This is a genomic window from Allobosea sp. NPDC003192 (assembly GCF_050275675.1).
In the GTDB taxonomy this organism is placed as follows: Bacteria; Pseudomonadota; Alphaproteobacteria; order Rhizobiales; family Beijerinckiaceae; genus Allobosea.
The window spans coordinates 1-57,554 of record NZ_JBNNPK010000005.1; the positions used below are offsets into that span (position 1 = coordinate 1).

The window sequence follows — 57,554 nt, forward strand, 5'->3', positions numbered from 1 at the left end:
TGCGACCCCGGCGCCGCCTTGTGCTGCACATAATCGGTGGTCGAGAGGTACATCAGGTCGGGCTTGAAGCTCTCCAGCAGCTTGACGCCGGCGGCGAAGACGAACTCCGACAGATCGGCCGAATAGACCGACGGCACCGGCAGGCCGACGAAGCCGAGGACGTCGTCGATGCCGTTCTCGTTCCGGTTGGCCTTGTCGGCCTTCTCCGAGGAGAAGGCGATCGCGGTGCCCGCCGAGAAGTCGAGGCCCTTGCCGAGCAGGGTCCGGAGCTTGTCCTTGGCGGTGACCATCGCGACCTTGAGGCCGGCCTGCTGGAAGGCGGCGAGGATGGTGGGAGCGCGCAGGAAGCGGGCATCGTTCATCATCACCTCTTCCTTCGCCTCGCGGTCGTAGAAGAAGTTGCCGGCGATGCCGTGCCAGGAAGGCGGGCGGCCGGTGATGATCGAGAGGTTGTTCGGGTTGGTGAAGCTCGGGATCACCGAATAGGCGTGCGTGCTCGCACCCGTCCGCATGATCCTGTCGAGGTTCGGCGTCAGCCCCCTGGCGCTGGCAGCCTCGATATAGGAAGGCTCCGAACCGTCCATGCAGATCACGACCACAGGACGAGAAGGACGGCCATAGCCACGACCGTTCACGACGACGTCAGAACCAACCGAAGAATGCATGTTCATCGTTGCCACCCTCACGCCGCCGACTTGAGGCCGACGCCCATCTCGTCGAGGACCGACGAGACGGTGGCGACGAAATTGCGCATGTCCTGCGCTCCCAGTGCCCCGATGCAGCCGATCCGGAAGCTGTCGGCCACGGTGAGCTTGCCGGGGTAGATGACGTAGCCGGCATCCTTCAGCGCGTCGTAGAAGCGCTGGAAGACGAAGCGCTTATCCTCCGGCATGTGGAAGGTGATGATGATCGGCGCCTGCCGGGCGGCGGGGAGCAGCGTGCGGAAACCGAGTTCCTGCATGCCTTCGATCAGGATACGCGCATTCTCGGCATAGCGGTCGCCGCGCCCGGCGACGCCGCCTTCCGCCCAGAATTCCTGCAGCGCCGCACGGAAGGCGACGATGACGTGGATCGGCGGGGTGAAGCGGTACTGGCCGGTGCGCTCGAAGGCGGCGTGCTGATCATGCAGGTCGAGGACGAGGGTGGTGGCGTTGCCCTTCGTCTCGGAGAGCGCGCTCTTGCGGGCGATGACGAAGCCGAGGCCGGGCACGCCCTGGATGCACTTGTTCGAGGAGGCGGCGACAGCGTCGAAATGGACGTCGCGGCTGTCGAGCGGCAGGGCGCCGAAAGCGCTCATCGAGTCGATCAGCAGGCGCCGGCCATGCCGCTTCACCAGGGTGGCAATCGCCTCGATGGGATTGCGGATGCCGCTCGTCGTCTCGCAATGGACGGCGAAGACATGGCTGATGGCGGCGTTGGCGCCGAGCAGCCGGTCGACCTCGGTCAGGTCCGGCGGCATGTCCTCGGCCGTTTCGTGGACGACGACGCCACGCCCGGCGATCTCCAGGATCCGCCTGGCGCGCTGGCCATAGGCGCCGTTGATCAGGACGAGCACCGTGCCGTCGCGGGGGACGAAGGTCGTCAGCATCGCCTCGACGGCGAAGGTGCCGGAGCCCTGCATTGGAACGGTGACGAAATCCGATCCGCCGTGGATGACCTTCGGCAGCTCGTCCATGACGGCCTTGTTGATGCCGACGAAGGTAGCGTCGCGCGAGCCCCAATCGTGGACCATGGCCTCCTTGACGGCCTTGCTGGTGGTCAGCGGCCCGGGCGTCAGGAGAAGCGGATCACCGGTTTCGGAAGCGGCGGGGCGACGGGTGGCTGCCATGGCGCGGTCTCGCTCTCTTGCGTGTCAGCGGATGAGCAGACGCTAGGTGGTGTCGATCTATCGATCCAATACGTTCTTTCCATCGATGATATTGATAGGATCTATGCCTCTTGGGTTCCTATCGCCGGGTGTCGTGCGGCCATGCCGCCTCGTATCGGCTGGTCGGAGGATCGGGCGGCGGGCGCAACGGCTGGACAGGCCCAGCGCTCTTGCGGGCGTCGCCGGGCGGAGGCCTTGTGATCAAAGTGACGTAAAGTAAATGCAATTTTCCTTGCGAGAGTATGGGAAACAGTTTCTTTATCGCATACCCCCATTTGGGGAGTTTACCCTTGGTTAGAATCGGGAATAATCCCGCCGCGGCTTTGGTGATCGGCGAATTTGATGAGCGACAGGAATACGACCGTTTGGGCTCAGCCGGCGTGCCGCCTCCGGTGTTCCATAGGTCGAAGCGGGAAGCTTGGCCGAAGTACGCCGTCGAGCAACCCGGTGAACTGTGCCCTTCAAGACTTGTATTGAGTCCCCAAAAATCAAATCAGGTAAAGCATAGAGAGCGTCGCGTGTGATCGCGCTGCACGATTCTTGAGCAGGCAACCGTCGAAATCAGAATATCTGCCGCTGCGTGCGGCCCATGGGAGTTTCCACTGATGTCCACGATCACCGTCGATTTCTCGGGCGCCACTTTCGGCCAGGTCTTCAATCCCGGAACTCTCATCGAGGCCTTCACCGTCGATGGCAATGGCGCGCGGCCGGTGAGCCCGCTCGACGCGGCTCCGGTGACGGTGACGGCGACGATCGACGGTGGGCTGGCGCCGTTCTCCTTCACCTTCAACGGGCTCAATGGCAGCCTGCCGGTCTGGGCGGCTGCGCCGACCGCCAATGATGTCTATCTGGTGGGTGGCTCAAGCTACGGCTTCAAGCTGAACTCGCCCGGAAGCGTGCCCGATTTCTCAGCTGTCGCAGCGGCGATCGCCGCCATCGATGGAGCGGACTACCCGACGCTGCAGGCCTTCTACCAGGCGGTCCTCAACGCCCAGAACGCGTTTGCGGACTGGGTCGAGCAGGTGCGCGACCTGACATTCACCAATCTCGACCTCTACTCGGGGACGGGGCAGGTCGGGACGGTCCAGTTCAGCGATCCCAGGTCCTTCGATCCGGACGACGCTGTGAATGGCGTGACGCCGGCCTATATCCTCAACCCGGCGAACAGCTTCGTCATCACCGGCTCGGCTTTCGATGACGACCTGGCCGGCGGTGCTGGCGACGACATCCTCTCCGGCGGCGATGGGGACGACGACCTGATCGGCGGCGCGGGCGCCGACGTGCTCGACGGCGGGAGCGACGATCTCGGTACTGGAGGGGGCGGCGATACTGCCTTGTATGTCAACTCCACCGCAGGCGTGACGGTTGACCTCTCGCTGGCCGGTCCCCAGGTCTCGGCCGGCGACGCAGCCGGCGACACGCTGACGGGCATCGAAAACCTCATAGGCTCGTCCTTCGACGACAAGCTGAAGGGCGACGGTGGCGTCAACCAGATCCTCGGCAATGACGGCAACGACATCATCGAAGGCGGAGCGGGAGGCGACGGGCTGGTTGGCGGGGCTGGGTCCGACACCCTGAGCTATGCCGGCTCGAGCGGGGCCGTCACTGTCAACCTCGCCACGTCGACGGCGTCGGGCGGCGACGCCACCGGGGATGTTTTCACCGGATTTGAAAGCCTGATCGGCTCGGCTCACGACGATATCCTCACCGGCGATGGCGGCGCCAATACCATCGAAGGCGGCGCCGGGGCCGATACATTGAACGGTGGGCTCGGGAACGACACGCTGAGCTATGCCGGCTCGAGCGGGGCGGTTACCGTCGATCTCGCCGTGCCGGCCGCTACGGCCGGCGGCGACGCGGACGGCGACACGTTCACGGGCTTCGAGAACCTGCTCGGTTCGGCCCAGGGCGATACGCTCTCCGGCGATGCCGGCATCAACATCATCGACGGCGGTGACGGCGACGACACCATCCGCGGCGCCGCCGGCGCCGACGTGCTGCGTGGCGGGGCGGGCAGCGACACGCTGAGCTATGTCGGCTCGATCGCGGCGGTCACCGTCAACCTTCACGCGCAAACCGCGACCGGCGGCCATGCGACCGGCGACACGATCAGCGGCTTCGAGAACGTCACCGGGTCGAGCTTCGCCGACACGATCATCGCGAGCAGCGCTGCCAATGCGATCGATGGCGGCGACGGCATCGACACCGTCAGCTACGCCAATGCCACGACCGAGGTCTGGGCCAATTTGACCGGGGGCCTGGGAGGATTCGGAGCGGCCGGCGACGTCCTGACCAATGTCGAGAATCTCATCGGCTCGGCCTTCGACGACGTCCTGGCGGGTTCCAGCGGCGCGAACACCATCGACGGCGGCGCCGGCGATGACTTCATCATCGGCGGGGCGGGCGCAGATCGTTTGACCGGCGGGTCGAACACGGCGTTCGGCGATGGCGTCGGCTATGGGGGCAGCAGCGCCGGCGTCACAGTGAATCTCGCTTTGACCACGGCGCAGGTCAGCGCCGGTGACGCGAGCGGGGATATCCTGTCGGGCATAGAGAATCTCGAAGGCTCGTTCCACGCCGATACACTGCTCGGTAATGCCGGCAACAACATGATCCGCGGCCACCAGGGCAACGACATCATCGAGGGCGGCGCGGGAGCCGACAATCTCGATGGCGGCGCCGATATCGACACCTTGCGTTACGCCGCCTCAAACGCGGCCGTGCAGATCAACCTCGCCTCGAATACCGCGGCGGGCGGCCATGCGGCCGGCGACACGATCCTGAATTTCGAGAATGTCACCGGCTCGGGCTTCAATGATGATCTCACCGGTAATGCCGGAGCGAATATCCTCGACGGCGGGGCTGGCAACGACATCCTGGAGGGCGGCGCCGGCGCCGACACGCTGAATGGCGGCGCGGGCGCCGATACGGCGCGCTATGCGGCTTCGGCTGCCAGCGTCTTCATCGAACTTAACCTGAGCGGTCCGCAGGTCAGCGGTGGCGATGCCTCCGGCGACACCCTCATCGGTATCGAGAACGTCATCGGCTCGGATTTCAACGACAACCTGTTCGGCAGCGCGGCGGCCAACAACCTGGCCGGCGGTGACGGCAACGACTTCATTGATGGTCGCGGCGGCGCCGACGTGCTCAATGGCGGCAACGGCACCGACACGCTCGCCTATCTGAATTCGGTGGCGGGTGTCATCATCAATCTCACGGCCAATACCGCGACCGGCGGCGATGCCACCGGCGATATCATCTCGAATTTCGAGAATATCCTCGGCTCCAACGCCGCCGACAGCCTCACCGGCTCCGCCGGAAACAACATGCTGAGAGGCCGTGCCGGCAACGATGTGCTCTCGGGCATGGCCGGGGACGACACGCTCTATGGCGGCGCCGGCGCGGACACGCTCAATGGTGGCGACGGTGCCGACACGGTTCGCTACGCCGACGAGCGCGAGGGGCCCGACGGCCCCGGCCAGAGCGTGGTCGTCAATCTCTCTTCGGCGGCGATCACCGTTGCCAATCCCAGCGGTTCCGGAACCGTCACCGTCGCGGCCGGCAAGGCGCTCGATACATACGGTCATACGGACACGCTCATCGGCATCGAGAGTGTGGTCGGCACCAATGCGGCCGTCGGCGACATCCTGGTCGGCAATGACGCCAACAACAGATTTTTCGGTCTTGACGGCGACGACGACTTCACCGGCGGGGCTGGTGACGACTATTTCCAAGGCGGCGCGGGCGTGGACCGCTTCGACGGCAGCTCGGTTTCCCGTGCGGGCTTCCTTGATACCGATGCCGATGAAATCGATTATCGCGCCGAAGCGACCCAAGGCGGCCGTGCCGTGCCTCCGGTCGGCATCGTCGTCGATCTCGAGGCGGGCACCGCGACCGATACCTACGGCAATGCTGAAACGCTGATCGACATCGAGGGCGTCCTTGGGACGCAGCTCGATGACACGATTTACGGTTCGAGCGAAAGCAATAATCTTCGAGGCTTCAAGGGTAACGATTTCATCGACGGCAGGGGGGGCAACGACCAGATTTACTACAATCTGGACGCGACCGGTAACCGCAGCGAAGACAATAGCACCGACGACAACGGCACGCGCGGCGTGTTGGTGAACCTCAGCGCGAATGGCATTTCCGATCTCCAGGCCGAGTATCTGGCAGGGACGGCAATCGTCTCGCCCTTCTACACCAGCATCGGCGCCGGGCAGGCTTATGACGGCTGGGGCGACACCGATACGCTGGCCAACATCGAGCGCGTCCGTGGTACCGCCCAGGGCGATATCGTCATTGGCAGCGTCCTCGACAACCGTGCCCGGCTGGGCGCCGGGGCGGATTTCTTCGACGGCGGCGCCGGCAACGACATGATCGATTTCCGGATCGATGGAACTTCCGCACTCGGCGCGGTGGTCAATCTGAACGCCGGGGCGTTCACCCTGACGGCGCAGATGCTCTCATTCGTGACCGGCGGCTATGCGCCAACGACGATCGCCGGCCAGTCCGGCCGTGATTTCTCCAATTCGATCGACGAGTTCCGCAATGTCGAGAGCGTGCGTGGCTCGGAACTCGGCGACGTGCTGATCGGCAATGGGTTAGGCAACACTCTGCATGGCGAGGCCGGCAACGACTATCTCCTCGGCGGCCTCAACGAGGACAGGTTCATCGGTGGCCAGGGCAACGACATCTTCGATGGCCGCCCGATCGACGGCTCGGGCAATCTGGTCAACGATCTCAACGATTATGACCGTGCGAATTATGGCGATGAGCAGTCTTTCGCCGGCCTCACCGGGGCGATCCTGCCGGTCGCCGTCAATCTGTCCGCTGTCGCCAGGACGGTGACATTGGCCGGTGTCGGCTCCGTCACCCTCGCTGCTGGCACGGCGCGCGACATCTTCGGAGGCACCGATACGCTGCTCGACATCGAGGAAGTCATCGGCACGAACGGCAACGACGTCATCATCGGCAGCAGCACCGCTAACCTCGACTACGAAGGCTTCTTCGGCCTCGCCGGCAACGACGTGATCGAAGGTGGCACGGGGGGCTTCGACCAGGTCCGCTACGATCTGGATTGGAGCATGCGGCCACAGGTTTTCATCACCCCCACATATGGGGTGATCGTCAATCTCTCCGCTGCCACAGTGGTCGTTACCCCGCTCGGGAACCCCAGCGTCACAATTGCCGCGGGGCGTGCGCGTGATCTCTTCGGCGGCATCGATACGCTCAGCGGCATTGAAGGCGTGCGCGGCTCGCATCTGAACGACTACTTCTACGGCGGAGCCGGCGACGAGTACTTCCGCGGCATGGACGGCGCCGATTACATCAAGGGCGGTGCCGGCTTCGACTATGCCGATTACCGGTCGGATTCGGCGAATGGCGGCACGCAAGGCGTCATCGCCAACCTGTCCGATACCGACGTCACCGCAGAAGGAAGCTTCGGAGGGGTCACGGTCGGGGCGGGCTTTGCTCGCGACGGCTTCGGCTCCTTCGACGAACTGGTCGAGATCGAAGGCATCGTCGGCAGCGACAACAACGACTTCGTCATGGGCAGCGCAGCGAACAACGAGCTCAGAGGCCGCAATGGCGACGACGTCCTGATCGGCGAAGACGGCGATGATCGCCTCTTCGGTGACGCCGGTAACGATGCGCTGGACGGCGGCGCGGGCGAGGATTGGCTCTATGGCGGCAATGGCGATGATATCCTCCACGCTGGCGCTGCCTACGACGTCATGATCGGCGGTGCAGGCTTCGACGTGTTCGACGGCACCTCCGCCGGGCCAAGCGATCCGGAAGACTTCGACGCCGTCCGCTACGACCTCGATGGCGGATTCCAGGGCGTGGTCGTCAACCTGCTCACCGGTGTCGCGACCGATACTTTCGGCAATACCGATCTGCTGATCGACATCGAGGAGGTGCTGGGCACGGGCTTCGCCGACCGGTTGACCGGCGGCAATGTGGCCAACAACGATTTCGAGATGTTCTACGGCCTGGCGGGCTCCGACCGGATCGACGGCGGGACCGGCTTCGACGAGGTGCGCTACGACAAGGATGCCGCCAATGGTGGCACCAGCGGCATCATCGCCGATCTGCAAGCCGGCACGATCAGGGATGGCTTCGGCCACGTCGATATCGTGCGCAATATCGAGGGCATTCGCGGCACCCAGTCCGTCGATATCATGAACGGGGACGACGGCAACAACCGCTTCCGCGGTCTTGGCGGAGCCGACGTCATCGATGGCCGTGGCGGCATCGATACCGTCGACTACAGCCGGGATGCCGCGAATGGCGGCGGTCTCCAGGGCGTCACCGTCAATCTGGCGACGGGGATCGGAAAGGACGGCTTCGGCCATCAGGACCTGATCTTCAACGTCGAGAACGTGATCGGCACCGACGTCGCCGATCAACTGACCGGCTCGAGCGGCGCCAACAAGCTTGATGGCCGCGGCGGAAATGACGTGCTGGTCGGCGGGCTTGGTGCCGATACGTTGGTCGGCGGTGCCGGCAACGACATCTTCCGCTTCACCAACGTTGCCGATGGCGGCGATTTCATCTGGGATTTCGCCAAGGGCCAGGATCGCGTCCAGATCTCTGCCTCCGGCTTCGCCGGGGCCGGCCTCGTCGGCTCGGCGGCGGGGACCATGGTGACTGCCGCACAGTTCCTGTCCGTGGCCTCCGGGCACGCCGCGACCACGGCGGGGCAGCGCTTCATCTACGACCAGTCGACCGATCAGCTCTGGTTCGACAGGAACGGCAGCGCGGCCGGCGGTGACGTCCTGGTTGCGACTTTCACCAACAATCCGAACATCACCAATACGGACCTGTTCCTGATCCTCTGAGGTCCAATACGATCAGCTGGCATCGCCGGCTGATCGGCAAGGCCATCTCCAGCCGAGATCGAAAGCCGGGTCCGATCGGATCCGGCTTTCGCGTGCTTGATGAGCTGCGATCCGCCGCCGATGAGCTCTTCAGCTCGCCTGTGGGCAGGGCCATCGTCGAGTCGTTGTGACCGGTTAGAGCCGTCAGCTCGGAGCTTGCGGCGTCATCACGCCGGCGAAGAATGTGGTGAGGCCGGTATGGTCGTCGAGCGGCAGCACGTTCGCGACGTATTGGTCGGGTCGCACGATCACCAGACAGCCGCGCCCGCGGTCGATGCCGCGCAGGTCGAAGATGTCGTGGCCGCTTTTGAGGTCGGGGCAGAACACCTTCTCATAGTCGATCAGGCCGAGACGGCCTTTGCGCGGCAGAAGCAGGCTCGGCAGGGTCTCGAGCGCGACCTCGCGATGCGGCTGCTGGAGGATCGCGCGCAGGTCGATCACCGAGTCGATATCGTCTCCCGGCTTGGCGTAACGGCGTAGCGGCGACGAGGGTGAAGCCGCAAGGGCGTCGCACAGCGCACGCAGGCGCGATGCCGACGAGGATGGATCTGTCCGGTCGGCGAAGGCGTAGAGGCGCCAGCGGCCATCGGCCTGCGCGACATGGCCGAGCTCTACCGGCTTGGCGTCGCCGAGGCGGATCACCGGTGCGGACTGGAAGCGCGCGCCGATCGGAAGTCCCGTCGCCAGGTCGGCGTGAGTGGGCTCGCCGGTCAAGGAAGAGGGCGCGTAGCGGGTCGCGGTGCCCGCGGTGTAGCGGCCATGCCTGACGAAATAGGCCTCGACCTCCTTGGGATCGACCCCCTCGCCGCCGTCCCAGGCTTTCAGGGGCGCGCTCAGCATCTTCGCCCATTCGCGGTCGAAGTCGATCAGCTCCTTTGCGATCGCCTGGCGTTCGGCCGAGTAGCTGTGCAGCAGCTCGGGCGGGCATTGCCCGCGCAGGACCGCCGCCAGCTTCCAGCCGAGATTGAAGGCGTCCTGCATCGAGACGTTCATGCCCTGACCGGCTTTCGGGCTGTGGGTGTGACAGGCGTCTCCGGCGATGAAGACGGCAGGCAGGCGCTGCCCGGCCTCCCCCTCCGGCACGTCGTCGAACTTGTCGCAGAGGCGCTGGCCGATCTCGTAGACCGACCACCAGGCGACCTCCTTCACCTCGAACGCATACGGGCGCAGGATGCGCTGCGCCGCGGCGATGAGATGCTCCACGCCGATATTGCGGCTCGCGACCCGCTCGTTCTCGCTGAGCTTGTCGAGCTCGACATAGATGCGGATCAGATAACCGCCCTCGCGCGGGATGATGATGATCGTGCCTTCGCCGGCGGACTGGATCAGCGCCTTCAGCCGCACATCCGGGAAATCGGTGACGGCGAGCACGTCCATCACGCCCCAGGCCTGGTTGGCGGAATCGCCCTCCAGCGTCCGCCCGATCGACTTGCGCACGGCGCTGCGGGCGCCATCGCAGCCGACGACATAGCGGGCCCTGATGGTCTCGACCTTGCCCTCATGCGCGGGGTCGACACGCTCAAGCTTTACAGTCACCGGATGGGATGACGCGTTGTCGATCTGCAGATCGACGAGGCGCCGGGAATAATCGGGCTCCAGCCGGCTCGGCGAGCGCCGCATTACGCCGAGGAAGAAGTCGTGGATCCGTGCCTGATTGAGGATCACATGCGGGAATTCGGACAGCCCGTCCTCGACGTCCTGAATGCGGCCGCTGCGGGTGATCGCCTCCGGTCGCGAGGCATCAGGCTTCCAGAAGACGGTCTCGTTGACCCAATAGCTTTCCTTCAGGACCCGCTCGGAGAAGCCGAAGGCATCGAACATCTCGATGGTGCGGCAGGCGATGCCATCCGCCTGGCCCAGCTCAAGCGGCCCCGGCTTCTGCTCGACGATCCGTGTGGTGATCTCGGGAAAGGCGGCCAGTTGCGCTGCCAGTGTCAGTCCGGCCGGGCCGCAGCCGACGATCAGCACGTCGACCTCCTGCGGCAGGGAGCTGCCGCCCGACGGTGCGGCGAGGCCGCTGGCAGGCTCGGACACGCCGGGATCGCCGGTCCGAAAACCGTTGAGATGGAATTGCATGCAGGCCACCTTCTGCGAGGCAGGATGGATCGGGTTGGTTTTGACGCGGCCGGCGCCTCAGCGCCGGCGCGAGCGGGCCTGTTCGAGCCACATCTCCCAGGGGCGATGGACCTGCGCCTCGATGCTGGCGACGCAGGCGCGGCTCTCGCCCTCGGTGAGATAGGTGACCTCGCCGAGCTGCATCGCCTGGAGCTGGTAGCGCGCATTGAGCTCGGCATAGACGGCCCGGTAGACCGCCTGCTTGATCGAGTAGCCGACCACGGTCGAGCCATGGCCGCGCATCAGCACGATGTCATGGCCGTCGAAATGCTCTGCCAGCGCCCGGCCGAGATGGTTGTTGCTGATCAGCAGGTCGGTGGCGTCGCCGCCGGCCTCGCGGATCTCGAAGACGGGCGCGCCCTGGCCGACGAAGCCCGCCATGTGGAACATCGCCCGCAGGCGCGTGCCTTTGACGACGCTGAGCGGCACGATCGAATGCGAGTGGCTGTGGATGACGGCCATCACATCGGGGCGCCTGCGGAAGATCTCGGCGTGGATGAAGCGTTCGAGATAGACCTTGCGGCCATTGGCATTGACCGCCTCGCCGTCGAGCGTGAACTCGACGATGTCGTCGGCCGCGACCCGGCTCGGGGCCATGTTGCGGGCGAGCAGGAAGCGGTCCGGCCGCTTGTCATGGCGCACGCTGACATGGCCGAAGGCATCGACGACGCCCTGGTCGAACAGGATGTGATTAGCGGCAACGAGCTCCTCGACGATCTCGGGCGAGGGCGCGACCGAGGCGACGGCCGTGTCAGTTACGTCGACGGCGATGGGATGGTTGCCATGATCCGAGGTGCACATTGCTCTCTCTCCGAAATCGCCTTGATCGACAGTCTGCAGGCAGGCCCTGCCGATCGGGCGGCCGGGCCGCCGAACCGGGCAGTGGATCAGAGAAGCGGATAAGCAGCCCGTGCTGGCAGCGCCCGGTTTCCGCGACCGGAAACCGTTGAGGCATCCTCCCATCCGGCGATCTCTGATAAATCGTCCGTATACTGATTAACAGGATACTCCCAGATTTTCGGCTGTCAACTATGCCTGAAGGGCCGGTCTCCGAGTGTTCGGCCCGTAGGGGAAACGGGACGCTTTGACCGCTTACGGACTGAAAGCATACGATCTATAGCCAAGATGCGGCGATCGAGCCGAGCAGGATTCGCCTGACGAAGAGCCGGCGGCACGAACATTCGAGCGGCAGATCCACCCTCCGCCCACCAAGGCAAAGCGACGATGTCGACTGACGATATCTATCATATGCCCGGTCATCTCATCCGGCGCGCCCAACAGATCGCCGTCTCGCTCTTCCTCGAGGAATGCGCGCCGGTCGATCTCACCCCCGTCCAGTTCGCGGCGCTGGTCACGGTGCGCGACAATCCCGGCATCGACGCGACCCGCCTCTCGGCCCTCGTCGCCTTCGACCGCTCGACGCTCGGCAATGTGCTGGAACGGATGGAAGCGAAGGAACTGATCCAGCGTTCGGGCAGCAAGGACGACAAGCGCATCAAGGTTCTGCATCTGTCGCCGAAGGGCGAGCGCATCCTGCAGGAAGCCGGGCCGCTGGCGCTGCGGGCGCAGGAGCGTATCCTCGCCCCGCTCGCGCCGGAGGATCGCGAGGCCTTCATGCGCATGCTCGCGCAGCTCGTCGAGCTCAACAACGAAGCCTCGCGCGTGCCGCTGCGACTGGACGCAGTGCGCTCTTCCGACGCCGCCTGAGGGCGCGACTTCTTCCGAACTCGCGATTGGACCGAAGCTGCTGCGTGAAGTCCGCTTCGTCGGGTTCGGGTAGTTCGTCGTTTGACAGTGCCAAGATACGGTGCATACTGATAATAAGTATGCGGTCTTATCTTGATTGCTGGTCGGGCTTGCCGTGTGGTGGCCGATCGAAGCGGGAACGGGACCGCCGACCATCCTTTCGAATCGAACCTGAGAACCGCGAGCAACGCGGCCCTATCCGGAGGAAATCAGGTGATCATCACACGACGTGCCGCCCTGATCGGGCTCGCTGGCGCTGCGCTTGCGCCCCGCGCTGCCTTGGCCCAACGCAAGGTCGTCAGGCTGATCGTGCCCGCTGCGGCGGGCGGGGCGATCGACGTGATCGGGCGACTCTACGCCCAGCGCATCGCGCCGGCGCTCGACGAATCCTGGGTCATCGAGAACAAGGCCGGCGCCAGCAACACGCTCGGCGCCGCCGAGGTCGCTCGGGCCACGCCGGATGGCACGACCTATCTGACCAATGCCGACATCCACATCATGGCCAAGCATGTGATGCGCAGCGTGTCCTATGATCCGCTGGCGGACTTCACGCCGATCTCGCGCTTCGCGATGTCGCCGATGGTGCTGATCGGCTCGACCAAGACGCCCGAGACTCTGCCGGCGCTGATCGCGCAGATGAAGGCGAAGCCGACCGAATACACCTTCGCCAATTCCGGGCTGGGCAGCATGGGTCATCTCGCGACCGAGAGCTTCAAGCTCCGCACCGGCACGAGTGCCGAGCTGGTCAATTATCGCGGCACGGCCCCGGCGATCACCGATGTCGTCGCCGGCCAGGTGCAGCTGATGGTCGCTCCGCTCGGCTCGGCCCTGTCCTTCATCACCGATGGCAAGATGCGCGCCTTCGCGATCATGGGCGCGCAACGCAGCAAACTCCTGCCGAATGTGCCGACCGCCGGCGAGCAGGGACTGGCCGATCTCAACTTCACGCTCTGGTACGGCTTGTGGGGCCCGAAGGGGCTGCCGGCCGAGACGGTGCAGCGCGTCAACGCGACGGTGCAGGCGGCTTCCAAGGATCGCGAGATCGTCGAGAAGCTGACCGCGCTCGGCGCGGAAGCCGTGACCGAGGATCCGGCGAGCTTCGCCAAGTTCATCGAGACCGAAATCCAGCGCGCCAACCGCGTGGTCGAGCAGGCCGGCATCAAGCCGGGCTGACCGGGCAGCTCGGTACCGATCTTCCAAGAGCGGGCGTTGAAAACAGCCGATCACGCTTCGCATCGTCCTGCAGATCGACTACGCTGTCTAAAATCTGAGATTCAGATGATGCGGCGGATGAGGTCGGCTGGATGGCAATCCGGTTCAATGAAATCGGTGAGCGGCTGAAGGCCTACCGTCTGGGGCGGGGCCTCCAGGCCGAGGATGTCGCCGAACAGCTCGGGATTTCGCGAGCGGCGGTCTACCGGATCGAGGCCGGAGGCGTCGTCAAGATCGAGACGTTGGAGCGGCTGGCGACGCTGCTGGAGACGACCGTCGCCTCGCTGCTCGGGGCAGGGGTGGAGTATTACTCCAGCCCGGTCAGCTATTTCGAGCGCATGCGGCAGATCGAGGAGCAGGCCGACCAGGTCGTCGCGCATTTCCCGCCGCTGTCCTATCTGCTGACTTCGGACGATTATTCCGGCTACCTGCGGCAAACCCTGGTCGAGGCGTTGCCGCCTCATATCGCGCGCGAGCAGGCGGTGGCGGAGATCGATGCGATCATCGCGATCCTCAACGAGCGCAAGACAGCACGCAAGCGCCGCCGCTTGAGCGTCGTCAACTTCGTCAACGTCCTCGAGATCGAGCGCTGGCTGAAGCTCGGCGTCGTCGGCAGCTTCAACCTGCCGGCGGCCGAACTGGTCCGGCGTCGCCAAGCGGCGCGCACCGAGGTCGAGCACCTGATCGGGCTAATCGAAAGCGAGCCGATGGGCGTGCAGATCGGCCTGATCGAAGAGACGCTGCCGAACATCACTTTCCAGCTCTTCCGCACCGCCGAGAAGACCCTGCTGGGGCTGAGCCCGTTCCGGCTGGGCGGCGAATTGCCGAATCTCCGCTCCGGCATCGCCATGCTGACCGCGGACGAGGAGCCGGTGCGGCTCTATGAGGAGATCGCCGACGGGCTCTGGCGCCGCGCCCTCAAGGGTAGCGATGCCGGAGCCGTCCTGCGGGCTGCCCTCGACCGGTCCGGGATCGCGCAGCCGCCGATGACGGAGCCGTCTTCGGAGCTGGTCTGATGCCGACATGGCGTCTGTCGCAAAATTGAGATTGTTCTTGCAATTGAGATTTTGGCGTGAGATAGAGTGATCACGCAACGGCATCGGGCTTCCGATGTCCTTGCGAATTTCTCGCGGCCGAGCCTGACGCCTTGGCTGCCAAGCGGCGCGGCAAGCGCCCTGAGAATGCGGGCGAGCGCCCAAACTCCGATGAGATCAAACCGGCCGACAGCCGCGCGCGGAAGCGCGCGCTGGTGCTTTGGCGTTTTTGGTACGCACCGCAAAGAAAAGCAGAAACGGGGGACTTCGCCGTGAGTGACAACCAGGCCGCCGTCGGCGGCTCCATTGCCCTATCCGCTCCGACCGAGGTCGACAGCAAGGCCCGCAAAGCCCTGTGGGGTGCAGCCATCGGCTATGCCATGGACGGCTTCGACCTCCTGATCCTCGGCTTCATGCTGCGGACGATCTCGGCCGACCTGCAGTTGACGCAGGGCCAGGCCGCCTCGCTCGTCACCGCCACGCTGGTCGGCGCCGTACTGGGCGGCATCGGCTTCGGCATGCTGTCGGACCGCATCGGCCGCGTCCGCGTCCTGACCTGGACGATCGTGCTCTTCGCCGTCTTCACCGGCATGTGTGCGCTGGCGCAAGGCTATTGGGACCTTCTGATCTACCGCACCATCGCCGGCCTCGGCCTCGGCGGCGAATTCGGCATCGGCATGGCCCTGGTCGCCGAAGCCTGGCCGGCCTCGAAGCGGGCGCGTGCCTCTTCCTATGTCGGCCTCGGCTGGCAGGTCGGCGTGCTCGCGGCCGCGATCGCGACGCCGCTCCTGCTGCCGACGATCGGCTGGCGCGGCATGTTCGCCATCGGCATCCTGCCGGCGGTCGCGGCCTATTTCATCCGCCATTCGCTGCATGAGCCCGAGGTCTTCGTCGCCCGCAGCAAGGACCGGCCGAAGGAATCGGCGCTGCGCCTGCTGGTCAAGGACTGGGACACCACCAAGCTGAGCCTCGGCATGGTCGTGCTCTGCTCGGTCCAGAACTTCGGCTATTACGGCGTCATGATCTGGTTGCCAAACTATCTGGCGACCCGTTTCGGCTTCGCCCTGACGCAGTCCGCCGTCTGGACCTCCGTCACCATCGCCGGCATGGCGGTCGGCATCTACGCCTTCGGCCATATCGCCGACCGTATCGGACGCCGCCCGGCCTTCTTCGGCTACATGCTCGGCGCTGCCGTGATGGTCATCGTCTATTCGCGGCTGACCGATCCGTTCCAACTCCTGGTCGCGGGTGCGGTGATGGGCTTCTTCGTCAACGGCATGCTCGGCGGCTATGGCGCGCTGATCAGCGAGCTGTTCCCGACCGCCGCCCGGGCGACGGCGCAGAACGTGCTGTTCAATATCGGGCGCGGCGTCGGCGGCTTCGGTCCGCTCGTGGTCGGGACGATCGCGGCGGCCTACAGCTTCGAGATGGCGATCGCCCTGCTGGCGACGCTCTATGTGCTCGACATCCTCGCCATGTGGTTCCTGATCCCGGAACGGCGTGGCGCCGAGCTCTCCTGAGCGCATCGCCATGTCGATCCAGCACGATCAGTCGCAGGCCGCGCGCTCCGGCGCGGCCATCGGAGGCGATGCCTGCTCTGCTGCACCGTGGAAAGCGAGCATCGTCGCCGAGCTCGCCGAGGTCGTCCGCAACGAGGCTGTGAACGCCGAATACCGGCACCTCGTGGTCAATTGCAGCGAGGAGGCCGCCGCGGCCCAGCCGGGGCAGTTCTTCCAGCTCCTCTGCCCGCAGCCGGAGGGCGAGCAGCCCTTCCTGCGCCGGCCGATGAGCCTCTACGGCGCCGATCCCGACAAGCGCCAGGTCGAGTTCCTCTACAAGGTGACCGGCGCCGGCACGCGCGGGCTCGACATGCTGAAGCCGGGCGACGGGCTCGACATCATGGGCCCGCTCGGCGTCGGCTTCACGCTGGATCCGAGCTGGCGCCACATCGTCGCCGTCGGGCGCGGGGCAGGGTTGGCGACGCTCGCTCCGCTCGCCAAAGCTGCGAAGGCCAATGGTACGCAGGTGACGGCTGTCTTCAGTGCGAGGCGGCCAGAGCTCCTCGTCTCGGTCGATCTGTTCCATCGCCATGGTGCCGACGTCATCGCCGTCACCGATTCCGAAGCGACCAGCGGGCCCGCCAATGTCGAGCGCATCCTGCGCCGCCATATCGCGGAAGGGCGCTGCGATGCCTTCTTCACCTGCGGCTCGAGCCGGCTGATGCGGGTGCAGCAGCGCCTGGCGCGAGAGTTCCGACTGCCCGGCCAGGTCGCGATGGAGCAGCAAATGGCCTGCGGAATCGGGCTTTGCTACTGCTGCGTCCGCGACTTCAACGTCAATGGCGAGATCGTCAACCGGCGCGTCTGCTGGAACGGCCCGGTCTTCGACCTGATGGAGGCGCTGCCATGAGCGCTACAAGCACGATCGACCTCTCCGTCAGGATCGGCGGGCTGACCCTGCGCAATCCGGTCATGCCGGCGTCCGGCACCTTCGCCGAGGGGCTGGAGAAGGTGATGGATTTCAACCGGCTCGGCGCCTTCGTCACCAAGACGATCACGCGCGAACTGCGCGCCGGCAATCCGCTGCCGCGGGTGGTCGAGCGGCCGGGCGGGCTGATCAACGCCATCGGCATCCCATCCAGGGGTGTGCCCTACTTCATCGAGAAGACGATGCCGCATTATGCGGTTTACGACACGCCGCTGGTCGTCTCGATCTCGGCGCCGACGGCGGAAGGCTTCGCCAGCCTCGCCGCGGAGCTCTCGATCCCCGGCATCTCCGCGATCGAAGCCAACATCTCCTGTCCGAACATCGAGGAGGACGGCAAGGCCTTCGCGATGCGGGCCGAGTCGACCGAAAAGGTGACACGCGAATTGCGCAAGGCGACGGCGCTGCCGCTCTGGGTCAAGCTCACGCCCAATACCGGCGACGTGCCCGAGGTGGCCCGCGCCGCCGAGGCCGCTGGCGCCGACGCAGTCGTGGTCGCCAACACCATCCTGTCGATGGCGATCGACTTGAAAAGCTTCAAGCCCTGCCTCGGCAACATCATGGGCGGTCTGTCGGGTCCGGCGATCAAGCCGATCGTGCTGCGCCAGGTCTTCCAATGCGCCAAGGCGGTGACGATCCCGGTGATCGGCTGCGGCGGCATCTCCACCGCCGATGACGCGATCGAATATATGCTCGCCGGTGCCAGCGCCGTGCAAATCGGCACCGCGACCTTCCTGCAGCCGGCGGCGATGACGACGATCATCGACGGGCTAGAGTACTTCTGCCTGCGCCGCGAAATCCCGCGCGTCGCCGATCTGATCCATGGCGTCGTGATCGAGGAGGCCGACGAGCCCGACCTCGCCTGGCTGGATCCGGCCTCGTGAGCGCGCAGGCGGCCGAGATGCGCAATGTCTTCAGCGGCGACGAGGGCGACCGGGCCCTCACTGAGGCGCTGTTCGACAGCTTGCGGGAGGCGACGGGCGACGGCGTCGGCATCACCCGCGAGGCCTATAGCGAGCGTGAATCGCTGGCGCTCGATATCGTCGAGGCCAAGGCGCGCGAACTCGGCTTTGCGACTGAGCGCGACGCTGGCGCCAATCTCGTCGTCACACTGACGGGGAGGGAGCCGGAGCTGCCCTTCCTCGCCTGCGGCTCGCATCTCGATTCCGTGCCGCAGGGCGGGAATTTCGACGGCGCCGCCGGCGTCATCGCAGGGCTCGCCATCATCGCGCGCTTCAAGGAAGAGGGTTTTGTCCCGCGCCGGACGATCAAAGTCTACGCGCTGCGCGGCGAGGAAAGCTCCCGCTTCGGCCGGGCCTATATGGGCTCCAGCGCCCTGTTCGGGAAACTCTCGGCCGCCGACCTTTCCGTGCGCGATCATGCCAGCGGGCGGACGCTGGCGGAGTGCATGGCCTCCGTCGGGGTCGACATGGCCCGCGTCGAGAAGGGGCAGCCGCTGCTCGATTCGGCCACCGTTGCGGCCTGGATCGAACTGCATATCGAGCAGGGGCCGGTTCTGGTCGCCCGAGACCTGCCCGTCGGCATCGTCACCGGCATCAGGGGCAATATCCGGCATCGGCAGGTCGAATGCCTCGGCGAGGCCGGCCATTCCGGTGCGGTGCCGCGCTGGCTCAGGCGCGATGCGGTCTTCGCCACCGCCGAACTGATCACCCATCTCGACCGGCACTGGCGCACCTTGCTGGAACGCGGCCGCGATGTGGTCGTGACGGCGGGTGTGCTCGGCACCGATCCGCAGGAGCACGCCATCGCGCGCATTCCCGGCACGGTGCGCTTCTCCTTCGAGGTGCGCAGCCAGAGCCGCGAGACGCTGGAGGCCTTCTACGACCTCTTCCTCTCGGAATGTGGCCTGATCGGCGAGGAGAGGGGGGTCGAGTTCCGCGTCGACCGCCGGCTCGAATCCGCACCCGCGGTGATGGATGCCGGCTGGGTCGCCAGGTTGAAGAGCGCCGCCCGCAATCTTGGCCTGCCCGATGAGGACATCCCGAGTGGGGCCGGCCATGATGCGGCCGTCTTCGCCAATGCCGGCATCCCCAGCGCGATGATCTTCGTGCGCAACCAGAACGGATCGCATAATCCGCAGGAGGCGATGGCGATCGACGATTTCCTCGCCGGGATCGCGGTGATGCGGGACGCCATCAGGGAGGCTGTGCGATGAGCGCGAACGAGACCGGCCGCGAGGTCGCAGAGCTGCTGTTCAGGGCCGGCGCCGTCCATGTCAGCCGCCAGCAGCCCTTCATCCTGGCGGCCGGCTGGGCGAGCCCGGTCTATGTCGATGTCCGCCTACTGCTCGGCGATCCCGAATTGCGCCAGGCGGTCAGCGATCTCGCCGCCCACTATGCCGGCGCGGCCTTTCCGCCGGACAGCTTTGACGCGATCGCCGGCGCCGAGACGGCCGGCATCCCCTTCGCGGCCTGGCTCGCCGACCGGCTGGCGCTGAAACTGCGTTATGTCCGCAAGCGCCCGCTCGGCATCGGCCGCAACGCCCAGGTCGAGGGCGGGCCGGTCGAGGGCCTGCGCGTCCTGTTGATGGACGACCTGACCACCGATGGCGGCAGCAAGCTCAACTTCGCTCGCGGCCTCCGCTCGGCGGGGGCTGTGGTCGAGCATGTCCTGACGATTTTCTACCACGATGCCTTCCCGGGCGCCGATGCCCGGCTCAAGGAAGCGGGCCTGACACTGCACGCCCTGGCGAACTGGGGCGATGTCCTGCGTGCCGGTGCCGATAACGGGCTCGTCCCGGAGGATCGCGCCGAGATCGAGCGGTTCCTGGCCGATCCCGTGGCCTGGTCGACCCGGCATGGCGGTCGCGCCAGCCTTGCTCCCAGGACCTGAAGCCGGAACGATCAGGTGATGGCGCGAGATCGAGAGGATACCGACATGGCCGATGACACCCCCCGCCCGGACAGCGTCCAGCTCGCCACGACGCAGACCATCGCGCTGGCCGAGGTCTCGACCCGCCGCGAGCATGATCTGCTCGGCGAGGCCGATGTGCCCGCCGACGCCTATTGGGGCATTCACACCTTGCGGGCGGTCGAGAATTTCCCGATCACCGGCGTCCCGGTCGGCCATTTCCCCGAGCTGGTGCGTTCGCTCGCGCTGGTCAAGCAGGCTGCGGCCCGTGCCAACCGGCGCCTCGGCAACCTGCCGGCGGCGAAGGCCGAGGTGATCGACCGCGCCTGCGATCTCATCGCTAGGGACAACCGGTTCCACGAGCAGTTCGTCGTCGACGCCGTCCAGGGCGGCGCCGGGACCTCGACCAACATGAACGCCAACGAGGTCGTGGCCAATGTCGCGCTGGAGCTGATGGGGCGGCCGAAGGGCGACTACGCCGCGCTCCACCCCAATGACGACGTCAACATGGCGCAGTCGACCAACGACGCCTATCCGACGGCGCTGCGCCTCGCCGTGATCTTCGCGACCGAGCCGATGATCGCGGCGCTGGACGAGCTCGCCTTCGCCTTCAAGGCCAAGGCGGTCGAGTTCGCCGACGTGCTCAAGATCGGCCGCACCCAGCTCCAGGACGCCGTGCCGATGACGCTCGGCCAGGAGTTCGACGCTTTCTTCGCGACGATCAAGGAGGATGTCTCGCGTCTGCGCGAGGCCGCGGCCCTGTTCCGCGAGATCAATCTCGGCGCGACCGCGATCGGCACCGGCATCACCGCCGATGCGCGCTATGCGGCGCTCGCCATCGAGGAACTCGCGCGATCGGCGCGCCTGCCGCTGGTGCCGGCGACCAACCTGATCGAGGCGACCTCTGATATGGGCGCCTTCGTGCTGTTCTCGGGCGTGCTCAAGCGCGTCGCCGTCAAGCTCTCGAAGATCTGCAACGACCTGCGCCTGCTGTCGAGCGGGCCGCGCGCCGGCTTCAGCGAGATCCGCCTGCCGGCCGTCCAGGCCGGCTCATCGATCATGCCGGGCAAGGTCAACCCGGTCATTCCCGAAGTGGTCAACCAGGTCGCCTATCTCGTCATCGGCCACGACCTGACCGTCACCATGTGCGCCGAGGGCGGGCAGCTCCAGCTCAACGCCTTCGAGCCGACGATCGGCTACTGCCTGCTCTCTTCGCTGCGCCATCTCACCGCCGCGGTGACCACGCTGACGACCCGCTGCGTCAACGGCATCGAGGCCGACCGCGAGCGCTGCCGGGCTTTGGTCGAGGATTCGATCGGGCTGGTCACGGCGCTCGGCCCGGCGATCGGCTACGAGGCCTCCTCACGCGTCGCCAAGCGCGCCCTCGCCGAGAAGCGCAAGGTCGCCGAGATCGTGCTCGAGGAAGGGCTGCTCACGCTCGCCGAACTCGACGAGCTGCTGCGCATCGAGGCGATGACCGCGCCGTCGCGCGCCAAGCCGCCGACCCCGTCGCGCCCCTGAGCGCGACATCACGCCGACCCGTCGCGGTCATGATCGCAATCCCGCGGAGAGATGATGAACGAGCTTTTGAACTGGCTGCAGCAGCAGAAGGGCAGCCTGCGCACCTATGTCGAATTCCAGGACCGGGCGCTGGCCTTGCGCGCCGACGCGCCGGAACAGGCCGCATTGCTGCGCCTGCTCGCCGATCTCGCGGGCCGCTTCGTCGAGGCCTATGACCGTCAGCCGCTCTCCGCCGAGATTGCGGCCCGGGCTTTGGATCAGCTCACCGACTTCCTCGGCAAGGCCGCCAATGGAAGCGCTGCCGATCCGGCTGGCCGGATCGCCTTGCTCAACGAGATAGGGGCGAGCGAACTCGCCTGATCACGGGGCGCGGCCTGACTCAGGCCGCGCCGGCCAGTTCCTTCTGGCGGATGCAGGCGACGCTGTGGCCGGAGCCGACCTCCTCGATCTCGGGGATCGCGCTGGCGCAGGCGTCGATGACATGCGGGCAGCGCGTGCGGAAGACGCAGCCGGAAGGCGGATTCAGCGGACTTGGGATGTCGCCCTTGAGGATCACGCGCTCGCGCTTGACGCTGGGATCGGGCACCGGCGCCGCCGAAAGCAGCACCTTGGTGTAGGGATGGCGCGGATTGGCGTAGACCTCTTGCGCCGGGCCCTTCTCCATGATCCGGCCGAGATAGAGCACGACGATGTCGTCGCAGAGATACTCGACCACCGAGAGGTCATGGCTGATGAAGACCATGGTCAGGCCGAGTTCGCGCTGCAGCTCCTGGATCAGGTTGAGCACCTGGGCCTGGACGGAGACGTCGAGTGCCGAGACCGGTTCGTCGGCGATGATCAATTCCGGCTCGACCGCGAGCGCCCGGGCGATGCCGATGCGCTGGCGCTGACCGCCGGAGAACTCGTGCGGATAGCGCCTGGCATGGTCGGGATTGAGCCCGACCCGGCCGAGCAGCTCGGCGATGCGCGCCTCGCGGGCCTTGCCCTTGGCCAATCCATGGGTGTCGATCGCCTCGCCGATGATCTCGCCGACGCGCATGCGCGGGTTGAGGCTCGAATACGGGTCCTGGAAGATGATCTGCAGGCGGCGGCGATAGCCGCGCAGTGCCTTTTCCGGCAGGCCGAACAGATCGGTGCCGTCGAACTCCGCCTCGCCACCGGATGGCTCGACCAGGCGCAATATGCAGCGGCCGACCGTGGTCTTGCCCGAGCCGGATTCGCCGACGATGCCGACGATGGCCCCGCGGCGGACCTCGAAGGAGACATCCGAGACGGCGCGGACATCGCCGCCGCGGGTCGAGAAGACCTTCTGGAGATTGCGGACGGAGAGCAGCGGCGCTTCCGTCGGGATATGGCTTGCAGCGGTCACAGCGCGTCATGCCTCCAGCAGCGGGTGAGATGGGCGGCGGCGACGTCGATCAGCGGCGGCGCATCCTGGGTGCAGCGCTCCTCGACCAGCGGGCAGCGCGGCGCGTATGAGCAGCCCGGCGGCAAAGCGAGCGGGCTCGGGACATTGCCGGGGATGGCGTTGAGCAAGGCCCGACCCTGGCCGGGGATGCGATCGCGCCGGGCATCGGGAATGCAGGCGAGCAGGCCGCGCGTATAGGGATGGCGCTGCCGCGCGAACAGGTCGACAACCGGTCCCTGCTCGACGACGCGCCCCGCATACATCACCGCGACCTCATGGGCGATCTCGGCGACGACGCCGAGATTATGGGTGATGAACAGGATGCTCATGCCGATCTCGGCCTGGAGCCGGCGGAGCAGGTCAAGGATCTGCGCCTGGATGGTGACGTCGAGCGCGGTGGTCGGCTCGTCGGCGATCAGCAGCGAGGGATTGCAGGAGAGGGCGAGCGCGATCATCACGCGCTGGCGCATGCCGCCGGACATCTCGTGCGGATATTGCGCCAAGCGTCGCTCGGCCGCGGGTATCTCGACCAGCTCGAGCATCTGCTTGGCCCGCGCCCGCGCCTGGCTGCGCGACATATTCTCGTGCAGCAGAATCATCTCCATGATCTGGTCGCCGACGGTGAAGAGCGGGTTGAGGCTCGTCATCGGCTCCTGGAAGATCATCGCGATCTCGCTGCCGCGGATGGCGCGCATCCGCTTCTCCGGGACCTGCGCAAGGTCGACGGTCTCGCCGCTGCGCTGGCGGTAGAGGATGCGCCCGCCGACGATCCGGCCGGGATGGGCGAGCAGCCGCATGATGGTGAGGCTGGTCACCGACTTGCCGGAGCCGGATTCGCCGACCACCGCCAGCGTCTGGCCGCGGCGCAGCGAGAAGCTGACGCCGTCGACCGACTTGATCGCGCTGGAGCCGATCAGGAAGTGGGTCTGCAGGTCCTCGACCTTGAGCAGGATGTCGTCGTCGACCTGAGGCGCGGCGACGGCGGCTTGTTCCAGGGTCGCCATCGTCACAGATCCTTTCGCAGGCGCGGATCGAGCAGGTCGCGTAGGCCGTCGCCGACGAGCTGCAGCGAGAACACGGTCAGCACGATCGCGGCGCCGGGGAAGAGCATCATCCAGTCGGCCTGGCCGATATACTGGCGCCCGCCGGCGATCATCGTGCCCCAGGTCGGGATCTCCGGGCTGACGCCGACGCCGAGGAAGGACAGGCTCGCCTCGGCCAGCATCGCATAAGCGAAGATGAAGGTGGCCTGGACCAGGATCGGCGAGACCAGGTTGCGCAGGACATGGCGGGTCATGATCCGCCAGGTCGGCACGCCGAGAGCCCGCGCCGCCTCGACATAGGGCAGTTCGCGAATGATCAGCGTCGAGGCGCGCACGATGCGAGCGAGGCGCGGCGCGTAGACGATGCCGAGCGCGACGATGACGGTGGCGAGCGAGGGGCCGAGCGCCGCCACCAGCGAGATCGCCAGCAGGATGTCGGGGAAGGCCATCATCGCATCGATGATGCGGGCGATGACGCCGTCGAGCTTGCGGAAGAAGCCGGCGACGAGGCCGAGCGTGATGCCGAGCACCGCGGCGAGCACGGTCGCCGCAGCACCGACCAGCAGCGAGAGCTGGCCGGCATAGATGGTGCGGCTGAAGACGTCGCGGCCGAACTCGTCGGTACCGAAGAACCAGCGCTCGCTCGGCGGCTTCAGACGGTTGACCACCGAAAGCCGGCTTGGCGAGTAGGGCGCGATCAGCGGGGCGAGAATCGCCAGCAGCGCGATGATTGTGAGGACGATAAGGCCGATCAGCAGCGTCTTGCGCTGCAGGATCAGGCTGGCGAGCCGCGGGCGGCTGGCAGGAGCGGAGGAGGCGGCCATCAGTAGCGCACCCTTGGATCGATCGCGAGATAGAGCATGTCGATCAGGAAATTGATCAGCACGTAGAGGGCGGCGATGACGAGGAGCGCGCCCTGGATCACCGGATAGTCGCGGCGCAGCACGGCGGAGACGACGAGGTTGCCGATGCCGGGCAGGCTGAACACCGTCTCCGTCACCACCGCGCCGGAGATCAGCAGTGCCGCGGTCAGACCGACCACGGTCAGCACCGGGATCAGCGCGTTCTTGAAGGCGTGCTTCATCACGACGCCCCACTCGCCCATGCCCTTCGAGCGAGCGGTGCGGACATAGTCGTCGTTGAGCACGTCGAGCATCGAGGCGCGGGTGAAGCGGGTGATCAGCGCCGAGGAGACGATGCCGAGCGCCAGCGCCGGCAGGACGAGATGCCTGAGCCGCTCGAGGAAGGAGGCGTCGGGGCCGCCATAGCCGGAGGCCGGCATCCAGCCATAGCGCACGGCGAAAACCTGGATCAGGATCAGCCCGAGCCAGAAGCTCGGAATGCTCGCCGCGAACATGGCGAAGGTGGTCGCGACCTGGTCGAACAGCGTGCCGCGCTTGTAGGCCGAGAGGATGCCGACCGGGAGCGCGATCGCGCTGGCGATCAGGATCGAGAACAGGGTCAGGAAGAAGGTCGGCTCGGCCCGCTCGGCGAGGGCGCTGAGCACGGGCATGTTGAGGAAGATCGACTGGCCGAGATCGCCGCGCAGCAGCTGGCCGAGGAACAGCACGTATTGCGTCGGCAGCGACTGATCGAGCCCGAGCCGGCTGCGCAGGCCGGCGATGTCGGCGGCCGTGGCGTCGGGGCCGAGCATGACGGCCGCCGGATCACCCGGTGCGACACGGACGATGACGAAGACGATCGTCACGACGGTGAACATCACCGCCAGCATGCCGAGGATGCGCTGCATCACATATCGCGTCATCGCCTGCCCCCCTTTTCGTGTTTCTTGAAGCGTTCGTCGCTTGCCCGTGGCGGCGCGCCTGGCGCGGCCACGGGTCTTGCGCAAGCGGCCTGGCGGCCGCGTCAGCCGCTCAGGGCTTGAGCGAGGCGTTCCAGAAATACGGCCAGGGCGAGGCCGTGTAGCCGGAAAGGCGCGGGGCCTTGGCGCTGAGGGCGGCGAAGTCGCCGACCTTGTAGAAGGGCGCCTCGTCGAAGATCAGCTTCTGCAGGTCGGCGAAGATGGCGATGCGCTTCTTCTCGTCCGACTCGGCGTTGAGGGCCGAGAGCAGCTTGTTCTTGGCTTCGCTCGCCCACCAGCCGGGATAGCTGTCCGGCAGCGGCGCGATCAGGGCGGGCTCGGCCAGGAACGGGCTGTGGGTGATGAAGATGTCCCACAGGGCGGGTTCTGCCCGGCGCTGCACCAGGGTCGCCCAGTCGACGACCTGCAGGTCGACCTTGAGGCCGGCCGCCTTCAGATACTCGGCCGCGACCTGCGCCATCTTGTAGTGGAACTCGTATTGCCGGCTGGTCAGGATCCGGATCGGCGCGCCGTCATATTTGGCGGTCTTGGCCAGGGCCTTGGCCTTGTCGGCGTCGCCCTGGTTATAGGCCTTGATGCCGGCATCGCTGCGCCAGGCATAGCCCTCCGGATACATGGCGCCGTCGAGCTTGTAGAATTCGGGCTTCCCGAAGGCTGCGGCCAGCATGTCCTCGGCGTTGAGCGCCGTCTGGACAGCCTTGCGCATGTCCTTGGAGGTCATCATGCCCTGCTTGTTGTTCATGATGAACATCGGCCAGCCGAAGCCCTGCATCAGCACCGGCTCGGTCTTGGCCTGGCCCTTCAGCCGGTCATAGGCCTCGACCGGGATCAGGTCGGCGAAGTCGAACTGGCCGGCCAGCGCACCCTCGACGCGGGTGTTGGCGTCCGGCACCGGCACGAAGCGGATCTCGTCGAGATACTGCTTGCGGGCGCCGCCGAAGCCGTCGGGTTCGCCCTGGCGTTGCTTGTAGCCGTCGAAGCGGGTCAGCTGGATGTACTGGTCGGGCTTGCGCTCCTTGAGCTGGTAGGGCCCGGTGCCGATCACCTCCTTGATCGGGTTCTCCATCTTGTCGGCCGGCATGATCACCGCGGCCGAGTTGTTGAAGGCGAGCAGCGCGGTCAGCGGCGCGAACGGAGCCTTCAGTGTGATCTTGACCGACTTGTCGTCGGGGGCCTCGATCGCGGCGATGTTGCCGGCGACGAGCTTGCCGCGCGAGGCCAATTCGGTCCAGCGCTTCAGCGAGGCGACGACGTCCTGCGCGGTCATCACCTTGCCGTTATGGAAGGTGACGCCCTGGCGCAGCGGGATGGTGTAGACCTTGCCGCCATCGCTGATCTGCGGAAGCGTCTCGGCCAGGAGCGGGGTCAGCGCCCAGTTCTTGTCGAAGGTGTAGAGCGTCTCGTAGAAGTGCTGGGTGATCATGCCGAGCAGGTCGCCGGCGGCGACCATCGGGTCGAGCGTGTTGGGCTCGCCGATGGTGGCGACATTGATCGCGCCGCCCTTCTGCTGGGCGAAAGCCGGCGCTCCAGCGCCTAGCGCAACGGCGAGCGCCGCTGCGCCAATTCGGGCCAGTTTCTGCAACATCTCAAGTCCTCCCAGTTTTCTTGGCTGTTGGTCTTCGGAAAATTTCGCGTGGTTTGTCAGCGTCGGCTGATCGTCTCCACGACATGGGCCAGTTGCTCGACCACGGCGGCGGTGATGGCCTGCCCCTTCTCGCGGGTGGCGAGCGAGGGATCGCCGACGACCCCGGTGCCGCCGGACATCTCGTGCATCGAGCGGAAGAGGGCGCCGCGGGCCGGCAGGATCATGTCGGCATTGGCCCAGTCATGGGTCTCGACATAGCTCATGCCGGAGACCAGAGCGGTGCGGACGCTCGCCGGTGCGCCGAGCAGCATCAACGAGGTCTCGAATTCGCAGGCGTGATTGACGCCGGCGAAGGCGCTTTGCCGGATCGCGCCGAGTTCCTTGGCGGCGAGCCGCCACCAGGTCAGGAAAGCGACGCGGCAGTCGCGGTGCTTCGTGCCGAACGTCTCCAGTAGCACCTGGCCGATCGCCTGGTTGCCGCCATGACTGTTGAAGACCACGATGTTGCGGAAGCCGTGGCGGACGACGCTTTCGAGGATGTCCCCGACATAGGCCAGGAAGGTCTCGTGGCGGACACTGAGCGTGCCGGCGAAATCCATGTGGTGCTCGGAGCAGCAGACCTTCACCTGTGGCAGGATCAGCACCTGCTCGCCGAGCTTCTGCTCCAGCGCCTGCAGGAAATGATCGCCGATGACGGCATCGGTCTCCAGCGGCAGATGCGGGCCGTGCTGCTCGATCGCGGCGACGTTCAGCACGACCGGGATGTCGCGATCGAGCGCGGCGACCTCGTTGGTCGTCAGGGTTTCCCAACGCATGGATCTGAGCTCGCTCTTCAGGAGATCGTGCGGCCGCCGACGCGGAAGCGGGCGATTGCGGCTTCGTCGAGGGTGATGCCGAGGCCCGGCCCCTCGTCGGGGATGCGCACATGCGGCGGCTCGAAGGTCAGCGGCTTCACGAGCAGATCGTGGCTGCGGATCATCCGGCCGAAGATGTCGCTCGGCCAGACGCAGCTCTTCGCCGCTGCGGCCTGATGCACATACATCGCCTCCAGGATGCCGAGATCGACCTCCGAGCCGTGCCAGCAATAGACGCCGGCGGTCGAGGCGATGTGGTCGAGCGTCTGGAACTTGGCGAGGCCGCAATTGAAGTTGAAGCCGTCGACCGCGCCATGGGCGATGGCGTTGATCGCGTCATGCGGGCGCTGGCCCTGATAGACGTAAGGCAAGGAGACGTGCAGCACGATCGGGATCGAGGAGAAACGGCGCAGCTCCGCAAAGTCCTGCAGCATCCAGCGCGGCAGCGGGTCTTCCAGCAGGAGGACGTTGCCGACCTTCTCCAGCTCCCGGATGATCGGGCGGGCATTGCCGGAGTTCTCCCAGCGCTGGTTGGGATCGAAGATCACCTTCATCCCGGGCGCGTATTCCTTGATGCGGGCGCACCAGCCGGCGACATCGTCCTCGAGGTCGCATTTGAACTTGATGACCTTGTAGCCCTGCTCGAAATAGCGCTTCACCCAGGGGCCGACCTCGTCCTGCGTGCGGTGGCTCGACCAGGCGCTGACATTGACGCGGTCGCGGATGGCGCCGCCGAGCAGCCGGTGCATCGGCACGCCGAGCGTCTTGGCATAGGCGTCCCAGATCACGCATTCGAAGCCGTCATATTCGCGGCAGAGCGGCAGCGGCAGGTCCTGCAGCGGCAGGTCGAAGACCGACTGGCCGATCAGATTGGCGCAGATCGCCTCGATGCGCGGCCATTCGTGGTCGCGGTAGAACTCGCCGATGCCGACGACGCCGTTCTTCAGCGTCATCCGGACGATGAGCTTGGGCAGTTCGTCGAACTGCACGCTCCAGCTCGCCTTGCCGCCGACCGGCAGCATGTGCAGGGGCTTGGCCAGGCTGTCGGAGTTGATCACGCCGGGAAGGGCGGGAACCACGACCTCGTCGAACTGGAAGGAAACGATCGTCCCGTCGGCTGGGTGCATTGGCTCGGCTCGTCTTCTGGTCGTTAGCGCAGGGCGCGACGCAGATATGTAGTTAAATTACATTTATTGTCAATCAAAGCCGTGGCTGCGATATAAAATTTCCCTCCTTTCGCCCCTTAGGCATAATTCGACGTGATAGCCAGGTTCGCGGCTCAAGCAGCGATCGTTCCGCCGAAATGTCTTTGTCTGGCTGATTTATCTAAAAATTCTGCGCAGCTCGAGCAACGAGAAGTGGCGGCGCTCGCCGCTTTCCGCCTGCGTGTGACAAGATGTAGCAAAATTACTATTTTGGTCGTTCAATCGCCGATCGGCTGACCCTCTGTGCTGCCATGCAGCGCGATCAAGGTGGCCCGCGCCCGCCAGAGCTTCTTCGAGACGATCTTCATGCGGCGGGCGCCCAATAGCGTCGCCATGCAGTCGAGCAGGAAGAGCTGCCCGTAGCGGCCGCGATTGGGCATGTAGAAGAACTTCTCCTCGTCGAAGGCCTCCAGCGGTACCAGCACGCTGGCGAGCTCGGCGAGCGGGCTCGGCGGATGGGTGACGGCGATGACCCCGGCGCCCTGGCTGCGGGCGATCTCGGCGCTGTCGAGCAGCGAGCGCGGCTTGCCAGTGACGGAGAAGATCAGCAGCGCATCCTCGGGACCGCAGGTCGCGGCCATGACACGCTGCTGATAGGGGTCGGCCGTCGAAGATGCCGCGACATCGAGACGGAACAGCCGGTTCTCAGCCTCGGCGGCGACATTGGCCGAGCTGCCGCCGACGCCGAAGCAGAACACCCGGCGCGCCTTGTCTAGCCGGTCGACGGCCGCTTCGATCGCTTTCGGATCATGCTGGCTGAAAGCCATCGCCAGCGCCTGGATGGTGGCGTTGTAGACGTGCTCGGCGACCTCGTTGCCGGTGTCGGCCGGCTGCTGGCGCTCGGCCGCGAGATACATCCGGCCGATCGCAAATTCCTGCGCCAGGCGGATCTTGAAATCGGTGAAGCCGTCGCAACCCATGCGACGGGCGAAGCGCACCACGGTCGGTTCGCTGACCTGCGCCTGCGTGGAAAGGTCCTTGGTGCTGATCCTCGTCGCGCCGTCGATATCGGCCAGGATGATCTCGGCGACGCTGCGCTCGGCCCGGTTCATCTCGGGCGCTTCGTGCCGCATGCGGTCGATCAGGCTGGTCACGTGGCGCATCGTCCTGTTCCCGCATGCTGCGGCGTTGCGCATCTCTGGCATGGGCGGGTGGATTTGGCCAAGACAGCGCTCTTCGCGCACTATCATACGTGTTTGTTCGGCTGCTCGTCAGTCTGCTTGAAGTTCCTTCGGCCTGGCTCCGACCAGGTAGGCCACGGCTCCAGCGCTCATCAGCGCGAGGCAGAACCAGGTCAGCGCGTAGACCAGATGGGTGTTGCGGAAGGCGACCTGGGTCATGCCGCCCTGCGGTAGCGGGCCCGGCTCGGTGGCGGCGTCGGCATCGATGAAGTAGGGCGCGACCGCGCCGAGCTGCCGCGCCTGCGCGATCGCCGTGACATCGCGCGAATACCAGCGGCCGGCGACGGGATCGTTGCTGCGCAGGAAGCCGCCGCCCGGCTCGCTCGGCCTGAGCAACCCGACCAGCTTCGCCTCGCTGCCCGGGATCTTGCGCCGGTCTTCCGGCGCGCGTTGTTCCTTCGGCACGAAGCCGCGATTGACGAGGACGGTGAAGCCGGCATCGGCCCGGAACGGCGCCAGCACCCAGAAGCCGGGCCCGCGCTCGGTCACCGCCATGGCCAGGGTCTCCGGCGCATCGAGATAGCGGCCCTGCAGGGTGACGCGGCGATATTCATCCGCCGCAGCCGTGATGCCGTTCCATTCAGCCGGCCCCGGCGCTGCGACGGGCGGCGCCTTCAGGCGCGCCTCGACACGGGCGATAAGGTCGAGCTTCCAGCTCAGCCGCTGGACCTGCCAGACGCCGAGACCGGCGCAGACCAGCGCCGTCAGACAGAGGCCGGCGATGAAGATGGCCCGCGCGGCGCCGCTGCGCCGTTCGACCGCGTCAGGCGACACGGCCCGGCTCACATCCTGTGCGGATCGGGCATCATGTTGGCGTTGAGGTGGAACATCACCCAGAGCGAGCCGGCGAGGGCGATCGCCACGATGATGATCGTGAAGATCAGCGCCAGCATGGTCCAGCCGCCCTCCGAGCGGCCGTTCATGTGCAGGAAGTAGACCATATGGACGACGATCTGCACGGCGGCGAAGAGCATGATCACGATCGCCGTCAGGGTCGCGTTCGCCAGCACGTCGTTCATGACGAGCCAGAACGGGATCGCGGTCAGGACGACGGAGAGCAGGAAGCCGGTGACATAGCCGCGCAGGCTGCCATGAGAGGCGCCGTTGGAATCGTGCCCGTCATGGTGGTCGTGGCCATGGGCCTCGGCGTGGTTCTGGCTCATTTCAGCACGCCCATCAGGTAGACGAAGGTGAAGACGCCGATCCAGACGACGTCGAGGAAGTGCCAGAACATCGACAGGCACATCAGCCGGCGCCGGTTGGCCTCGATCAGCCCATGCTTCGACACCTGCGTCATCAGCACGGCGAGCCAGATCAGGCCGAAGGTGACATGCAGCCCGTGCGTGCCGACCAGGGTGAAGAAGGAGGACAGGAAGGCGCTGCGCATCGGCGTCGCGCCCTCATGGATCAGGTGGGCGAATTCGTAGAGCTCGATGCCGAGGAAGGCGAGGCCGAACAGGGCGGTGACCACGAGCCAGCCCTGCATCGCCGCCTGGCGTCCCTTGTCCATCGCCAGCATGGCAAAGCCATAGGTGATCGAGGAGAACAGCAGCATGGCGGTGTTGACCGCCACCAGCTTCAGGTCGAACAGGTCGGCGCCGGAGGGGCCGGCCGCATAATTGCGCCCAAGCACGCCATAGGTCGCGAAGAGGACTGCGAAGACCAGGCAGTCGCTCATCAGATAGAGCCAGAAGCCGAGCATGGTCGAGCCGCCGGGGTGGGCGTGCTCTTCCTCGGTGACGTAGAATGCCGGGGCGGTGCCTGCGGTCTGTGCTGTCGCTCGAGCCATCATCCGCCCCTCAGGCCTGACCCAGAAGCTGAGTGCGCGCATCTTCTGCCTGCACGACCTCGTCGGCCGGAATGTGGAAGTCGCGATCGTAGTTGAAGGTGTGGATGATCACGGCGGCCAGCACGCCGACGAAGGAGAGCGCCGCCAGCCACCAGATGTACCAGATCAGCGCGAAGCCGCAGATCGTCGCGAGGCCTGCGATGATCACGCCAGCCCCGGTGTTCCTGGGCATGTGGATTGGCCGGAAGCCGCCGAGCGGGCGCTGATAGCCGCGCTTCTTCATGTCGGCGTAAGCGTCGAGGTCATGCACGATCGGCGTGAAGGCGAAGTTGTAGGCCGGCGGCGGCGATGAGGTCGACCATTCCAGCGTGCGCCCGTCCCAGGGGTCGCCGGTCGTGTCGCGCAATTGCTCGCGGCGCAGGATGCTGACGCCGATCTGGATCAGGAAGCAGGCGATGCCGAGGGCGATCAGCACTGCGCCGAACGCCGCGATCACGAACCAGATCTGCAGCGAGGGGTCCTCGAAGCGGCTGAGCCTGCGCGTCACGCCCATCAGGCCGAGGATGTAGAGCGGCATGAAGGCGACGTAGAAGCCGATCACCCAGAACCAGAAGGAGAGGACGCCCCAGAACCGGTCGAGCTTGAAGCCGAAGGCCTTGGGGAACCAGTAGGCGATGCCGGCGAAGACGCCGAAGACCACGCCGCCGATGATGACGTTGTGGAAATGGGCGATCAGGAACAGGCTGTTGTGCAGCACGAAATCGGCCGGCGGCACCGCGAGCATGACGCCGGTCATGCCGCCGATGACGAAGGTGATCATGAAGGCAAGCAGCCACATCATCGGCAGTTCGAAGCGGATGCGGCCGCGATACATCGTGAACAGCCAGTTGAAGATCTTCGCCCCGGTCGGGATCGAGATGATCATCGTCGTGATGCCGAAGAAGGAGTTCACGCTGGCGCCCGAGCCCATCGTGAAGAAGTGATGCAGCCAGACCAGGTAGGACAGGATGGTGATGACCACGGTCGCATAGACCATCGAGGCGTAGCCGAAGAGGCGCTTGCCGCAGAAGGTCGAGGCGACCTCGGAATAGACGCCGAAAATCGGCAGGATCAGGATGTAGACCTCCGGGTGGCCCCAGATCCAGATCAGGTTCACGTACATCATCGGGTTGCCGCCGAGATCGTTCGTGAAGAAGTTGGTGCCGACATAGCGGTCGAGCGTCAGCAGCGCGAGCGTCGCCGCCAGGATCGGGAAAGTCGCGACGATCAGCACGTTGGTGCACAGCGACGTCCAGGTGAAGACCGGCATCTTCATCATGTCCATGCCGGGCGCGCGCATCTTGACGATGGTCGCGATCAGGTTGACGCCGGACAAGGTCGTGCCGATGCCTGCGATCTGCAGGCCCCAGAGATAGTAGTCCATGCCTACCCCGGGCGAGTAGGCGGCCCCCGATAGCGGCGGATAGGCGAGCCAGCCGACCTTGGCGAACTCGCCGATGAAGAGCGAGGCCATGATCAGCACGGCGCCGCCGACGGTCATCCAGAAGCTGAAATTGTTGAGGAAGGGGAAGGCGACGTCACGCGCGCCGATCTGCAGCGGCACGACATAATTCATCAGGCCGGTGACGAAGGGCATCGCCACGAAGAAGATCATGATCACGCCATGGGCGGTGAAGATCTGGTCGTAATGGTGCGGCGGCAGGTAGCCCTCATTGCCGGCGAAGGCGATTGCCTGCTGGCCGCGCATCATCAGCGCGTCGGCAAAGCCGCGCAGCAGCATGATGACGCCGAGGATCATGTACATGATCCCGATCTTCTTGTGGTCCACGCTGGTGAACCAGTCGTGCCAGAGATAGCCCCAGAGCTTGTATTTCGTGATCAGCGCCACCAGCGCCAGCCCGCCGAGCAGGACGACGGCGAAGGTCACGACCAGGATCGGCTCGTGATAGGGGAACGATTCGAGGGTGAGGCGTCCGAAGAGGAACTTCCACCAGTCGGGATAGGAGGTCATGTTCGCCTCGTCTCGCGGCTCAGTTGACGGCGCGGGCGGTCACGCCCGCGGCGCCGTAGACATCGGTCGGCGTGCAGATCGCCATCACGAACGGGCGCGGCGGCAGCGGCTGCCCGCCGCGGCGCACGCTCTTGTCGTATTCGAGCGCTGCGACGGTATGAATACCCTCCTTGCCGCCACCCCCCTTGGCGTCCATCGCCATCATGTCGCGCGTGCACATCTTGGCGCGGTCGACGCACATGTTGAGGATGGCGCTGAACAGATCGGACGGGATGTCGCGGAAATAGCGGACCGCCTCGCGCTCGCTCGGCCGCTCCAGCACGAGATATTCGTCGCGCCCGAGCGTGCTGCCGCTGCGGATCGCGCCCTGGACCCATTCGCCGAAGGCTGCGTCGGTGACGCCGCGGAAGCGGAAGCGCATGTCGGAGAAGCCTGCGCCGCTGTAATTGGCCGAGAACCCCTCGAATTCGCCGGGATGGTTGATCACCGCGTTGAGCTTCGTCTGCATGCCCGGCATGGCGTAGATCTGGCCGGCGAGGGCGGGGATGAAGAGCGAGTTCATCACCGCGGAGGAGGTGATGCGGAACTCGATCGGCTGGTCGACCGGCGCCACCACCTCATTGAGCGAGGCGATGCCCTGCGCCGGGTAAAGGAACAGCCACTTCCAGTCGAGCGCCACGACCTGGATCACCAGCGGCTGCTTCCTGATCCCGCTGCTGCCGGCGCGCGCCTCGACGATCGGCTTGCCGGGGGCGATGCGGTTGAGCGGCCGGTAGGGATCAAGCAGATGCGTGCCCATCCAGGTCATCGCGCCGATGACGACGATGATCAGCAGCGGCACCGACCAGATCACCACCTCGAGCGGCAGCGAATGGTTCCAGTCCGGATCGTAGTCAGCCTTGGCCGAGGCACGGTAACGCCAGGCGAAGAAGATCGTCAGCGCCATCACCGGGATGATGATCAGCAGCATCAATGCTGTCGAAGCGAACAGGAGGTTTCGCTGCTGCAGTGCGATGTCGCCGGACGGCGAGAGCAGCACCCACTGGCAGCCGCCGAGAAGGGCAATGAGCGGCAGAACCGCTATGACGCGAAAGATCCGCAAGAGAGTCGAAGCCTCCCCGATCAGGAATAGCGGTTCTCTAGGTCCATTCTTTCAAGCCGCACATCGGACAATCTGTCCCAGCGAGGCAGTTTGACGGGTTGCTTTGATCCACCGTATCCATTTGTCAGAGGTGCGGGCAAGTCCGGACTCTCCGGGCGCCCGCCAGCTTAGGAATCCGCGGCCATGAGCGCTGACGCGACGGTCCAGTCATCAGGCCATCTGGCGGAAGATCACGGGCGGGACCATGTCAGCCCCGCCGATATCGCGCTCGGCGTCATCATCGGGCGGACTTCGGAATATTTCGACTTCTTCGTCTTCGGCCTCGGCTGCGTGCTGGTCTTTCCCGAGCTGGTCTTCCCCTTCGTCGATCGACTCACCGGCACGCTCTACAGCTTCGGCATCTTCGCGCTGGCCTTCGTGACGCGCCCGCTCGGCTCGGTGCTGTTCTTCGCGATCGACCGCCACTACGGCCGCGCGACCAAGCTTACCGTCGCGCTCTTCCTGCTCGGCGGCTCGACGGCGGCCGTCGCCTTCCTGCCGGGCTACCAGACGATCGGGATCTGGTCCTGCGTCATCCTCACGGCCTTCCGCCTTTTGCAGGGTATCGCGCTCGGCGGCGCCTGGGACGGGCTGTCCTCGCTGCTCGCCCTCAACGCGCCCGCCAACCGGCGCGGCTGGTATGCCATGCTGCCGCAACTGGGCGCCCCTTTCGGCTTCATCCTTGCCGCCGGGCTCTTCGCCTATTTCGAAGGCGCGCTCGGGAAGGAGGATTTCCTCGGCTGGGGCTGGCGCTATCCCTTCTTCGTCGCGCTGACGATCAACGTCGTGGCGCTGTTCGCGCGCCTGCGCATGGTTGCGACCCATGAATTCGCCCAGCTGATGGAAACGCGCGAACTCGTGCCGGTACCGGTGTCCGAGCTCATCCGCGTCCATGGCCGCACACTCGTCCTCGGCGCCTTCGTGCCGCTGGCAAGCTTCGCGCTCTTCCACCTCGTCACTATCTTCCCGGTCAGCTGGATCAACCTCTTCACTGACCGCTCGGTCTCGGAGTTCCTGCTGGTGCAGGCGGCCGGCGGCGTGGTCGGCGCCGGCGCGATCGTCACCTCCGGCCTGATCGCCGACCAGATCGGGCGCCGCAACACGCTGCTGCTCTCCGGCGCGATGATCGGCCTGTTCAGCCTGTCGAGCGTCGTTGCCCCGCTGCTCTTCGGCGACAGCCTCGCCGGGCAGACGATCTATGTGATCATCGGCTTCGGCCTGCTCGGCCTGGCCTATGGCCAGACTGCCGGCGCAGTCGCGAGCAGCTTCGGCCCGCAATATCGCTATACCGGCGCGGCGCTCACCTCCGATTTCGCCTGGCTGCTCGGCGCGGGCTTTGCGCCGCTGGTCGCGCTGACGGTGTCGAGCACCTTCGGTCTCGCCTGGGTCGGCATCTACCTGCTTTCGGGCGCAATCTGCACGCTGGCGGCGCTGGCGATCGATCGGCGGTCGGAAGCCCGCTACGAGTGAGATGGTTTGCCCGAGGGGATGGCTTTCCTTGGGCGGCGGTCGGTTCGTTTATCCCGTGCTGCTCAGGAAAAGCCGGATCTCGTCGGCGAGCCAGTCTCGCACCGCGCGCACCTTCGGATGATCTTGGGTCCCGGGGCGATAGACCAGATCGTAGCCGCGCTCGGCCTTGAGCTTCAGCTCAGGGAAGGGCGCGACGAGGCGTCCGGCGGCGAGGTCCTCAGCCACGAGCACGCTGCGGCCCAGCACGACGCCTTCGCCGCGCAGGGCGGCTTCGATCGCGAGGCTGCCATGGCTATAGGCGGGGCCGCGACTGCGCAGCTTGGCCAGGCCTGCCAGCGCGAACCACTGTTCCCAGTTCGCCAGCATGCGGTCCTCATGCAGCAGAGTGCAGCGCGCGAGTTCCGTCGGTGACGACCAGGCGCCGGTCCTGCTCCAGTAGGAAGGGCTGCACATGGGCGTGACGGTCTCGTCGAGGATCCGTTCCGCGACCGCGTTGGGATAGTGCCCGGTGCCGTAGCGCACGGCGGCGTCGATACGCCCATCGGCCAGATCGACATTGATGTCGGTGACGTCGAGATGGACGTCGTAGTCCGGGAGACGGAGCATCAGCCGGTGCAGGCGTGGCGCCAGCCATTTGCTGGCCAGCGACACGCTGGTGCTGAGCGTCAGGCGCGTCGCGGCGTTCAGGCTGCGCAGGCGTTCGGCTTCCCTGGTCAGCTCCGTGAGATTCCGGGTCACGACAGGGAGGAATTCGGCGCCCGCCTCGGTCAGCACGATCCGCCGGGTCAGGCGCTCGAACAGGGCGAGGCCGAGATGCGCTTCCAGCGTCTTGATGTGGCGGCTCACCGCGCCATGGGTGACGTTCAGTTCCTCCGCCGCCAGCGTCATGCTCGACAGCCGCCCGGCCGCCTCGAAGGCGCGGAGCGTCTGTAGGGGCGGAAGGCGGTCGAGCGGTGACATGACGTGTGAGTTTGGCTCACTCATGATGTGACGACAAATGGTTTGTCGGAAGCCGGTGGAAGACCTACAGGCTGCAACGATCTCATATGTCGCCGCGACGCCTCCAACACGCAGACACGCCCATGAGCCAAACGGCACTGGCCACTCGCTACAGCCCCTCGGTCGGCAGCTTCGCGGCGATGCTGCTGCTCGCGCTGATGTGGGGCGTCTCGATTCCGATCACCAAACTCGGCCTGCTCACATTGCCGCCGTTGACGCTGACCGCCTTGCGTTTCGGGATCGCCTTGCCGCTGATGTTCCTGCTCGTCATCGGCAAGCAGCGCCTGCCGCGCCGCGCGCTGCCCCGCGTCGCGGCGCTCGGCGTCCTCGGCATCGGCATCGGCCAGGTGGCGCAGACTTTTGGTGTCGTCGGCACCTCGGCCTCGGTCGCGACCATCATCTCCGCGACCATCCCGATCTTCGTCGTCGTCTTCGCCGCCGCGCGCTTGCGGCAATCGGTATCGAGTCTCCAGGCGCTGGGGCTGCTGGCCGCCTTCGCCGGCATCGCCCTGGTCGCCTCCGGGCGCGGCGATGCGGCCATCGCGACATCGCAGACCACGCTTGCCGGCGCGGCGCTGGTTCTGCTCTCAGCCGTGACCATCGCCTTCTACTATGTCTGGAGCGTCGAGCTGACCGAGCAATACGGCACTGCGACTGTCGCGGCCTGGAGCACCGTCTTCGGCTTCCTTGCGCTCCTGCCCTGGACGGCCTGGGAGATGGCGCATGTGCCGTTCCAGGTGACGGCTACGGGCCTCGCCACGGCGGTCTATCTCGGCCTCGTGGTAACGGTGGCGGGCCTGTTCCTCTGGCTGCATCTGCTGCGCACGGTGCCGGCGCGCATCGCCGCCGGCATCCAGTATCTGCAGCCGGTCGTCGGTGTCGCCGCCGCGGCCGCCATGTTCGGCGACGAGCTCGGGCTGTTCTTCGTCCTCGGCGTCCTGCTCGTGCTCGGCGGCCTTGCGCTCACCGTCACCGAGCGGCGCAAGGCGGCAGCGTAGCTCGCCCGCCTCAGCTCTCGAAATAAGCGGTGTTGCGCCCGCCGATGACGATGTCCCAGCGATAGAGCGCTTCGCCGTTCGGACCTTGCCCTGCCAGGTTGCCGAAATGGCGCGGCTGGGCTTCGCCGAGCAGGATGAACATCGGGTCGCGGGCAAGATGCGGATCGCCCGCGAAATACATCTGGGCGATCAGCCGTGCCGAGCCGCCGCGAATCGAGACATGGACATGGGCGGGGCGCCAGCGGTCGATATCCGGCCGCGCCAGATAAGAGCCCGGCATAATGGTGCGGAAGCGATAGCGCCCGGCCTCGTCGGTCATGGTCCGGCCGAAGCCGAGAAAGTTCGGGTCGAGCCGCTCGCGCACCGGGTCCTTCACATGGGTGTAGCGGCCCCATTTGTTGGCGTTCCAGATTTCAACCAGGGTGTTGCGGACCGGGCGGCCGAACTCGTCGAGGACATGGCCGGAAATCTCGATGACCTCGCCTTCGGCTTGCGGCCGGCTGGGCGCGATCCGGGTCAGGTCGTTTTCGCCGAGCTTGAGCCCGGGCAGGTCGGTGACCCAGGGCACGAAGCTGCGCCGGGCCGCTTCCGGGATGAGATGCAGACGCTTGCTCGGCACGCGCCGTTCTGCCGCCCCGTCGGTGGGGCCCGGCAGCATCAGGCGACCGCGGTCGATGATCCGGGACATCGCTTCGCCTCCGCTCAGCTCGAAAGGTCGTCGAAGAAGGGCGTCTCGCCCGGGCCGCGCATCACGATCGCGATCTCGTAGACGGCAGGGCCGTCCGCAGAGGCCTCGACCCGCCTGGCGACCAGGCGCTCGCGCAACTCGACCGGCAGACTCGCGAGCAGCGGGTCCTGCGCATTCGCCTCCGGCTCGTCGTCGAAGAAGATCTGCGTGACCAGCCGGGTGATCCCGTCGGAGAACATCGTCACGGTGATGTGCGGGGCGCGGGCCGCCATGCCGCCCGCGGCAGGAAGCGCGCCCGGCTTGATCGTCCGGAAGGCAAAAGGCTCGGTCGTGGTGATCAGCCGGCCGAAGCCGTCGAAGAACGGGTCGAGCAGGGGATGGCCGTCATTGTCCGGCGTGCGCGGGATGCCGGCGGCGTTAGCCTGCCAGAACTCGACCAGCGCGTCGTCGACGATGGCGCCGTCGCTGTCGAGCAGGCGCCCGCGCAGTATGATCTGCTGCCCCTGCGGCCCGACACTCAGCCCGTAATGCAGGCGCGTCAGGTCGCTGCGGTCTCCGTCGATGAAGGAATAGGGATAGTACGGACCGACCGTGTCCTCGGCGAGCGGTGCGAGCCGGTTGGTGGTGACGGGCGCAGCGCTCATCGCGCGACCTCGATCGACGATTCCTCCGGCATGCCGTCCTCCTTGGTTCGATTTTGTTTATATACAAAACTTTGTTTAATCAACGTAGCGTGAGGATCAGGCCGCCGCCGAGGCCTCGGTCGCGAAGCGGCCGGGATCGAAAAGCGGCAGCTCCGGTTCGCGGCCGAGGATGAGGTCGCCCATCAGCGCGCCGATATAGGGGCCGATGGTATAGCCGCCGCGGACGCAGCCGAGCAGAAAAGCATTGTCGATGCCCGGCGCCGCGCCGGCGAGGGGATAGAAATCCGGCACATTGGCTTCGAAGCCGGTCCAGGAGCGCACGACGCGGAAGCGGTCGAGCCCCGGCACGGCGAACATGGCGAGCTGCAGGTTCGGCAACAGCGTCGCCGGATCGACCGAGCCACGGCCCTGATCCGGCGAGCCGGTGCCCTGCCAGCCGCCGCCGATCAGGACGCTGCCGTTCGGCTTCTGCTTCAGGGTGAGCAGGCCGGTCGCGTGGCCGATCACAGTGTCCACCAGCGCCGGGCCACGCTCGGTGACCGAGACGGTGTTGACGCGGGCACGGACGGGCAGGTCGAGCCCGAGCAGCGCGCCGGCGCTCTTCAGCCAGGCGCCACAGGCGAGCAGCAGCCGCGTCGCCCGAATGGTGCCGGCCGGCGTCGCAAGTTCGAAAGCGCCGCCGCTGCGGTCGATCGCGGTGACCGGTGTGCGCTCGCGGATCTCGACGCCGGTGGCGTCGAGCAGAGTGCGGTAGTAGGCGCCGGACAGGCTGGCATTGGCGTAGCCATCCTCGGCGCACCAACTCGCAGCGACGACCTTGCGCGACAGATTGGGCTCGAGCTCGGCGACACGCGCCGGCGTGATCAGCTCGATCGGCGCGCCGGCCTCGCGCTTCAGCGCCATGCGCTCGTGCAGGAGCTCGGCCTCGCGCTGGTTGAAGGCGAGGGTGATGCCGCCGGTCTTGTGGAAGCCGACGCGCTCGCCGGCCCGCTCCCAGAGTTCATGGCCCTTGATCGCATAGGGCATCAGCTTGACGCGCTTGATCTGCAGCGAGAGCGTGCCGGCATTGACGCCTGAGGCGCCGCTGCCGAGCGTCTGCTGCTCGACGACGACCGTGCGCATGCCGCCTTCCGCGGCGCGGCAGGCGGCGGCGCTGCCCAAGATGCCGCCGCCGATGACGGCGAGATCGTAGAGCGCGCTCATAGCGGGGCCGGGGCGGGAATGGGCAGGTCGTCATAGTCGAAGGCGCCGGTGATCGCCGCGAGCGGCACCGGGCGCAACGGAGGGCGCGCGCTCGGCTGGCCGATCGTCTCGCGATTCCAGCCGGTCGCGGCCGCGATCAGCATCGCCGCCGCCTCGCCACAGACGCGACCGCCGCAGGGGCCCATACCGCAGCGCGTCGTCGCCTTGAGATCGGCGAGTGTCCTGGTGCCGGCCGCGATCGCCATGTCGAGGGTGGTGCGGGTCAGGCCCTCGCAGCGGCAGACGGTCGTCTCGGCAGCGATCATCGCGGCGGCGCCGGGTGGCGGCATGGCGAGCGCCGACATCGCCGCGCCGAAGCGGCTCGATCTGTGCCAGGCAGCTTCGATCTTCGCAGCCTGGCTGGCGAGATCGCCGCCACGCCCGAGCCGGCTGTTAACGCCGAGCGCCGCAAGCTCACCGGAGAGCGGGGCGGCATCGGCCCCGCGCACGCCAGCGCCATCGCCAGCGACGAACAAGCCGGGCACGGAGGTCTGCAGCGAGGCGTCCACGGTGGGTATCCAGCCGCCCAGCTCCGGCTCGTAGCGATGCCCGGCGCCGAGCAACCGTGTGACCTCGGTGGAGGGCAGCAGGCCGAAGCCGAGGCAGACGGAATCGGTAGCGATCGTGTGCTTTGCACCATCAACCGGTCGCCAATCCCGATCGACCGGGCCGATTGTGACGGCTTCGACTCCAACAGTGCCGTGAATGGCGCGGATCGCCGCCCCCGAATGGATCGGAACCCGCGCCTTCAGCAGCGCGAGCAGCCAGCCCGCACCCTTGGCTATCAGATCGGGCCGCGCCAGCATCGCGCCGGCCCTGGCGAGCCAGCCGGTACGTGGCGCTGCATCAACCACGGCTGCGACCTCGCCGCCAGCCGCGACGATCTTGCTGGCGACGAGCAGGAGCAGGGGGCCAGAACCCGCGACGACGACGCGGCGTCCCGGTAGCACGCCATGGGCCTTGAGCAGGATGGTCGCGCCGGCGAGCCCGATCACGCCGGGCAAGGTCCAGCCGGAAACGGGGATGTGCCGCTCGATAGCACCGGCGGCGACGATGAGATTGGGCGCTTCGAGCGTCAGCGGACCGTCGGGACCGATCGCGATGACGGAGAAGCCCGGAGTCAGCGACCAGACGCGGTGGCTGGCGTAGAGAACGGCGCCGCTGGCGGCGAGCTTCTCCCGCAATTCGCCGCCCTTCGCCCGGTCGGCATCGGGCTCCGTTGCCGTCAGCGCAAGGGAGGGCGCGCGGTAGACCTGGCCGCCGGCAGCCGGTGCCTCGTCGATCACGGCGACGCGGAGGCCGAGGCTGCGAGCCTTGATCGCCGCGGCAGCCCCGGCGGGGCCGGCGCCGAGCACGATGAGATCGTAGTCGCTCACCGCACGCTCTCCACGACCAGACCCTCATGCACCGGCGTGCGGCAGGCTTCCGTCAGCCGGCCGTCGATCGCAACGACGCATTCCTGGCAGACGCCCATGAAGCAGAAGGCGCCGCGCGGACCGCCATCGTCGCGGCTGATACGGAGCGTGCGCCGTCCCTGCGCATAGAGCGCGGCGGCGAGCGTCTCGCCCTCCCGCGCGGTCAGCGTCTCGCCGTCGAAGCGGAAGCTGACCGTCCGCGTCCGGGCGGAGCCGATGCGCAGGTCGCCTGCCATCTCAGCGGCCGGGTAACAGGCCGAGTTCGTCGAGGGTGGCGCGGAGCTTGTCGAGCTGGGCTCCGCCGAGCGGCAGCAGCGGATCGCGTGGCACGCCGGCCGGTAGGCCTTGCAGATTGAGCGCCGCCTTGAACGAGGAGGGCCAGGTTCCGAGCGACATCAGCGTCTCGTAGACGATGGTCAGCTTCTGGTGGGCGTCGACATAATCGGCATCGGGCGCCTTGCGGCCGATCTCCATCAGACGGCCGGCGGTCTTGCCGAGCAGTTCCGGGCCGGTGGCGATGAAGCCGGGCGCACCGAGCGCACTGCCGACGAGGATGTAATAGGCCGGGCCGACCATCACCGCGATCCTGTCGCCCATGCGCCGGATCAGCCGGGTCAGATGGCCGATGTCGCGATTGGATTCCTTGATGCCGACGACCGGGGCGACGCCGGTGATCGCCTCGACATCGTCGATCGAGAGCTCGATCACGGCGCGGCGGGGCGAATTGTAGAGCACGATCGGCATGTCGACCGCCTTGCCGAGCAATTCGAAGCGCCGCAGCAATTCCTCGCGCGTCGTCTTCAGCACATAGGTCTGCGGCATCACCAGGATGCCGCTGGCGCCGGCATCGCGGGCAGCTTGCGCGTACTGGATCGTCTGCCGCGAGCCCGGCGCTGTGCAGCCCATCATCACCGGCACGCGGCCGGCGCTGCGCTCGACGGCGATGCGCGTCAGGCGGGCGCGCTCGTCGCGGTCGAGCGCCCAGCTCTCGCCGTTGTCGCCGGCGACGCAGATGCCCTGCGCGCCGATGCCGATCAGATGCTCGACGATGTCGGAGAACGCGTCCGCCATGATCTCGCCGCGCGCGTCGAAGGGCGTGACGATGGCCGGCACGAAGCCCCTGAGCGTGTCCTTCGTCAACATGGTCATGAGGATCGTCCTGAAGCGGAGCCTGCGAGAAGCGTGGCCATGGAAATGCGGAAGACGCTGCCGGTCTGCGCCTCGACGATGAACAGCGTCGATTGGTCGGGCGAGAAGGCGCAGGAGGTGGTCCAGAGCCCGCCCGGCGTGTGGATCACTGCGAGCGGATCGCCGAGGGCATCGACCAGATAGATCCGCCCGGCCTGGGCCTGGGCGATGGCGAGCCGGCCGGAGGCGTCGACCGCGAGCCCGTCCGGGCCGAGGCCGCCGGAGAGCTGCAGGAAGGTGCCGACCATCGGCCAGGCGGGATCGGGCGCCTCGGCCATGAAGCGCCAGACGGCATTGGCGCGCGTCGCAGCGAGATAGACCAGCTTGCCGTCCGGCGAGAGCACGATGCCGTTCGGATAAGGGACGTTGGCCAGGATCAGCTCGGGCTTCGTCTCGCTTTGGCGCAGCCGGTAGACCCGTCCGGTCGGGTCCGAGAGGCTGGTGCGGCCGGCATCGGTGAACCAGATGTCCCCGTTCGGCGCGATGGTGAGATCGCTGAGACCGCGGAAAGGCTCGGTGTTCACCCGCGCGCACAGCGCCGTCACGGTGTTCGCGGCGGGATCGAAGGCGAGCAGGCCGTGGCGGTAGTCGACGATCAGCCAGGTACCGTCGCCGCGCGGGCGCAAGGCATGGGGCTCGCCATCGTACTGGAAGGCGAGCTGCCAGCTGCCGTCCGGCGCGATCCTGAACAAGCGGCCATAAGGCACGTCGACCAGCCAGAGATGCCCGTCGGCATCGAAGCACGGGCCTTCCAGGAAGGAATGCAGGCGCTGGCCGGGCCGCGTCGTGCGGACCCAGTCGGTCGGCTCGCCGGTCCAGTGCAGATCCTGCGGCAGGCGGGTGAAGAGCTCGGCCTCGTGCCGGGGGAAGGCAGCGGCGATCATGCGATCACGCCTTGCGCTCTCAGGGCCTCGACCTCAGCCGACGAGCGCCCGATCTCGGCGAGGATGTCGGCGCTGTGCTCGCCGAGCCGCGGCGGGGGCCGGTCGATCGCCGGGCCGGCCGCGGCATAAGTGAAGGGTGCGAGCGGCACCGCGACGGGCGCGGCACCCAGCAAAGCTGCGTCGAGCATATGGAAGAAGCCGCGCGCGCGCAGATGCGGCAGGCGGGCGGCCTCGTCCAGCGTGCGGACGCGCTCGGCCGGGATGCCGATCGTGTGTAGATAATCCTCCCACTCCGCCGCCGAGCGGGTGCGCATGATCGGCACGAGCGCCTCGCGCATCATCCGGGAGGCTCCCCAGAGGTCCGGCCAGCTGTCGAGCGCGGCGAAGTCGGGCCGGCCGAGCGCCTCCCACAGCCGCCTGTTCTGTCTGGTGTTGAAGGCACCGAGCATCAGCAGGCCGTCGGCGGTCTCATAGGTGCCGAGCCCGGCCTCCTTCGGACGCGGCTGGGCCGGGCCTTCGTAGAGTGCGGCGGCGGCTTCCGGCGCCATCAGCGTCAGCGCCGTGTCGAACATGGCGCAATCGATGACCTGGCCCTTGCCGCTGGCTTGGCGCTGGAACAGGGCGGCCGAGATCGCGAAGGCTGCGGCATAGCCGGTGGCGTAGTCGATGAAGGAGGCGCCCGATTTCACCGGCTCACCGGAACGGCCGGTGGTGCGCGCCATCACGCCCGAGGCCGCCTGGATGACATTGTCATAGGCGTTGACCGCCTCGCGCTCATGGCCGCGGGCGAAGCCGGTGATCGAGCAATGGATCAGGCGGGGATTGCGGGCGCACAGGGCCTCTGCCCCGAGGCTGAGAGCCTCCAGCGCGCCGGCGCGATAATTCTCGACCAGCACATCGGCGCCATCGACGAGGTCGAGCAGGATCGTCCGGCCCTCCTCGGAGGCGAGGTCTAGGGCGAGCGAGCGCTTGTTCGAGCCCTGCACGAGATAGTTGATGCCGAGGCCGGCGGCGTTGAGGGCGCCGTCCGGTCCGCGGCCGCGCGCCGTGTCCGGCATTAGCGGTGGCTCGATCTTGACGACATCGGCGCCGAGCAGAGCGAGCTGATAGGCGCAGAACGGGCCGGCGAGCACATGGGTGAGGTCGAGCACCCGGATGCCGTGAAAGGGACGCTGCCGTGATGGGCTCAAAGATCGCGGGCTCAAGGCTCGACCACTCCGTTCTTGTTTCTCATACGAAAATGTGTTTTGCATATCAACATAATTCTTGTGGTTGCGGAGAGCGCCATGTCACAATCCAGCTCCCGGGCGAACGCGTCCGCGGTCCTTCATCGCAACCTCCGCAGCACGCCGCAGCTCGCTCTGGTGGGAGAGGGCGTCCACCTCGTCGATGCCGAGGGTAGGCGCTATCTCGATGCCAGCGGCGGTGCGGCGGTGTCCTGTCTCGGCCATGGTCATCCGCGCGTCACCGCGGCGATCATCGCGCAGCTCGGCAAGCTTGAATACGCCCACACCTCCTTCTTCACGAACGAGCCGAGCGAGCGGTTGGCGCAGATGCTGGTCGAGCGTGCCCCGGCCGGTTTCGGCAGTGGCCGCGTCGCCTTCCTCGGCAGCGGCTCGGAGGCGATGGAAGCGGCGCTCAAGCTGGCGCGGCAGTATTTCGTCGAGATCGGCCAGCCCCAGCGCAGCCGCTTCATCTCGCGGCGGATGAGCTATCACGGCAATACGCTCGGCGCCCTCGCGGTCGGCGGTCATGCCGGGCGGCGGGCGCTGTACCAGCCGATCCTGATCGAGACCTCGCAGATTTCGCCCTGCTACGCCTATCGCGACCAGCGCGATGACGAGACGGAAGAGGCTTACGGCCTGCGCGTCGCCGATGAGCTCGATGCCGAGATCCGGCGCCTCGGCCCGGAAAATGTTGCCGCCTTCATCGCCGAGCCGATCGTCGGGGCGACTCTCGGCAGCGTCACCGCCGTTCCCGGCTATTTCGCCCGCATCCGCGAGATCTGCGACCGACATGGCGTGCTCTTCATCGCCGACGAGGTGATGTGCGGCATGGGCCGGGCCGGCGCGATGTTCGTCAGCGCGCAGGAGGGCGTCAGGCCGGACATCATCACCATCGCCAAGGGGCTGGGGGCGGGCTACCAGCCGATCGCGGCGACCATGGCGAGCGAACGCGTCGCCGGCGCGATCGAGGCCGGCTCCGGCCTACTCGCCAATGGCCACACCTATATGAGCCATGCTGTCGCCTGCGCCGCCTCGATCGCGGTGATCGAGACGATCAAGGAGGAGGGGCTGCTCGACAACGTCCAGCGCATGGGCGCGCTGCTGTCGCGCCGGCTGAACGAGGCCTTCGGCCAGCATCCGCATGTCGGCGACATCCGGGGAAGGGGGCTGCTGCAGTCGCTCGAACTGGTCGCCGACCGCGACAGCAAGCAGCCTTTCGCGGCGAAGGAGGGGCTTGCCGCCCGGATCAAGCAGACGGCGCAGGGGCTCGGGCTGATCTGCTATCCGTCGAGCGGCACGGCCGATGGCGTCAACGGTGATCACGTCTTGCTGGCGCCGCCCTTCACCATCGATGCCGGCCATGTCGACGAGATCGTTGGGAAGCTCGGGGCGGCGCTCGCCGCGACCCTGCCGGCCGCCCGCAGCGCCGCCTGAGGAGACGCAGCCTTGTCACGCAAGACCATCCTGACCTGCGCCGTCACCGGCAATCTGACGACGCGCGAGCAGCATCCCGGCCTGCCGGTGACGCCGGCCGAGATCGCCGCCGCTGCCATCGAGGCGGGCAAGGCCGGCGCGGCGGTGGTGCATCTGCATGCCCGCGACCCAGCCACGACCAAGGGCACGATGGACCTTGCCCTCTTCACCGAGATCGTCGACCGCATCCGGCAATCCGGCTCGGACGTCATCCTCAATCTCTCGACCGGGGAGGGCGGGCGCTTCATTCCGAGCCTTGACGATCCCAAGGTCGCGGCGCCGGGGACGACGCTGACCACGCCGGAGCGGCGGGTCGCGCATATCGAGGCGCTGAAGCCGGAAATCTGTACGCTGGACCTCAACACCATGTTCTCTGGCAGCGCGGTGGTGATCAACACGCCGCGCAACGTCACCGAGATGGCGCGGCGGATCTATGCCGCCGGCGTCCTGCCCGAGCTGGAGCTGTTCGATGGCGGCGACCTGCAGCTCGCTAGGGCGTTGCAGGCGGACGGGGTGCTGCGCAATCCGTTGCTGATCCAGATCGTGCTCGGCGTGCGCTATGGCGCGATCCCTAATCCGCAGACTCTGGTCTATTTCGCCTCGCAATTGCCGCCGGACTGCATCTGGGCCGCCTTCGGCATCGGCCGGCATGAGTTCCCGTTGCTGGCGCAGGCCTTCCTGCTCGGCGGCCATGTCCGGGTCGGCCTGGAGGACAATGTCTATATCCGCAAGGGCGTGCTGGCGCGGGACAATGCCGAGCTGGTCGAGAAGGCCGGCACGATCATCGAGAGCCTGGGTGGCGCGCTCGCGACGCCGGCCGAGGCGCGGGCGATCCTCGGCCTCTAGCCCAGCCGTTCGGAAATCCGCTTGGCCGCGGCCCTGACCGCGGCGAGGTAGCGGCCGTCGATCTGGTCGAGGTCGAAAGCCGAGTCCGGTCCGGAGATGTCGATCGCCGCGACGACCGTGCCGCGCCGGTCGACGATGGGCGCCGAGATCGAGCTGCCGGCCGCCTCCATCACGCCGCGGCTGACGACATGTCCGCGCGCCGCCGCCGCTTCCACCGTGGCGATCAGCTCTGGCGTCGAGGTCGGAGTCTGGCTGGTCAGCGACACGTAGCGCTCCTTGCGGAAGAGCTCCTCCAGCTCCGCCTGCGGCAGACCGGCGAGCAGCAGCCAGCCCATAGGCGAGGCATAGGCCGGGACGCGCGAGCCGACATTCATGTTGCTGAGGAAACCCGAGCGGGTCTGCACGCAGCTCAAATAGAGCACGTCGCGTTCGTCGCGGATCGCCAGATGGGCCGAGACCAAAGTCTCGTCGCGCAGTGCCTCGAGCTCGGGACGGGCGATCTCGATGATGTCCTTCGAGGCCAGGAAGGCGAAGCCGATATTGAGAACGCGCGGGCCGAGCGCGAACTGCTTCGACTGCTCCTCCTCGAGGAAGCCCATGTGCCGGAGCGTATAGATCAGGCGGAAGACCGAGGAGCGCGTCAGGCCGAGCTCCGAGGCGATCTCGGTGATGCTCAGCGGCCGGCGCGCCGCTGCGACGATTTCGAGGACACGCAGGCCGCGATGCAGGCCGGGCACGAAATAGACCGCGTGGTTCTTGTGCTGCGTTTCCGCATCCGCCGCGTCGTCCATGCGTTGTCGACTCGCCTCAGGGGTCACCGTTCCATTTGCATGTAAAACAGTTGTGCGCTGCGGTCACGCCCAAGGCGAGCGGTACAAGGGCGGTTGCTGCCGTGGTCAGGCCGGCAGCACCTTGCCCGGGTTCATAATGTTGTCGGGGTCGAGGCTCGCCTTCAGCGTGCGCATCACCTCGACGGCGGCGTCGCCATGCTCCTTGCGCAGGAATTTCGCCTTGCCGTAGCCGACGCCGTGCTCGCCGGTGCAGGTGCCGCCGAGCTCGATGGCGCGGTTGACCAGGAGGCCGTTCAGCCGCTCGGCCTCGCGGATCTCCTCGGGCGAATCCATACTGATCAGGAAGCCCATGTGGAAATTGCCGTCGCCGACATGGCCGAGCGCCGTGACCGGGAAAGGCGCATCCTTGGCCTGCTCCTTGATCTCGGTGATGCAGGCGGCGAGCTGGGAGATCGGCACGCAGGTGTCGGTGCCCCAGCTGCTGGCGCCGGGGCGCAAAGCGAGTAGCGCGTAATGCATGTTGTGCCGGGCCTGCCAGAGCTTGTTGCGCTCTTCGGTACTGGTGGCGAAGCGCCAGCCCTCACCGCCATGGCCTTCGGCAAGCATCTGCACGGTCTCAGCCTGCGAGACGACCGCCGCTTCCGTGCCGTGGAACTCGAGGAAGAGCGCGACCGTCTCGGGATAGCTCAGATTGTTGTGGCGGTTGATGGCGCGCATGCAGGTCTCGTCGAGCAGCTCGACGCGGGCGACCTGGATGCCGCATTGGATCGTCTCGATCGCGCAATTGACGGCGCTGGCGATGTCCGGGAAGGAGCAGACCGCGACCGAGCTGGCTTCTGGAATGCCATAGAGCCGCAGCGTGATCTCGGTGATGACGCCGAGCGTGCCCTCCGAGCCGACGAAGAGGCGGGTGAGATCGTAGCCGGCCGAGGATTTGCGGGCGCGCCCGCCGGTCTTCAGGACGGTGCCGTCGGCGAGCACGACGGTGAGCGCCAGCACATTGTCCTTCATCGTGCCGTAGCGCACCGCGTTGGTGCCCGAGGCGCGCGTCGCTGTCATGCCGCCGAGGGTGGCGTCGGCGCCGGGATCGACCGGGAAGAACAGGCCGGTGTCACGCAGGTGTTCGTTGAGCTGCTTGCGGGTGACGCCGGCCTCGACCGTGCAGTCGAGATCCTCGGCATTGACGGCGGTGATCGCGTTCATGCGCGAAAGGTCGATACAGACGCCGCCATGCAGCGCGACGACATGGCCTTCAAGCGATGTGCCGGCGCCAAACGGGATGACCGGCACCTTCGCCTGATGGCAGAGTTTCACGATCTGGCTGACTTCTTCGGTCGTCGCCGGATAGCAGACGAGGTCCGGGGCCTTGGTCGGGTGATAGGATTCGCCATGGCCGTGATGTTCGCGCTCGCTGTCCGATGTCGAGCAGCGCGGGCCGAGGAGGTCGCGCAAGGAAGCGGCCAGGTCGTCGAGGGCGGGGTGTCGAAAGGTGCCGGACGCGGTGGCGGGGGCGTTCATTGGGTCTGCGATCCTCGTGCACATCTTCGGCGCGGCTGCGCTGCAATCTCGGCCAGCTCATTGTTCTCGGCCAGCACCGATGCAGCATGAGCGCTCTGCATTGGCAGGGGAAGTGCGGCGTCAGGCCGAATGGTCGCGCCTGGCGACGCCGAGCAGGTACTGGCCATAGCCGCTCTTCGACAGGGCTTCTCCAAGCGCGCGCAACTGCTCGCGGTCGATCCAGCCGTTCTCGAAGGCGATCTCCTCGGGGCAGGCAATGCGGAAGCCCTGGCGGCGCTCCAGCGTGCGCACGAACTCCGAGGCCTCGACGAGGGAATCCGGCGTGCCGGTGTCGAGCCAGGCATAGCCGCGGCCAAGCCGCTCGACATTGAGGGCGCCGCGTTCGAGATAGGCACGGTTGATATCGGTGATCTCGAGCTCGCCGCGGGCCGAGGGCTTCAGCTTGCGGGCGATTTCGACCACCTGCTCGTCATAGAAATAGAGACCGGTCACCGCCCAATGCGAGCGCGGCAGCTTGGGCTTCTCCTCGATCGAGAGCGCCTTGCCGGCTGCGTCGAAGGAGACGACGCCGTAACGCTCAGGATCGCTGACCCGATAGGCGAAGACGGTCGCTCCACTGGTCCGGGCGGCGGCGCGGTGCAGCACGCCGGTGAGGCCGTCGCCATAATAGAGATTGTCGCCGAGGATCAGGGCGGAGGGGCCGCCGGCGACGAAATCGGCACCGATATGATAGGCCTGCGCCAGCCCTTCCGGCTTCGGCTGGATCGCATAGGAGAGCTTGAGGCCCCAGCGCTCGCCGCTGCCGAACAGCGCCTCGAAGCGGGGAGCGTCCTCCGGCGTCGAGATGATCAGGATCTCGCGGATGCCGGCGAGCATCAGCGTCGAGAGCGGATAGTAGATCATCGGCTTGTCGTAGACGGGCAGGAGCTGCTTCGACGTCACCATGGTCATCGGGTGAAGCCGCGTGCCGCTACCGCCGGCGAGGATGATCCCCTTCATGTTGTCTCCTTCAGCTTCGCGATTGCGCGAGCAATGTGGCGACGCAGCTTTGCACGGAACCCTGCCAGGGCGGCAGGCGCAGGCCGTGGCGCTGGGCGAGCAGGCCGCAGTCGAGCCTGGAATTGCTCGGCCGGCGGGCGGGGGTGGGGTAGTCGATCGTGGCAATGCGCCTGACTCTGGCGCTCGGGCCACCAAGCGCGGCCGAGGCGGCGAAGACAGTCTCCGCCAGATCAGCCCAGCTTGCCTCGCCCGCGCCGGCGACATGGAAGACGCCGCGCAGCGTGGCATCGCCGGGGCGGGCGACCAGTGTCTTCGCCACCGCGATGATCGCCTCGGCGAGGTCGGGCGCGCTGGTCGGCGAGCCCAACTGGTCGGAGACCACGCCAACCTCGTCTCTGGTTTTGGCGAGGCGCAGCATGGTCTTCACGAAGTTGCCGCCATAGGGGCTGTAGACCCAGGCGGTGCGCAGGATCGTCCAGTCCGCGCCGGAAGCCGCGACCGCCTCCTCGCCGGCGAGCTTCGAGCGGCCATAGGCCGAGAGCGGGGCGGTCGTGTCGCTTTCGCGCCAAGGCCGCGGCGCCATGCCGTCGAAGACATAGTCGGTCGAGATGTGGATCAGCGGCACGCCGAGCGCCGCAGCGGCGACAGCGACCGCGCCGGAGCCTTCGCCATTGATGCGCAGAGCGAGCTCCGGTTCGGTCTCGGCCTTGTCGACGGCCGTGTAGGCGGCGGCGTTGACGATGCAGTCGGGGCTGACTGCGGCGAGCGCCTGCCGAACGCCGTCCGGCTGCGCCAGGTCGAGCTCGGGCCGGCCGACCGGGATGACGGTCACGGCCGCCGCCTGCGCGCAAGCGAGAAGGGATTGGACGACCTGCCCGGTCCGTCCGGTCACGGCTATGCGCATCGGGCCTTCGCCATCGGAAGCATGCGGCCGGTCTAGAGCATGGCGGGGAGGGGCTCAACCCGCCGCATCGAAGCGGCGGCCTTCCTCGCAGAGCCAGGTGACCAGCGCGTCGAGGGCCGAGCTGCGCTCGCTCTGCCGGTTGACGGTGAGCCAGCAGCCGGTCGCGCTGTCGAAGCTAAGGCCGAGCGGATTGACCAGCGCGCCCGAGGCCAGTTCCGCGGCGACATAGCAGCGCGGCGCGAGCGCGACGCCGAGCCCGGCGACGGCGGCGCGGATGATCACGGAATAATAGCCGTAGCGCACGGTGTGAGCCGGAACCGCGCCGCGCAGGCCGTGCGCCTCGGTGAATTCGGCCCAGAAGGCCGGCATCTGGAAATGCTGCAGCAGCGTCATCTTCTGGATGTCGGCGGCGCGATTGAAGCCGCCCAGGCGGTCGAGCGCTGCGGGTGCTGCGACGAGCGCGACCCGGCGGCCGAACAGGTAGTGCGACTCGCGATCTTCCCAAGGGCCGAAGCCGTGGACGATCTCGAGGTCGGCCTCCTCGATCTCCTTCTCGCTGACGAAATTGGTGAACTGGACGTCGATTTCTGGATGGGCCTGGGCGAATTCCGGGAAGCGCTCCATCAGCCAGCGCTCGCCGGCGATGGCGATCATGTGCAGGCGGATCGGCCGGCCGATCGCGGCGCGCTCGGCAAGGCGGCGGGCGCCGCGCTCCATCTGCTCGATCGCCGCCTCGGCATAAGGACGATAGATCGTGCCGGCCTCGGTCGGTTTCAGCCCGGCAGGGCTGCGCTCGAACAGGACGGTGCCGAGATGGTCTTCCAGAGCCTGGATCTGCTTGGAGACGGCGCTCTGGGTCAGGTGCACTTCGCCGGCCGCCTTCGCGGTCGAGCCGAGGCGGGCGACGGCGAGGAAAACCCGGAGCGCCGTGGTCGACGGCGGGAGATTGCGGCCGGCCAAATAGATATTCCTTCAGCGACTACCCTTGAGGAGATCGTTTCGTTTGCCGGTTGCGCGGTCAAGAGGGCAGTGTTTCAGGCAAGGGGAGAGCATCATGAACCATAATACGCGCCTGTGGGGTGGCCGTTTCCGCAAGTCGCCCGACCCGCGCATGATGAAGCTGTCGAGCGCGGCCGGCGCCCATGCGCGCCTCGCGCTGCAGGACATCGCCGGCGGCAAGGCCCATGCCGCCGAGCTCGAACGCGCCGGGCTGCTCAGCCAGGACGAGGCCAGGACCATCGTCGCGGCGCTCGAAGCGATTGCCGCCGACCTCGCTGCCGGGACGCTCGCGCCGGACGAGAGCGACGAGGACGTCCACACGTTCATCGAGCGCGTGCTGATCGCCCGCATCGGCGCGACCGGCGCCAAGCTCAGGGCCGGGCGCTCGCGCAACGACCAGGCCGCCAACAACCTGAAGCTCTATCTGCGGGCCGAAGCGCGGACGATCGGCGCGATGCTGGCCGAATTGCTCGAGGCGATCGCTGGCCAGGCCGATCGGCACGCGGCCTCGGTCTGCCCCGGCTTCACCCATCTGCAGAGCGCCCAGCCCGTCACCTTCGGCCATTGGCTGATGGCGCACGGCCAGGCGCTGTCGCGCGATGCCTCCCGCCTGCAGGACTGGGAGAAGCGCTCCTCGCTCTCGCCGCTGGGCGCTGCGGCGCTGGCGGGCTCGGCGATCGCGCTGACGCCGGAGCTCAGCGCCAGGGCGCTCGGCTATGACGGTCCCTGCGAGAATTCGGTCGATGCCGTCGGTGCGCGCGATCATGTCGCGGAATTCCTGTTCGTTGCGGCGATGCTGGCGACCAACCTGTCGCGGCTGGCCGAGGAAGTGACGCTCTGGACCTCGCGCCAGTTCGGCTGGGTCGTGCTCGACGATGCCTTTGCGACGGGGTCCTCGATCATGCCGCAGAAGAAGAACCCGGATATCGCCGAGATCTCGCGCGGCCGGGCAGCGCGCCTGACCGGCGATCTCGTCGCCATGCTCGGGGCGCTGAAGGGGTTGCCGCTCGCCTATAACCGCGACCTCGCCGAGGACAAGCGCGCGGCCTTCGACGCGGTCGACGTGCTTGGCGAAGTGCTGCCGGCCTTCGCCGGGCTGGTCGCGACGATGGAGGCCAGGCCCGAAGTAATGCGGGCGCAGGCCGGCACGGGCTTTGCGCTCGCGACCGAAGTCGCCGATCATCTGGCCCGCAAGGGCGTGCCCTTCGCCGAAGCGCACGAGATCAGCGGCGCGCTGGTGCGCTATTGCGAGGAGATGGGCCGCGAGCTCGAAGGGCTGGAGCCGGTGGAACTGCGCGCGATCGATCCGCGCCTCGACGAGAGCGTGCTCAAGGTGCTGACGCTCGATGCGGCGGTGGCGGCGCGCAGCGGCCATGGCGGCACGGCGCCGGCGCGGGTCGTCGAGCAGATCGGCCGCTTCCGTGGTTGGCTCGCCGGCTTTACGCACTGGACGAGGGAGCGCGCGGCATGAGCAGTCCAGCCCCAACCATGCCGGACCGCGGCCTGGCCGAGCTTGCGGGCCTGACCATCGTGCCCAAGCGCTTCTACGGGCGCTGGATCGCTGCGGCGGCGATCCTGTTCGTGCTGGCCTGGATCGTGAAGGCGTTCGCGCAGGGGCAGATCGCCTGGCCGGTTGTGGCGCAGTTCTTCACCGCGCCGGCCATCCTCGCCGGTCTCGTCAACACGCTGATCATGACCGTCTGCGCCATGGGGCTGGGCATCGTGCTCGGCGTGGTCTTCGCGATCATGTACATGTCGCCGAACCCGGTGCTGCGCGGCGTCGCGCTGTTCTACATCTGGTTCTTCCGCGGCACGCCGCTGCTGCTGCAGTTGCTGCTCTGGTTCAACCTGGCGCTGGTCTTCCCGACGATCGGCATCCCCGGTGTGGTCGAGTGGCGCACCATCGACATCATCGGGCCGTTCATGGCGACGCTGCTCGGCCTCGGCATGAACCAGGGTGCCTACACCGCCGAAGTCGTGCGCTCCGGCATCCTCTCGGTCGATCTCGGCCAGACCGAGGCCGCCAAGGCGATCGGCATGACCAGGCTGACGACGCTGCGCCGGATCGTGCTGCCGCAGGCGATGCGGGTGATCATCCCGCCTGTTGGCAACGAGGTGATCAGCATGGTCAAGCTGACCTCGGTCGCCAGCGTGATCCAGTTCTCCGAGATCCTGCGCAATGCGCAGAATGTCTACTACGCCAATGCTCGCGTCATCGAACTGCTGATCGTCGCGGCCGGCTGGTACCTGCTCGTCGTCACCCTCCTGCAGATCGGCCAGTTCTTCCTCGAACGCGCCTTCTCGAAGGGCCGGGGCGAGCGCCGCGCCAAGCCTCAGGTCGCCGAGGAGGCCGCCGCGTGACTTCCCTGTCCCCGATCGTCGTCGCCGCCAGCGTCACCAAGCAGTTCGGGCCGCTGAAGGCGCTGAACAAGGTTTCGCTCTCGGTCAGCCCAGGCGCGGTGCAATGCATCATCGGCCCGTCCGGCTCGGGCAAGTCGACCCTGCTGCGCTGCATCAACCAGCTCGAGAAGATCGATGCCGGCGCGATCACCGTCGCCGGCGAACTGATCGGCTTTCGTCGCGTCGGCAACGAACTGCACGAGCTCAGCGATGCCGAGATCGCGCGCCAGCGGCTGAAAACCGGCATGGTCTTCCAGCGCTTCAACCTGTTCAACCACATGACGGTGCTGCAGAACATCATCGAGGGGCCGCTCACGGTGCTGAAGCGGCCACGGCGCGAGATCATCGCCGAGGCGATGGCGCTGCTCGATCGTGTCGGCCTTTCCGAGAAGCGCGATTCCTATCCGATCGAGCTCTCGGGCGGCCAGCAGCAGCGCATCGCCATCGCCCGCGCGCTGGCGATGAAGCCGCAGGTCATGCTTTTCGACGAACCGACCTCGGCGCTCGACCCCGAACTCGTCGGCGAAGTCCTCAACGTGATGCGCGACCTTGCCGCTACCGGCATGACGATGATCGTCGTGACCCATGAACTCGGCTTCGCCCGCGAGGTGGCGAGCGACGTCGTCTTCATGGACAAGGGCGAGATCGTCGAGCAGGGCCCGCCGCAGCAGGTGCTGGTCGCGCCGAGCCAGGCCCGCACCCGAGACTTCATCGCCGCCGTCCTCAAGTGATCCAAGACCAAGTGAACCTAAGCAAAGACAAGAGGGAGACCACCATGCTTCGCCTTTCGCTCGCCGCCGCGCTGCTCGCCGGTACCGCACTCGCCGCCCAGGCCCAGGCCCTGCCGGACCGGATCAAGACCGCCGGCAAAATCGTCATCGCGACCCAGCCGAACTATGCGCCGATCGTCTACAAGGACCCGGCGACCAACCAGATGGCCGGCTTCGACTATGAGCTCGGCGAAGCGATCGCCAAGGAGCTCGGCGTCAAGGCCGAGTGGCAGGACACCGCCTTCGCCCAGATGCTGCCCTCGCTGACCACTGGCCGCGTCGACATGGTGATGGCCGGGATGAGCGACCTGCCGGCAAGGCGCGAGA

The 57,554-nt window shown here is 66.8% G+C and carries 50 protein-coding genes (1 of these 50 running past the window's edge); 19 read left to right on the top strand and 31 right to left on the bottom strand.

Features of this window, described 5'->3' with window-relative positions; genetic code table 11:
• Positions 1-671 (bottom strand): alkaline phosphatase family protein (locus ACQKLX_RS08460; protein WP_427361141.1); only part of this gene is annotated, 671 nt, incomplete at its 3' end.
• An 11-nt stretch (positions 672-682) separates the two neighbouring features.
• Entirely contained in the window at positions 683-1,828 is a 1,146-nt protein-coding gene (locus tag ACQKLX_RS08465; RefSeq protein WP_427361142.1) for a 2-aminoethylphosphonate--pyruvate transaminase, read from the bottom strand.
• 644 nt (positions 1,829-2,472) lie between these two features.
• On the opposite strand from ACQKLX_RS08465, the gene ACQKLX_RS08470 reads away from it, so the two are divergent.
• Positions 2,473-8,712 (top strand): hypothetical protein, encoded by a 6,240-nt coding sequence (locus ACQKLX_RS08470; protein WP_427361143.1) that lies wholly within the window; start codon positions 2,473-2,475, stop codon positions 8,710-8,712.
• Between the two features lie 183 nt (positions 8,713-8,895).
• Here the strand turns inward: ACQKLX_RS08470 and ACQKLX_RS08475 are convergent, their stop codons facing one another.
• Positions 8,896-10,827, bottom strand: coding sequence for an FAD-binding monooxygenase (locus ACQKLX_RS08475; RefSeq protein ID WP_427361144.1), 1,932 nt, complete (start codon positions 10,825-10,827; stop codon positions 8,896-8,898).
• 57 nt (positions 10,828-10,884) lie between these two features.
• On the bottom strand, positions 10,885-11,667 hold the full coding sequence (locus ACQKLX_RS08480) for a class II aldolase/adducin family protein (RefSeq protein WP_427361145.1): 783 nt from the start codon (positions 11,665-11,667) through the stop codon (positions 10,885-10,887).
• Between the two features lie 423 nt (positions 11,668-12,090).
• On the opposite strand from ACQKLX_RS08480, the gene ACQKLX_RS08485 reads away from it, so the two are divergent.
• The 10 genes from ACQKLX_RS08485 to ACQKLX_RS08530 all read left to right on the top strand — a co-directional run bounded on the left by ACQKLX_RS08485 (position 12,091) and on the right by ACQKLX_RS08530 (position 22,094).
• Positions 12,091-12,573, top strand: coding sequence for a MarR family winged helix-turn-helix transcriptional regulator (locus ACQKLX_RS08485; RefSeq protein ID WP_427361146.1), 483 nt, complete (start codon positions 12,091-12,093; stop codon positions 12,571-12,573).
• Positions 12,574-12,825: 252 nt separating this feature from the next.
• Positions 12,826-13,785 (top strand): Bug family tripartite tricarboxylate transporter substrate binding protein, encoded by a 960-nt coding sequence (locus tag ACQKLX_RS08490; RefSeq protein ID WP_427361147.1) that lies wholly within the window; start codon positions 12,826-12,828, stop codon positions 13,783-13,785.
• Between the two features lie 131 nt (positions 13,786-13,916).
• Positions 13,917-14,840 (top strand): helix-turn-helix domain-containing protein, encoded by a 924-nt coding sequence (locus ACQKLX_RS08495; RefSeq protein WP_427361148.1) that lies wholly within the window; start codon positions 13,917-13,919, stop codon positions 14,838-14,840.
• A 290-nt stretch (positions 14,841-15,130) separates the two neighbouring features.
• A complete protein-coding gene (locus ACQKLX_RS08500; RefSeq protein ID WP_427361149.1) occupies positions 15,131-16,378 on the top strand; it encodes an MFS transporter in 1,248 nt (415 codons plus the stop codon).
• A 10-nt stretch (positions 16,379-16,388) separates the two neighbouring features.
• Complete coding sequence (locus ACQKLX_RS08505) at positions 16,389-17,267, top strand: dihydroorotate dehydrogenase electron transfer subunit (protein WP_427361150.1); 879 nt, start codon at positions 16,389-16,391, stop codon at positions 17,265-17,267.
• A complete protein-coding gene (locus tag ACQKLX_RS08510) occupies positions 17,264-18,226 on the top strand; it encodes a dihydroorotate dehydrogenase (protein WP_427361151.1) in 963 nt (320 codons plus the stop codon). The genes ACQKLX_RS08505 and ACQKLX_RS08510 overlap by 4 nt, the downstream gene beginning before the upstream one ends.
• Complete coding sequence (locus ACQKLX_RS08515; RefSeq protein WP_427361152.1) at positions 18,223-19,518, top strand: Zn-dependent hydrolase; 1,296 nt, start codon at positions 18,223-18,225, stop codon at positions 19,516-19,518. Before ACQKLX_RS08510 ends, ACQKLX_RS08515 begins: the two co-directional genes overlap by 4 nt.
• Positions 19,515-20,195: an orotate phosphoribosyltransferase gene (locus ACQKLX_RS08520; protein ID WP_427361153.1), complete on the top strand. Its 681-nt coding sequence runs from the start codon at positions 19,515-19,517 to the stop codon at positions 20,193-20,195. Before ACQKLX_RS08515 ends, ACQKLX_RS08520 begins: the two co-directional genes overlap by 4 nt.
• A 45-nt stretch (positions 20,196-20,240) precedes the next feature.
• Positions 20,241-21,734: an aspartate ammonia-lyase gene (locus ACQKLX_RS08525; protein ID WP_427361154.1), complete on the top strand. Its 1,494-nt coding sequence runs from the start codon at positions 20,241-20,243 to the stop codon at positions 21,732-21,734.
• A 54-nt stretch (positions 21,735-21,788) separates the two neighbouring features.
• Positions 21,789-22,094 carry a hypothetical protein gene (locus tag ACQKLX_RS08530; RefSeq protein ID WP_427361155.1) on the top strand — a complete coding sequence of 102 codons (306 nt, stop codon included), beginning with the start codon at positions 21,789-21,791 and terminating at the stop codon, positions 22,092-22,094.
• Between the two features lie 19 nt (positions 22,095-22,113).
• On the opposite strand, the gene ACQKLX_RS08535 is transcribed toward ACQKLX_RS08530, so the two are convergent.
• The 13 genes from ACQKLX_RS08535 to cyoA all read right to left on the bottom strand — a co-directional run bounded on the left by ACQKLX_RS08535 (position 22,114) and on the right by cyoA (position 35,734).
• Positions 22,114-23,103, bottom strand: coding sequence for an ABC transporter ATP-binding protein (locus ACQKLX_RS08535; protein WP_427361156.1), 990 nt, complete (start codon positions 23,101-23,103; stop codon positions 22,114-22,116).
• The gene (locus ACQKLX_RS08540) at positions 23,100-24,146 is read right to left on the bottom strand and encodes an ABC transporter ATP-binding protein (RefSeq protein ID WP_427361157.1); all 1,047 of its coding nucleotides are present in this window, start codon (positions 24,144-24,146) and stop codon (positions 23,100-23,102) included. Before ACQKLX_RS08540 ends, ACQKLX_RS08535 begins: the two co-directional genes overlap by 4 nt.
• 2 nt (positions 24,147-24,148) lie before the next feature.
• A complete protein-coding gene (locus ACQKLX_RS08545; protein ID WP_427361158.1) occupies positions 24,149-25,009 on the bottom strand; it encodes an ABC transporter permease in 861 nt (286 codons plus the stop codon).
• The gene (locus tag ACQKLX_RS08550; RefSeq protein ID WP_427361159.1) at positions 25,009-25,950 is read right to left on the bottom strand and encodes an ABC transporter permease; all 942 of its coding nucleotides are present in this window, start codon (positions 25,948-25,950) and stop codon (positions 25,009-25,011) included. Before ACQKLX_RS08550 ends, ACQKLX_RS08545 begins: the two co-directional genes overlap by 1 nt.
• Before the next feature lie 109 nt (positions 25,951-26,059).
• The gene (locus ACQKLX_RS08555) at positions 26,060-27,592 is read right to left on the bottom strand and encodes an ABC transporter substrate-binding protein (protein WP_427361160.1); all 1,533 of its coding nucleotides are present in this window, start codon (positions 27,590-27,592) and stop codon (positions 26,060-26,062) included.
• A 56-nt stretch (positions 27,593-27,648) separates the two neighbouring features.
• Positions 27,649-28,407, bottom strand: a complete 759-nt coding sequence (locus ACQKLX_RS08560) for a creatininase family protein (protein ID WP_427361161.1) — start codon at positions 28,405-28,407, stop codon at positions 27,649-27,651.
• 17 nt (positions 28,408-28,424) lie between these two features.
• Positions 28,425-29,573: a mandelate racemase/muconate lactonizing enzyme family protein gene (locus ACQKLX_RS08565; protein ID WP_427361162.1), complete on the bottom strand. Its 1,149-nt coding sequence runs from the start codon at positions 29,571-29,573 to the stop codon at positions 28,425-28,427.
• A 296-nt stretch (positions 29,574-29,869) separates the two neighbouring features.
• Positions 29,870-30,754 carry a MurR/RpiR family transcriptional regulator gene (locus tag ACQKLX_RS08570; RefSeq protein WP_427361163.1) on the bottom strand — a complete coding sequence of 295 codons (885 nt, stop codon included), beginning with the start codon at positions 30,752-30,754 and terminating at the stop codon, positions 29,870-29,872.
• 108 nt (positions 30,755-30,862) lie between these two features.
• Positions 30,863-31,606 (bottom strand): SURF1 family protein, encoded by a 744-nt coding sequence (locus ACQKLX_RS08575; protein WP_427361164.1) that lies wholly within the window; start codon positions 31,604-31,606, stop codon positions 30,863-30,865.
• An 8-nt stretch (positions 31,607-31,614) separates the two neighbouring features.
• Positions 31,615-31,995 (bottom strand): cytochrome o ubiquinol oxidase subunit IV, encoded by a 381-nt coding sequence (cyoD, locus tag ACQKLX_RS08580; protein WP_427361165.1) that lies wholly within the window; start codon positions 31,993-31,995, stop codon positions 31,615-31,617.
• Positions 31,992-32,621: a cytochrome o ubiquinol oxidase subunit III gene (gene cyoC / locus ACQKLX_RS08585; protein ID WP_427361166.1), complete on the bottom strand. Its 630-nt coding sequence runs from the start codon at positions 32,619-32,621 to the stop codon at positions 31,992-31,994. Before cyoC ends, cyoD begins: the two co-directional genes overlap by 4 nt.
• 10 nt (positions 32,622-32,631) lie before the next feature.
• Positions 32,632-34,632: a cytochrome o ubiquinol oxidase subunit I gene (gene cyoB / locus ACQKLX_RS08590; protein WP_427361167.1), complete on the bottom strand. Its 2,001-nt coding sequence runs from the start codon at positions 34,630-34,632 to the stop codon at positions 32,632-32,634.
• A gap of 19 nt (positions 34,633-34,651) precedes the next feature.
• On the bottom strand, positions 34,652-35,734 hold the full coding sequence (gene cyoA, locus ACQKLX_RS08595) for a ubiquinol oxidase subunit II (protein ID WP_427361168.1): 1,083 nt from the start codon (positions 35,732-35,734) through the stop codon (positions 34,652-34,654).
• A gap of 183 nt (positions 35,735-35,917) precedes the next feature.
• On the opposite strand from cyoA, the gene ACQKLX_RS08600 reads away from it, so the two are divergent.
• The gene (locus tag ACQKLX_RS08600) at positions 35,918-37,243 is read left to right on the top strand and encodes an MFS transporter (RefSeq protein WP_427361169.1); all 1,326 of its coding nucleotides are present in this window, start codon (positions 35,918-35,920) and stop codon (positions 37,241-37,243) included.
• Positions 37,244-37,291: 48 nt separating this feature from the next.
• Here the strand turns inward: ACQKLX_RS08600 and gcvA are convergent, their stop codons facing one another.
• Positions 37,292-38,203, bottom strand: a complete 912-nt coding sequence (gene gcvA / locus ACQKLX_RS08605; protein ID WP_427361170.1) for a transcriptional regulator GcvA — start codon at positions 38,201-38,203, stop codon at positions 37,292-37,294.
• A gap of 122 nt (positions 38,204-38,325) precedes the next feature.
• On the opposite strand from gcvA, the gene ACQKLX_RS08610 reads away from it, so the two are divergent.
• Positions 38,326-39,240, top strand: coding sequence for a DMT family transporter (locus ACQKLX_RS08610; RefSeq protein ID WP_427361171.1), 915 nt, complete (start codon positions 38,326-38,328; stop codon positions 39,238-39,240).
• 10 nt (positions 39,241-39,250) lie between these two features.
• Here the strand turns inward: ACQKLX_RS08610 and ACQKLX_RS08615 are convergent, their stop codons facing one another.
• The 8 genes from ACQKLX_RS08615 to ACQKLX_RS08650 form a co-directional block, all read right to left on the bottom strand.
• Complete coding sequence (locus ACQKLX_RS08615; protein ID WP_427361172.1) at positions 39,251-39,928, bottom strand: dioxygenase family protein; 678 nt, start codon at positions 39,926-39,928, stop codon at positions 39,251-39,253.
• Positions 39,929-39,942: 14 nt separating this feature from the next.
• On the bottom strand, positions 39,943-40,572 hold the full coding sequence (gene pcaG, locus ACQKLX_RS08620) for a protocatechuate 3,4-dioxygenase subunit alpha (RefSeq protein WP_427361173.1): 630 nt from the start codon (positions 40,570-40,572) through the stop codon (positions 39,943-39,945).
• Between the two features lie 96 nt (positions 40,573-40,668).
• The gene (locus ACQKLX_RS08625) at positions 40,669-41,775 is read right to left on the bottom strand and encodes an NAD(P)/FAD-dependent oxidoreductase (RefSeq protein WP_427361174.1); all 1,107 of its coding nucleotides are present in this window, start codon (positions 41,773-41,775) and stop codon (positions 40,669-40,671) included.
• The gene (locus tag ACQKLX_RS08630; RefSeq protein ID WP_427361175.1) at positions 41,772-43,190 is read right to left on the bottom strand and encodes an FAD-dependent oxidoreductase; all 1,419 of its coding nucleotides are present in this window, start codon (positions 43,188-43,190) and stop codon (positions 41,772-41,774) included. Before ACQKLX_RS08630 ends, ACQKLX_RS08625 begins: the two co-directional genes overlap by 4 nt.
• Positions 43,187-43,465, bottom strand: coding sequence for a (2Fe-2S)-binding protein (locus tag ACQKLX_RS08635; RefSeq protein WP_427361176.1), 279 nt, complete (start codon positions 43,463-43,465; stop codon positions 43,187-43,189). Before ACQKLX_RS08635 ends, ACQKLX_RS08630 begins: the two co-directional genes overlap by 4 nt.
• 1 nt (position 43,466) lies before the next feature.
• Positions 43,467-44,378: a dihydrodipicolinate synthase family protein gene (locus ACQKLX_RS08640; protein ID WP_427361177.1), complete on the bottom strand. Its 912-nt coding sequence runs from the start codon at positions 44,376-44,378 to the stop codon at positions 43,467-43,469.
• Positions 44,375-45,301, bottom strand: a complete 927-nt coding sequence (locus tag ACQKLX_RS08645) for an SMP-30/gluconolactonase/LRE family protein (protein ID WP_427361178.1) — start codon at positions 45,299-45,301, stop codon at positions 44,375-44,377. The genes ACQKLX_RS08640 and ACQKLX_RS08645 overlap by 4 nt, the downstream gene beginning before the upstream one ends.
• Positions 45,298-46,491 (bottom strand): CaiB/BaiF CoA transferase family protein, encoded by a 1,194-nt coding sequence (locus tag ACQKLX_RS08650; protein WP_427361179.1) that lies wholly within the window; start codon positions 46,489-46,491, stop codon positions 45,298-45,300. Before ACQKLX_RS08650 ends, ACQKLX_RS08645 begins: the two co-directional genes overlap by 4 nt.
• Positions 46,492-46,587: 96 nt before the next feature.
• Between ACQKLX_RS08650 and ACQKLX_RS08655 the strand changes: the two genes are divergently transcribed.
• On the top strand, positions 46,588-47,961 hold the full coding sequence (locus ACQKLX_RS08655) for an aspartate aminotransferase family protein (protein WP_427361180.1): 1,374 nt from the start codon (positions 46,588-46,590) through the stop codon (positions 47,959-47,961).
• A gap of 12 nt (positions 47,962-47,973) precedes the next feature.
• Positions 47,974-48,846 carry a beta-keto acid cleavage family enzyme gene (locus ACQKLX_RS08660; RefSeq protein WP_427361181.1) on the top strand — a complete coding sequence of 291 codons (873 nt, stop codon included), beginning with the start codon at positions 47,974-47,976 and terminating at the stop codon, positions 48,844-48,846.
• On the opposite strand, the gene ACQKLX_RS08665 is transcribed toward ACQKLX_RS08660, so the two are convergent.
• The 5 genes from ACQKLX_RS08665 to ACQKLX_RS08685 all read right to left on the bottom strand — a co-directional run bounded on the left by ACQKLX_RS08665 (position 48,843) and on the right by ACQKLX_RS08685 (position 54,018).
• Positions 48,843-49,637, bottom strand: coding sequence for an IclR family transcriptional regulator (locus ACQKLX_RS08665; RefSeq protein WP_427361182.1), 795 nt, complete (start codon positions 49,635-49,637; stop codon positions 48,843-48,845). The two genes, ACQKLX_RS08660 and ACQKLX_RS08665, sit on opposite strands and share 4 nt — an antisense overlap.
• Positions 49,638-49,742: 105 nt before the next feature.
• Positions 49,743-51,155 (bottom strand): FAD-binding oxidoreductase, encoded by a 1,413-nt coding sequence (locus ACQKLX_RS08670; protein WP_427361183.1) that lies wholly within the window; start codon positions 51,153-51,155, stop codon positions 49,743-49,745.
• Positions 51,156-51,275: 120 nt separating this feature from the next.
• Positions 51,276-52,154: a glucose-1-phosphate thymidylyltransferase RfbA gene (gene rfbA, locus ACQKLX_RS08675; RefSeq protein ID WP_427361184.1), complete on the bottom strand. Its 879-nt coding sequence runs from the start codon at positions 52,152-52,154 to the stop codon at positions 51,276-51,278.
• A 10-nt stretch (positions 52,155-52,164) separates the two neighbouring features.
• Complete coding sequence (gene rfbD, locus ACQKLX_RS08680; protein WP_427361185.1) at positions 52,165-53,058, bottom strand: dTDP-4-dehydrorhamnose reductase; 894 nt, start codon at positions 53,056-53,058, stop codon at positions 52,165-52,167.
• Between the two features lie 54 nt (positions 53,059-53,112).
• Positions 53,113-54,018 carry a LysR family transcriptional regulator gene (locus ACQKLX_RS08685; protein ID WP_427361186.1) on the bottom strand — a complete coding sequence of 302 codons (906 nt, stop codon included), beginning with the start codon at positions 54,016-54,018 and terminating at the stop codon, positions 53,113-53,115.
• A 94-nt stretch (positions 54,019-54,112) separates the two neighbouring features.
• Here ACQKLX_RS08685 and argH point away from each other — a divergent pair, with 94 nt between their 5' ends.
• The 4 genes in view from argH to ACQKLX_RS08705 are tightly spaced (at most 44 nt apart) and all read left to right on the top strand, a layout consistent with a single transcriptional unit that may run on beyond the window.
• On the top strand, positions 54,113-55,528 hold the full coding sequence (gene argH / locus ACQKLX_RS08690; protein ID WP_427361187.1) for an argininosuccinate lyase: 1,416 nt from the start codon (positions 54,113-54,115) through the stop codon (positions 55,526-55,528).
• Positions 55,525-56,418 (top strand): amino acid ABC transporter permease, encoded by an 894-nt coding sequence (locus tag ACQKLX_RS08695; protein WP_427361188.1) that lies wholly within the window; start codon positions 55,525-55,527, stop codon positions 56,416-56,418. Before argH ends, ACQKLX_RS08695 begins: the two co-directional genes overlap by 4 nt.
• 5 nt (positions 56,419-56,423) lie before the next feature.
• Positions 56,424-57,188, top strand: a complete 765-nt coding sequence (locus ACQKLX_RS08700) for an amino acid ABC transporter ATP-binding protein (RefSeq protein WP_427361410.1) — start codon at positions 56,424-56,426, stop codon at positions 57,186-57,188.
• Between the two features lie 44 nt (positions 57,189-57,232).
• Positions 57,233-57,554 carry the 5' end (the start) of an ABC transporter substrate-binding protein gene (locus ACQKLX_RS08705; RefSeq protein WP_092161263.1) on the top strand. Its footprint extends 509 nt past the window's final position, so the window shows 322 of its 831 coding nt (coding positions 1-322); the start codon lies at positions 57,233-57,235; the stop codon falls past the right edge of the window.

Coding starts and splice junctions, on each gene's coding strand:
- ACQKLX_RS08505 (WP_427361150.1), top strand. CDS start 16,389: ATGTCGATCCAGCACGATCAGTCGCAGGCCGCGCGCTCCGGCGCGGCC.
- ACQKLX_RS08565 (WP_427361162.1), bottom strand. CDS start 29,573: ATGCACCCAGCCGACGGGACGATCGTTTCCTTCCAGTTCGACGAGGTC.
- ACQKLX_RS08655 (WP_427361180.1), top strand. CDS start 46,588: ATGTCACAATCCAGCTCCCGGGCGAACGCGTCCGCGGTCCTTCATCGC.
- pcaG (WP_427361173.1), bottom strand. CDS start 40,572: ATGAGCGCTGCGCCCGTCACCACCAACCGGCTCGCACCGCTCGCCGAG.
- ACQKLX_RS08645 (WP_427361178.1), bottom strand. CDS start 45,301: ATGATCGCCGCTGCCTTCCCCCGGCACGAGGCCGAGCTCTTCACCCGC.
- ACQKLX_RS08475 (WP_427361144.1), bottom strand. CDS start 10,827: ATGCAATTCCATCTCAACGGTTTTCGGACCGGCGATCCCGGCGTGTCC.
- ACQKLX_RS08480 (WP_427361145.1), bottom strand. CDS start 11,667: ATGTGCACCTCGGATCATGGCAACCATCCCATCGCCGTCGACGTAACT.
- ACQKLX_RS08555 (WP_427361160.1), bottom strand. CDS start 27,592: ATGTTGCAGAAACTGGCCCGAATTGGCGCAGCGGCGCTCGCCGTTGCG.
- ACQKLX_RS08600 (WP_427361169.1), top strand. CDS start 35,918: ATGAGCGCTGACGCGACGGTCCAGTCATCAGGCCATCTGGCGGAAGAT.
- rfbD (WP_427361185.1), bottom strand. CDS start 53,058: ATGCGCATAGCCGTGACCGGACGGACCGGGCAGGTCGTCCAATCCCTT.
- ACQKLX_RS08530 (WP_427361155.1), top strand. CDS start 21,789: ATGAACGAGCTTTTGAACTGGCTGCAGCAGCAGAAGGGCAGCCTGCGC.
- ACQKLX_RS08625 (WP_427361174.1), bottom strand. CDS start 41,775: ATGAGCGCGCTCTACGATCTCGCCGTCATCGGCGGCGGCATCTTGGGC.
- ACQKLX_RS08485 (WP_427361146.1), top strand. CDS start 12,091: ATGTCGACTGACGATATCTATCATATGCCCGGTCATCTCATCCGGCGC.
- cyoB (WP_427361167.1), bottom strand. CDS start 34,632: ATGACCTCCTATCCCGACTGGTGGAAGTTCCTCTTCGGACGCCTCACC.
- ACQKLX_RS08510 (WP_427361151.1), top strand. CDS start 17,264: ATGAGCGCTACAAGCACGATCGACCTCTCCGTCAGGATCGGCGGGCTG.
- ACQKLX_RS08465 (WP_427361142.1), bottom strand. CDS start 1,828: ATGGCAGCCACCCGTCGCCCCGCCGCTTCCGAAACCGGTGATCCGCTT.
- ACQKLX_RS08640 (WP_427361177.1), bottom strand. CDS start 44,378: ATGACCATGTTGACGAAGGACACGCTCAGGGGCTTCGTGCCGGCCATC.
- ACQKLX_RS08540 (WP_427361157.1), bottom strand. CDS start 24,146: ATGGCGACCCTGGAACAAGCCGCCGTCGCCGCGCCTCAGGTCGACGAC.
- ACQKLX_RS08495 (WP_427361148.1), top strand. CDS start 13,917: ATGGCAATCCGGTTCAATGAAATCGGTGAGCGGCTGAAGGCCTACCGT.
- ACQKLX_RS08545 (WP_427361158.1), bottom strand. CDS start 25,009: ATGGCCGCCTCCTCCGCTCCTGCCAGCCGCCCGCGGCTCGCCAGCCTG.
- ACQKLX_RS08695 (WP_427361188.1), top strand. CDS start 55,525: ATGAGCAGTCCAGCCCCAACCATGCCGGACCGCGGCCTGGCCGAGCTT.
- ACQKLX_RS08670 (WP_427361183.1), bottom strand. CDS start 51,155: ATGAACGCCCCCGCCACCGCGTCCGGCACCTTTCGACACCCCGCCCTC.
- ACQKLX_RS08665 (WP_427361182.1), bottom strand. CDS start 49,637: ATGGACGACGCGGCGGATGCGGAAACGCAGCACAAGAACCACGCGGTC.
- ACQKLX_RS08470 (WP_427361143.1), top strand. CDS start 2,473: ATGTCCACGATCACCGTCGATTTCTCGGGCGCCACTTTCGGCCAGGTC.
- argH (WP_427361187.1), top strand. CDS start 54,113: ATGAACCATAATACGCGCCTGTGGGGTGGCCGTTTCCGCAAGTCGCCC.
- ACQKLX_RS08560 (WP_427361161.1), bottom strand. CDS start 28,407: ATGCGTTGGGAAACCCTGACGACCAACGAGGTCGCCGCGCTCGATCGC.
- rfbA (WP_427361184.1), bottom strand. CDS start 52,154: ATGAAGGGGATCATCCTCGCCGGCGGTAGCGGCACGCGGCTTCACCCG.
- gcvA (WP_427361170.1), bottom strand. CDS start 38,203: ATGTCACCGCTCGACCGCCTTCCGCCCCTACAGACGCTCCGCGCCTTC.
- ACQKLX_RS08570 (WP_427361163.1), bottom strand. CDS start 30,754: ATGCGCCACGTGACCAGCCTGATCGACCGCATGCGGCACGAAGCGCCC.
- cyoD (WP_427361165.1), bottom strand. CDS start 31,995: ATGAGCCAGAACCACGCCGAGGCCCATGGCCACGACCACCATGACGGG.
- ACQKLX_RS08550 (WP_427361159.1), bottom strand. CDS start 25,950: ATGACGCGATATGTGATGCAGCGCATCCTCGGCATGCTGGCGGTGATG.
- ACQKLX_RS08610 (WP_427361171.1), top strand. CDS start 38,326: ATGAGCCAAACGGCACTGGCCACTCGCTACAGCCCCTCGGTCGGCAGC.
- ACQKLX_RS08635 (WP_427361176.1), bottom strand. CDS start 43,465: ATGGCAGGCGACCTGCGCATCGGCTCCGCCCGGACGCGGACGGTCAGC.
- ACQKLX_RS08520 (WP_427361153.1), top strand. CDS start 19,515: ATGAGCGCGAACGAGACCGGCCGCGAGGTCGCAGAGCTGCTGTTCAGG.
- cyoC (WP_427361166.1), bottom strand. CDS start 32,621: ATGGCTCGAGCGACAGCACAGACCGCAGGCACCGCCCCGGCATTCTAC.
- ACQKLX_RS08525 (WP_427361154.1), top strand. CDS start 20,241: ATGGCCGATGACACCCCCCGCCCGGACAGCGTCCAGCTCGCCACGACG.
- ACQKLX_RS08615 (WP_427361172.1), bottom strand. CDS start 39,928: ATGTCCCGGATCATCGACCGCGGTCGCCTGATGCTGCCGGGCCCCACC.